This is a genomic window from Xenorhabdus khoisanae (assembly GCF_001037465.1).
In the GTDB taxonomy this organism is placed as follows: domain Bacteria; phylum Pseudomonadota; class Gammaproteobacteria; order Enterobacterales; family Enterobacteriaceae; genus Xenorhabdus; species Xenorhabdus khoisanae.
In genome coordinates, this window is record NZ_LFCV01000042.1 from 1 (window position 1) to 54,973 (window position 54,973).

A 54,973-nucleotide genomic window follows, 5' to 3' on the forward strand; every position below is an offset into this window, starting at 1 on the left:
GCCATATTATGGAAAAACAATTACATGGTATTTTAAAGGACCTTCTGAAGCTTGTTTATATAATGGGAATCTCGCTTACACTGCTTACTATGAAGGTAGAATAAATTAAAATTCTACTAAAAATCCTCTTATTATAAGCTGTTCAGGACACTGATAAACCTCGTTTAAGATAACGGGGTTTTTACTTTTTTATGAAGAGATGTTTTCTATCTCGGAGTGTCAGCTAAGTTTTCAATATAAAATAAAAACATAATAAGTTTTAAATTTTGTAATTGTAAAAACATCTGGTGATGATTTACATTTAGCGCGCATTAGAAAACATTATTTGATAAGTGATAAATTTAAATTAAAAGTTACAAAACTGTTAATGGAGATTTTTATGTTTAAGAAGTTATTAGTAGGTGGGACATTGGCAGCAAGCATCGCATTAACCGGAGGAATTGGGACTGCATCGGCAAACGTAACTATCCCTTGGCACAACTGTTATAATTCTCCTGAAGAATATAACAACAGTATATATACTAAATATCTTGTTAAAGAGGGTATTGTTTTTCTTGATGTACGTAATGAAAATGGAATTAAATGGTATTTAAAAGGCTTTAAAAAATTATACGGCTGTGGAATGAATGTTTATGTCGCTAAATATGAAGGTAGAAAATCATAGAGAAATTCTACGAAGAGCCTCTTATTAGAGGCTTCTTTGGCTGGAAATTACCTCACTCCCCAACGTTTTAAAATAAAATACTCTATGACTGCTCATCTTCGACCTGCCTCATACTATTGAATGCCTTACAGACAACGGAAACAATTCGCTTGTATCTTTGTCATATCAGCAAAAGACTTTTGTATTTATAGCCCTTTTTTTATTACGATGTATCTCATGATAATAAAATCTAACTTAATCAAATAATACATGAGGTTTACTATGTCAGTTCCTGCGTTTGGATTAGGTACTTTTCGCCTGAAAGATGATGTTGTTATCACATCAGTAAAAAATGCTCTGGATCTGGGGTATCGTGCGATTGATACGGCGCAGATTTATGAAAATGAAGCAGCGGTAGGACAAGCTATAGCAGAAAGTGGTGTGGCTCGTAAGGATATCTATATCACGACAAAAATCTGGACAGAAAATCTGGGCAGAGAAAAATTGATCCCAAGCCTTAAAGAAAGTATAGCGAAGCTGGGCACTGATTATGTTGACTTGACATTAGTTCATTGGCCATCACCGGGTAACGCCGTCAGAGTCGAAGAAACAATGAAGGCGTTGCTGGAGGCTAAAAATATGGGACTGACACGTGAGATCGGTGTTTCAAACTTTACTATTGATCTGATGCAGCAGGCTATTGATGCAGTAGGTGTTGAACAAATTGCCACTAATCAGATTGAGCTTTCTCCGTATCTGCAAAACCGTAATGTAACGGAATGGGCGAAAGCTCACGGAATTCATATCACTTCCTATATGACCCTCGCTTATGGTAAAGCGCTTCAGGATGAGGTTATCGGACGCATAGCAGAAAAACATCAGGCCACTCCGGCTCAAGTGATCCTGTCTTGGGCTATGGCACTGGGCTATGGCGTGATACCTTCTTCAACTAAGCGTGAAAATTTACAGAGCAACCTGAAAGCCACTGAGCTTAAACTTGATGCAGACGATATGGATGCTATTGCCGCACTTGAGCGTAACGAACGTATCGTCAATCCGGAGGGGCTGGCTCCACAATGGGATAATTGATTCACCTCACTGCTTAACAAATTATTTCAGCTCCTTCGGGAGCTGTTTACATATTCGCTCAGAAAATCGATAAATGCCCTGATTCTCGGGCTTACAGCCTGATCGCTGTAGTAAACAGCATTGAGTGGCATCGCGACAGGTAAACGTTTTTCAGCCAGTAGTTCAACAAGTACACCGCTGGCAATCTCCTTATCAATCATATAATCAGACAAACACGCGATACCATTACCCGTCACACATAGTTGTTTAAGGGTTTCACCGCTGTTGGAAGAAAGCTCCATTGTTATTTCATGTGGCTGTCCGTCCTGACTGGCTATCGGCCATGTATTAAGTGATGGCGGTTCGGTAAAACCGAGACAAATATGGTTTTCCAGCTCCTCAACGCATTGCGGTATACCATATTTTTTCAGATATTCAGGCGAGGCGACGATTTTCCGGTAGCTGGTAAAGAGCGGGCGGGCTCTCAGACTGGAGTCGGTTAAGGTTCCCACTCGAATGGCAATATCCACTTTGCGCTCAATCAAATTGATATAAGTTTCCGACGAAATCAGCGATAGCGTCATTTCTGGGTAGCGTTCGCGAAAAGGTTTAATCAGCGGTACCAGTAAATGTAATATTACAGGTGTTGCGGCATCAATACGTAATAAGCCACGCGGTGTATGTTTGGACTCCATGAGTTCGGTTTCAGCGGCTGCCATTTCTTGTAGTACATGCTGGACGCGGCGGAAATAGCGCTTACCTTCCTCAGTCAGGCTGAGTTGGCGTGTTGTACGATTAAGCAGACTTACACCCAGTTTATTTTCAAGTTTTTTTATCGAGCGGCTCACGGCGGAATTTGCCAATTGCAGATGTTCCGCTGCACGACTGAAGCTTCCACATTCCACTACCGTTACAAAGATCGTCAACTCTTCTGAACTTGCCTTCATTGTTGCTATTCCTGCAAAAGACTATTGAGATTTTGAATATTTTACTGCTTCATCGCTCAACTTATCATGATTACGTGATAAATAAATCTAGGGAAAATTATGAGCAACATTCTGATTATCAATGGTGCGAAAAAATTCGCTCATTCTAATGGTCAGTTGAATGACACCCTGACTGAGGTCGCGGATAATTTCCTGCGCGACACCGGACATGATGTCAAAATAGTACGCGCAGACAGCCAATATGACGGGAAAACAGAAGTACAGAAAATTCTGTGGGCCGACGTCGTTATCTGGCAGATGCCGGGTTGGTGGATGGGAGCTCCGTGGACGGTGAAAAAGTACATGGACGACATTTTCACTGAAGGCCACGGTTTCTTGTACGCCAATGACGGACGCACCCGCTCTGACGCCAGTAAAAAATATGGCTCTGGCGGTCTGCTTCAGGGCAAGAAATATATGCTATCACTAACGTGGAATGCGCCGCTGGTAGCATTCACTGATGAGAATCAATTCTTTCATGGCGTGGGTGTGGATGGTGTTTATTTACCATTCCATAAAGCGAATCAATTTCTGGGTATGGAAGCTCTGCCAACTTTTATCGCTGACGATGTGATTAAAATGCCTGATGTTCCACGTTACATCGAAGAATATCGCATACACCTAAATCACATCAACAGAAGTTAAATTGGTCTATAGCCCGTTTACTCTGGCTATCAATTCATCTAAATAATTGGTGCGGCTTTCATCACGGTTAACTGGCAAGCTATGGATGAATTCCGTGCCCTTTTCCATCAGCGGAAGATAGCGGAAAATAAGTAGATATTTAACTTTCTATTACATTCTGTTCTCTGAATAAATTCTTTATCTCTTTTTCCTCAACTTATAAGTGAGTGACATTTCAATGCATATACTCAATTCATTTGTTGGTAAATCGGTTTTTGGGTCCAAAACAATTGCCCGGTTTTTTGAATAAGTCAGTTCGGGAAAAAGTGTTCTGAACGTATCAATCAATGTAGTCTGGCAGTGAAAAAAGATAGCCACCTGCTCATCGCCGAAACGATCCAACCGGATTGTTGTTCCCGATCTTGTTTCAAGAGTAAGATAACTGGGCTGCCTCCATTTCAAAGTCTCTGTAATTAAGCCAACCCCTTCCGTTTTTGATGCGATGTCAAATATTAACTCTCTTATTGTCAATAGCTGTTTTTGGTATCGTTCAGGATAATTATTAAATACCGAATGAACTTCATGATTTTGAAATGTTTTCATAAGATTGCTGCCTTATCCGTTAGTTTGTACAGAAACATCATCTTCCATAAGAATTCATTTTTATTAAAAAAATCAGGAACCTTGATGATTATGTGAAGATGATCACCAAAGTACAGTCCTGAACACATTTTGTATTTTTTGTGATCTATATTGTAGTACAGTTATTTTTTCTGGCGTTACTATACAAACTTCACTCATTGCAATAATCAAACAAGGGGCACAGTCCAGTTCTGATACCCATTGCAGTACATCAGCATCCAGATAATTCCACTGATTTCAATCAACCGGTTAACCATCAATATACAGGCAAATTCCTGAACGATATTGCGAAAGTACCAAACTCCATATAGGCAACATGCTGTATTTGAATGGACTTGGATGGATGATGAGGTTAAGACTTAAGGCAATCACATGACACACCGCTACATCGCTATAGACTGGGGTTCCACCAATCTTCGCGCCTGGCTCTTCGAAAATGATGTTTGTCTGGATGAGCGCCAGTCCGAGATGGGAGTTACAAAACTGAAAGTAAAGTCCCCTAAGGCGGTGTTAGCAGAAATAACCAGTGGTTGGTTTGATACCAATACACCCATAATTATGGCAGGAATGATAGGCAGTAATGCAGGCTGGAAAGTTGCGCCTTACCTTCCCTGCCCTGTTGCATTCTCAGCAATTGGCCAGCAATTAATGCCCGTTGCTGAAAATGTCTGGATTATTCCCGGCTTATGTATTGAAAATATCAATAACGTCAATGTAATACGGGGGGAAGAGACTCAGCTTCTCGGAGCTTCCTGCCTGGCGCCTTCCTCTTTATATGTGATGCCGGGAACCCATTGTAAATGGGTGATGGCAGATCAAGACTGCATTCTGGATTTCAGAACAGCGATGACTGGCGAATTACATCACATTCTGTTAGCACATTCTCTGGTCGGCCTTGGCTTACCCGAACAACAAGCAGATACCGCTACGTTTGAAGCTGGTTTACAGCATGGTATCGAAAACCCGGCGCTGTTACCGCAACTCTTTGAGGTGCGTGCGGCCCATGTTTTAAAGACCCGGCCTGCCAAGTTTATTAGCGAATTTCTATCTGGATTGCTTATAGGCAATGAAGTTATCAATCTGACGAAACAGATTGTCCGTGATACAAAACTCCCTATTACTCTTGTCGCTACCCCTAAATTAGCCGCACGTTATCAGGCAGCATTTCATCATCTTCAGCTACCGACTCAGTGTGTTGAAGGTGATGCTGCATTTCTCGCAGGTATAAGGAGAATTACACATGCACTGGCAAACTAATCTCCCTCTTATTGCAATTTTGCGTGGCATCACACCGTCTGAAGTGGCTTCTCATATTAATGAATTGCTTGAATCCGGGTTCGATTCGATTGAAATTCCACTTAATTCACCTGACTGGGAAAGCAGTATTCCCACAGCAGTAAAAATTTATGGTGATCGTGCCCTGATTGGGGCGGGTACGGTACTGAAACCTGAACAGGTAGAACAGCTTGCTGATATGGGCAGCAAACTCATTGTTACCCCGAATACACAACCTGCTGTTATTCATCGGGCGTTGGATTTCGGCATGACGGTGTGTGCAGGTTGCACTACGGCGACAGAAGCTTTCAATGCACTTGAGGCGGGAGCACAATCATTAAAAATTTTCCCTTCCTCAGCATTAGGCCCTGACTATATCAAAGCGCTGAAAGCAGTGTTGCCCACCGATGTTCCTGTGTTTGCAGTAGGCGGCATCACACCAGAGAACTTGGGGAGTTGGTTAACAGCAGGTTGCGTGGGAGCCGGGCTGGGTAGTGATTTATACCGGGCTGGGCAACCTGTCAGCCGGACAAAAGAGAAAGCGGTGGCATTTGTTAAAGCATACCAAGAGGCATCGCAATGAAAATAACAAAATTGACAACCTATCGTTTACCACCGCGCTGGATGTTCCTGAAAATTGAAACCGATGAGGAAATTGTCGGTTGGGGTGAACCTGTGATTGAAGGACGTGCCCGTACTGTTGAGACCGCAGTTCATGAGTTAGGTGAATATCTTATTGGTCGGGAACCATCAAGAATCAATGACTTATGGCAGGTAATGTATCGTGGTGGTTTCTACCGGGGAGGCCCGGTACTGATGAGTGCCATCGCCGGAATCGACCAAGCTCTCTGGGATATCAAAGGAAAAGTATTAAATGCCCCAGTCTGGCAGTTATTGGGGGGATTAGTGCGGGACAGAATCAAGATTTATAGCTGGGTTGGCGGAGATCGCCCTGCTGACGTTATCGCGGGAATTGAAAGTCTGCGTAAAATCGATTTTGACACATTCAAATTAAATGGTTGTGAAGAACTGGGAATTATAGATGATTCACGCAAAGTAGACGCAGCAGTAAACACCGTTGCACAGATCCGTGAAGCTTTCGGTAATGAAATTGAATTTGGGCTGGATTTCCATGGCCGCGTCAGTGCACCAATGGCTAAGGTTATGATCCATGAACTGGAACCTTACCGTCCGCTCTTTATTGAAGAACCTGTGCTCACTGAACAGGCCGAATACTATCCGCGTTTAGCCGCGCAGACACATATTCCGATTGCCGCCGGCGAACGTATGTTCTCACGCTTTGAGTTTAAACGTATTCTGGAAGCCGGTGGTGTATCTATTCTGCAACCTGATCTCTCTCATGCCGGCGGTATCACAGAATGTTATAAAATTGCCTCCATGGCAGAAACTTATGATGTGGGTCTGGCACCGCATTGCCCGCTTGGCCCGATTGCTCTGGCCGCCTGTCTCCATATTGATTTTGTCTCCCGTAATACGGTTTTTCAGGAGCAGAGCATGGGTATTCACTACAACCAAGGTGCTGAACTCTTAGACTTTGTTAAAAACAAAGACGATTTCGATATGACCGGAGGTTATTTTCACCCGTTGATGAAACCGGGGCTGGGAGTTGAAATCGACGAAGAACAAGTTATCCGCCGTAGCCAAAGCGCCATTGACTGGCGTAATCCGTTGTGGCGTTATGCCGATGGTTCTGTTGCCGAGTGGTAATCCACTGCACTAGTTATGCCTGAATATATATACCTAAATTTGGAGATGACTGTATGGACATTTCTATTAAGACAGCAAAACCTACACGCCGTCGTTACCTGACTTTATTGATGATTTTTGTCACCGTGGTCATTTGTTATGTTGACAGAGCCAACCTTGCTGTAGCCTCCACACATATTCAGGAAGAATTTGGTATCAGCAAAACACAGATGGGGTATATTTTCTCCGCATTTGCCTGGTCGTATACCCTTTGTCAGATTCTGGGGGGATGGTTTTTAGACCGCATAGGTTCGCGAATTACCTACTTTATTGCTATTTTAGGTTGGTCGGTAGCGACTTTATTGCAAGGATTCGCGACAGGGCTACTATCCTTAATTGGTCTGCGGGTGTTGACCGGTATTTTCGAAGCACCGGCATTCCCGACCAATAACCGCATTGTCACGAGCTGGTTTCCGGAACATGAACGTGCTTTTGCCGTTGGTTTCTATACCTCCGGTCAGTTTATCGGGCTGGCTTTTCTGACACCGATACTGATTTGGATTCAGGAAATACTAAGTTGGCACTGGGTGTTTTTCATTACCGGGTGTATTGGGGCCATCTGGTCATTTGTCTGGATCAAAGTTTATCAGCCACCGCGTAAGAGCAAAGGCACTAACAAACTTGAACTCGACTATATCCGTAACGGCGGCGGATTGGTGGATGGTGATGCGCCTGCTGAGAAAAAAGACCGTGTACCTCTGACTAAAAAAGATTGGAAATTGATTTTTCATCGCAAGTTAGTGGGAGTTTATCTTGGCCAATTCGCTGTAGCATCAACCCTGTGGTTCTTTTTAACCTGGTTTCCTAACTATTTGATCCAAGAAAAGGGAATCACCGCACTGAAAGCCGGATTTATGACAACCGTTCCTTTCTTAGCTGCTTTCGCAGGCGTGCTTTTATCGGGTTGGGTTGCTGACAAACTTGTGGAAAAAGGCTACTCACTTGGCGTTGCGCGTAAGACGCCCATTATCTGTGGATTACTGATTTCTACCTGTATTATGGGTGCCAATTACACTAACGAACCTATGTTAATTATGACATTGATGGCACTGGCATTTTTCGGTAATGGCTTTGCTTCAATAACATGGTCACTGGTCTCATCATTGGCTCCCATGCATTTAATCGGATTAACCGGAGGGGTATTCAACTTTGTCGGCGGATTAGGTGGTATTACAGTACCGTTGGTAGTTGGCTATCTGGCTCAGAATTATGGCTTTGCTCCGGCACTGGTTTATATCTCGGTTGTTGCACTTATCAGTGCGTTTTCTTATATTTTTTTAGTCGGTGATGTGAAACGTGTAGGCTAATGATCCTTATGGCGCTGTCAGGCTATTCGTTCCGGCTACTCACTGAGGCATGAGAGTTACCTCTTATCTTCGATTTCAGATTTAGAGTCCTTAATCAAAGTCGGTAACTCTTTTCTTTTCAAATTGAAATGTCAGATTGGATTTTAGTTAATACATTTCAGGTGCCACTGAGCCTATTATGTTTTTTTAGTATCTCTTTAACCCTGTCTTTAGGGATAGCATACGAAGTATTGCCATTTCTCCCAACCATTGTTTTAGCTGCAAACATAGCATTAATTACAGCCTCTTCTGTTGCATTTATTGTTGCTTCATACAAAGGATCGAGTTTGTCATTTGGCAGTATTTTGATTGTTCTTACCTCCTCTCTGGAGAATGCATCATTATTTGCGGTTGAAAATGCAATAAATATTTCACCACTGGTATTTCTGGCAACACCGCCTACTCTTGCAAGCCCAAGAGAGACTCTTTTAGCGATTTTGTTTAATTGATGAGGAGCTAATGGTGCATCTGTTGCTACCACTGCTATTATCGAACCGACATCCTTTAGTTTTTTCTTGTCTCCATGATATATCAGATCGAAATCCTTTATTTCTTTACCAACCGGAATCCCAGAAATAATTAAGTCATTCCTATCGCCAAAGTTGCCCTGAACAAGAACACCAACCGTATATCCTCCATCTTTTTTATCCAGAATTCTTGATGAAGTACCTGTACCTCCCTTAAAATCGAAAAGATTCATTCCAGTTCCGCCACCGACATTACCTTCTTCGATCTTTCCTGATTTGGCACTATTCAACGCGTTATACACATGTTCTTTTTTTACATGCATGCCATTTATGTCATTTAATATTCCATCCCACGTTTCCGCAACCACAGGTAATAACCAGAACAGATCATCTTTTAGGGGGGATATTAAATTATTATCAAACATCCAACTAATTGTTGAGTCTCTGACAACACCAACACTATGGGTGTTAGTTATTAATATTGGCGTTTCCAAGAAACCACTTTCTTCGACCCACTGACTGCCTGTCATATCTCCATTTCCATTTAAAGAGAATATACTAGAAAAGACAGGGCTGAATTTCTTTCCTCTTGGCAATATCGCTGTTACACCAGTTCTTACTGGTCCTTTTCCAACCTCTAGTTTTCCATCGCCTTCTATTATGGTTGAGTAGCCGACTTTTACCCCGCTGACGTCGGTAATTGCATTATACTTCCCGGGTATTCCAGCAAAAGGAATGCCCAATTCTCTTGCCCTAACCTCATTGGCTAAAGAATGAGAAGCTATCATTGCCGAGATAGATAAGACTATAATATTTATTATTTTCATAAATACTCCTTGTTATGCCAAATTAACTTGAAGGCTAAAGATTCAAGTTATGAAAATCCAATATGAAAGAAAATCGGTTATTAGAAAATATTCCTTTTTGTGTAGCGGGTCTGCATTTTAATACTGAGTTTTTCAGGGAAATTTATAATTTGTTAGTTTTCAGCAGCCCAGTCTCTTGAGCGTGTCCCTGAAGAAAATCAATCAGAGCACGTACCTTAGCGGAGATGTGGCGGGTATTAGGATAAACCGCATACACGCCCTGCGAAGGGAAATGGTAATCGGGCAGCAAATGCTGCAGTTCCCCGCTTGCTAGAGCGGGCCGGACGAGCCACTCCGGTAGCAGCGCAACACCACAGCCTTCCAGTATAAAACTCATCAGCGCAGAAGCACTGTCAGTTGAGAACCTGACGGGTCCAGTGATGGAAAAATCGATCTTCTGCTGTTCCGGACCTGTTACTTGCCAGCGTAGAGGAGACTGGAGACGAGTATGAATAACCCATTCCGCCTTACCCAATGTATTAAGCGAATCTATCGGGTTATTTTTAATCCATTCTGGCGCGGCCACTGGGATTATTGAAAAGTTGTCTATTAGCGCTGCGTGATAACTGGAATCAGCCAATTTGCCAAGACGAATGGCAACGTCGAAGTGCTCTGAAATAAGATCGGCATGATAGGAAGACGAAACGTGGCGAATACTCAGCTCCGGGTGTGCCTGCCCGAATGCCACTAAAGCGGGGATGATCATTGTAGTGCCATATTCCGGTGTACTGGTTATTCGTAACTCACCACCAAATCCTCTATGACTGAATTGCACATCGTTCACAATATCTTCTGTTTCTTTCAGAAGATGAACACTACGCAGGTAAAAAGCCTCCCCCGCTTGCGTAAGTGCCAGACGTCGGGTAGTGCGTAGCAACAACGACACACCAAGCTCTGCCTCCAGTTGCCGGATATTAAAACTAACTACTGCCTTCGTTTGTCTGAGCGTGGTGGCTGCTGATGTGAAACTCCCCGCCTCTACCACGGCCACAAACATTGCTACACGCTGTAAATTGAGCATAAATCTCCCGCTTACTGTCAAATATTTTTTGACAGTGTATCACTGCGGCAGTTCTTTATCCTTCCCATTACCGGAATTATATTAGTCATTTTTAACAGGGAAGAGAGTATGAATTATCGTAGTAAAGTTGCGGTCGTTTACCTTCTTGGCTTTTTCCTCGACTTAGTAAATATGTTTATCTCCAATGTCGCTTATCCCACTATAGGTAAGGAAATGAATGCGTCAGTGGCAGAGTTAGCATGGATCAGTCATGGCTACATATGTGGGCTCACGCTTATTATTCCTCTCAGTGCGTGGTTGACACAGCGTGCAGGTGCCCGGCGGATGTTTTTACTTTCGTTAGCCTTATTTGCACTGGGAACAGCAGCATCTGGATTTGCACATTCACTTGAAGTACTGGTTTTCTGTCGAGTTGTGCAGGGCATTGGCGGTGGACTGTTGATACCAGTCGGTCAGGCGTTGACGTGGCAGCTTTATGCAAAACATGAGCGAGCTAAACTTTCATCTGCAATTATGCTGGTAGCACTACTAGCCCCTGCACTATCCCCTGCCTTGGGTGGCGTGCTGGTCCAAACGCTCAACTGGCGCTGGGTGTTCTTTGCCAGTCTGCCGCTAACCCTGCTGACACTGATACTGGCTTTCATATGGTTACAGGACGGGGTCACGTCTGAAAAAAACAAAGCTCTCGATTTCTCTGGTCTTGTCATCGGATGTGCCGGCCTATTTCTCATTTTACTCGGAATGACAAAAATGAGTGAGGCAGGAAGCATTGCAAAAGGTACGATACTTTTCTTATCAGGTGTTATTTTGCTGGCTTTTTTCATTATTCGCAGTAGTCGGCATTCTGCACCACTTTTCAGCTTTCACCTCCTTTCTGACCCATTGATGCGCTTCTCAATGTTGGTTTATCAGTTCGTGCCTGGCCTGTTTATGGGGGTAAGTCTGGTTGGCGTCATTTATCTACAGACATTTCTCGGTATGTCTGCCGCTGAGACAGGAGCATTAATGATCCCCTGGTCGTTGGCTTCATTTCTGGCGATCACTTTTACAGGCAAAACATTTAACCGCTTGGGACCACGGCCACTCATCATAACCGGTTGTCTGCTACAGGCGATCGGCATTTTGTTATTTTCGGTAGTGACCCACGACGGGCAGAACTACCTGCTGGTGACGGCTTTTGCACTGATGGGGATGGGAGGAAGTCTGTGTAGCAGCTCCGCCCAGAGTAGTGCTTTCCTTGAGGTATCAGCTACAGCCATGCCTGAGGCAAGTGCATTATGGAACATAAACCGTCAGCTCAGCTTCTGTTTTGGTGTAGCACTGTTGAGTCTGCTACTCAATCTGCTTATCAGCCATCTCGCACTGCGACAGGCTTATATGTGGACATTTTATACAGCAGCAGCCGGTGCTCTTATCCCACTCCTGCTCAGCTTGAGCATCAATAACCGAAACGTAAAACTTAAGCTTTTATCATCAGAAGAGAATAGCTAATGAACCATTATATTAATGAAGTGTTGGAGGCTCATATTGCCATTGAGAACTGGCTTGGCAAAGGTGAAGGAGACGTGCAGACACTCCTTGACCGTTTCAGTCAGGATTATGCAATGATCACGATAACAGGCATGATGCTTGATCATGAATCTCTGAGCCGTTTTTTTGTTGCTAAACGTGCAAGCCGCCCGGGATTACAAATTGTCGTGGATTCGCTGTCTGTCTTGGAAGAGTGGGAGAATGGGGCTGTGATTTTATATCGTGAAAAGCAGACCGAGCCCGACAAAGAGACCACAATTCGCTGGTCAACCGCTATCTTTAACCTTCATGCAGATACACCTGTCTGGCTTCATTTGCACGAAACATTACAGCCAAACAATCCAGATTAAATTGGATAATTATGGGAATCAGGTTACAGCCTTCTTTATTTAAAACGTAGTGAACCTGAAATTCATATATACCCAATGGATTTCAAGTTGCGTCGCGGCGGCAAGGGAACGAATCCCCGGGAGCATAGATAACTATGTGACTGGGGTGAGTGAGTGCAGCCAACAAAGAGGCAACTTGAAAGACGAAGGGTATAGTACATAATGCAGCCACCCATGTTTTTTCAGTAAAGTACGGACGGCTGCGACATCATTGCGAACAAGGAACAAGTCCTCACTCCTAGTGATAAACCACCTGTCAAAGCATAACACTCGCCATAGTTATTGATGGAAAGACACATAATGCCTCTGATTCGTTGACATCGTTCATCTTTATAACAACCCAATTTTAACTTCACTGACGTGAAGTGATTTGTTGCAATTGTAAAAAGGTAATTATATCAATGAATAAAGTACATACTATTCAATGCGGAGACTTTTCACTAAAAGTCATTGAGCAAGGCGTGGGAGAAACTCTTCTTATCATTGGCAGTGCTGATTACTATCAGCGGGTCATGCCTGAATCCTTTTATGGTCATTATCATTGTGTGTTTGTCGATCATCGCGGGTTTTCAGTCTGTCACCGAAGAGTTGATGAGTCTGATGTTTCTCTGGCACAAATTACCCAAGATATTGAGCGTGTTTGTTGTGAACTTAATATCAGGCAATGTTGGATATTAGGTCATTCCGGCCACGCTTATATGGCACTGGATTTTACGGCGAACAGCAGTGGTCGCATTAAAGGAACCATACTGGTTGGTGCTTCACCCTGTTTATCAAAAACCATGCAAGCGTTACAGTTCGCCAGGTGGGAAGCTGACGCGGATGAAAACAGGAAACAGATTTTCAACAACAATATCATTCATCTGGAATTTGATATTCAGAATGATCCTGAACGCAAATTTGTTCATGTTTGTTGTCGATTAAGTGCGATGCGGTGGTTTGATGCAAACTTCAATGAAAGGTTTCTATGGAATGATGTCCCCACTCACACAGCCATATTTGATAAATTGTGGGGAAATGTGTTTAGTGAAATCAATATCTTGGATTACACAACTAAAATTGCCTCTCCTGTGTTAATTATCTCAGGTTCACATGATTTTAGTATCGCTCCACCAGCCGCATGGCTTGATATTCATCCAATGTTTGAAAATGCGGAACATGTTTTGATCAATAATAGTGGTCATACTCCAATGTTGGAACAACCTGAAGCATTTGACAAAGCTCTACAACAATTTCTGAAAAAAAATCGATAAGTTATTTACACAGAAAAATGCCAATCTACAAAGCAGATTGGCATTTTTCTTCATTCCACCAGCAAATAGCGGCTTTACTGGCGCTATCCGGTTAAACTGCTATGACAATCAATTAAGAATTCGCTTTCGGCCAGTCAGTATATCCCTTTGCCCCATTACCGTAATGGGTATCATAAGTTGCCTCTGCTAATTCAAGACCGTAGCGTAAACGCTCTACCAAATCAGGATTGGCAATAAATGGGCGTCCGAATGCAACTGCGTCAATTTTACCTTCCGCACGACGGGAAATCGCCAGTTCAAGATCATAGTTATTATTGCCAATATAAGCGCCGTCGAATAAAGACCTTAGTGCTTCAAGATCAACATTTTTAGGAACGTCACGGTTTTTTTGGGTTGTTCCCTCAACAAAATGGAGATAAGCCAGTTTGAACTTATTTAGTTGCTGAATCAGATAGCCATAAGTTGCCATCACATCGCTATCAAGTGGAGTGTTACCTACTTCTGTTGTGACAGGAGACAATCTAATACCCACTCGACCACCACCCCAAACACCAGTTACAGCTTCAACAACTTCCAAAATCAGTCTGGCTCGATTTTCGATTGAGCCACCATATTGATCGGTGCGATGGTTAGTTGAATCCCGCAAGAATTGTTCCAGCAAATAATTGTTAGCAGAATGGATTTCTACACCATCGAACCCTGCACGTTTAGCGCATTCAGCAGCATGTCTATATTGTTCGATGATATCAGGAATTTCTTCGGTTCTCAGGGCACGCGGCATAGAGGCTTCCGCAATGCCATTATTCGTGTAAACATTACCGTCTGCTTTAATGGCGGATGGTGCTACTGGCGCATCTCTATTTGGTTGAAGATCAACGTGTGAGCAACGGCCAACATGCCACAATTGCATTACAATCTTACCGCCGACAGCGTGAATGGCATCTGTAATTTTTTTCCACCCTGCTACCTGATCTTCTGTCCAAATACCGGGGGTCATGGCATAACCGCGCCCTTGAGCTGAGATATTGGTTGCTTCTGAAATGATTAAACCAGCGCTTGTGCGCTGAACATAATATGTGACATTAAGATCGTTCGGAACACCCTCTTCATTTGTGCGGCCACGCGTTAAAGGCGCCATAACAATACGGTTGGCAAGTTCAATTTCTCCCAATTTGATTGGGGAAAAAAGATCTGTGCGAATACTATTGTCAGCCATAAGATTTCCTTTTTTAGTAATCAATATTCGTTTATAAAAAATGCGACTTTAAATAATTTCTACTACCGAAATTATTTAATCTTGAAATAGTTGTCATTTTATATTTAATAACCCAAACCTTGAGTTATGTTAAATTACGCATATTCTAATGTAATTAAGATCTTGCACTATAACTTGTTCTATTTATAACCGAGGCAACATATGTCAGAACAATTTATTACTCTAAAGCCACTTATTATGACTTTTTGCGAAGGTGATCCAAATGAAAATCCTTGGGTTGGAGGCATTAAACAGACACCAGAACCCATTGTTATCGTTCCCTACTCTACTGAATGGAAGAATATTTACAATGAAGAAAAAAATAAAATCCAGCGCCAATTGAAAGAGAAAGTCATCAATATTGCACATATTGGCTCTACAGCCGTGCCCGGCTTACCCGCAAAACCTGTCATCGATATCGATCTCATCGTCGCAGATCCTGCACAAGAAAAAGATTATATCCCTGAACTTGAAAAATTAGGTTATGTGTTAAGGATAAGAGAACCGTCTTGGTATCAGCATAGAATGCTGAGGCTTGATTCACCACGCGTTAATTTGCATCTATTTGGCGAAAATTGCCCGGAACATATTCGCCATCTTCTTTTTCGTAATTGGCTGAAAAGTCATGAAGATGACAAAAAACGATATGCAGCAGCTAAACAGGCGGCCATTAAAGGTACTGTTCATGTTATGGAATACAATCATAATAAAGAGAAGGTAATCAAAGGTATCTACGAAAAGATTTTTAATAACATGGATATTTGTTTGTCTGAATTATAGATGTGAAGCTCCTAACCCGACCGATCTTATAGCCCGATGACCGGTCGTCAATTTAATTGGCCTTCCCTATATGTGTCTACAGGCACAATGTGTCCACAGATACCCGATATAACGATGTCGTCGCCGTAATATACAATTGATCTCCATTAGGGCCACCAAACGTACAATTAGAGACCTGTTCAGGCACGACGATCTTATGTATTTGTTTGCCCGAGTTATCAAAAACCAAAACACCATCTAAGCAACTGCAATAGATATTACCTGATTTATCAACACAAAATCCGTCTGGAAATCCGGGATATATCGTCGCAAAATGTTTTCCTGCCCCTAAGATGTTATTCTGCACTGGGTAGATGCGAAGTTCACGCCTTCCATGAACAGGAAAATCAATAATAGACATGTCTGCAACATAGAGCCATTTTTCATCTGGAGAAAATGCAAGTCCATTCGGTCGTTGGACATCACTCGTTGCTATAGAGATAGTATTATAATTTGGATCGTAGCAATATACATAGCAACCAATAATCTGACTTTCTGATTTGTATCCTTCTTTGTCGTTGATAATTCCATAAGGGGGATCAGTAAACCAAATTGTACCGTCAGAACGCACAACCACATCATTGGGTGAATTGAATCTTTTCCCATCGATTTTTTCAACCAATATGACAACGCTACCATCTTTTTCTGTCCGGGAAATTCCTCGCCTACCATGTTCACAGGTAATTACCTTTCCTTCATTGTCCAACGCGTTACCATTGGCATAATTAGAATATTGCCGCCATACACTGACACCATCGTGTTCTGACCAGCGAAACATTCGATTTCCCTTCACATCACTAAAAATAATGGCATCTTCGTCTGGAAGCCAAACTGGCCCCTCTGCCCAAAGTGCCGGAGAACAAAGTTTTTCTAAATATGTTTTCATAGTCACTCTTGTGATTTTTGGGGAATGATATTATGTTGCCGCTCTAAATAATTCGTCAGTTTCGTAGAATTCACTCTTCTTTTTGTCAATCCATATGAAATTTCTTTCATCATATGGCGATCCACTTTCAATAATTTCACTGATAGTGCAGTCAAGAAATAACCTAACGCAGGAATGACAGTAAAGAGAATAACAATAGATAATTGAACATGATCATTTTGTAACGATTGATTTGCGTCATAGCCAACCAGTGCCAATACTCCACTGACTAAGGCACCAGAAAGAGCCAGTCCTAATTTAAGAGCGAGAAAGTTGCATGAAAAGTTAATACCCGTTAGACGCTTACCAAATTTATATTCACCATAATCATCAACATCAGCCATAATTGACCAATTGATTGGTTGTGCAATTTGGTGGATAACATTCAAAATAAAATACCCAAATAAAATTAAGTAATGCATATCAACCGGAATGAAATAGATAAGCAAGGAAAGGATGGTCATTAATAAACTCACCCAATAAAATATTTTGAGCTTACAAAAGCGATCACTCAGTGGCTTAGCTAAAGCACTGCCCAATGTCATGCCAATAACACCAACGCTCAAAAATATTGTAGTGAAGATTTCACTGGCATGAATCACCCAAGTCAGAAAATACATGACGGATGCCATTCTGGTAAAACCGGGTAATACGTTGATAAATGTGACAAGCAATAAGCAAGGCCATTGATCATTTTTTATGATATCGCAGTAATCTTTTACTATTGAATCCCTTGTCGGAACAACGGGACGCACTCTCTCACGCACCAAAGAAAAACAGAGTACAAACATTATCAGGCCAACAGAGGTCAACAGAATAATTGCATCATGGTAACCTTTAGCTTTATTGCCGTGACCAAACAAGTTAACCAGAGGCAATAAGGTTAATGTCAGAACGAGAGTTGCAACTCCTACCCCCATGAATCTGAAACTTTGGCAGGCAACCCGTTCACGGTTATTATCACTGATGACACTACCTAACGAACAATAGGGAATATTAATAAATGAATAAGTCACTGACATCATCAGATAAGTAAAAAATGCATAAATAGCTTTACCTGTATAATCCAGATTGGGCACGGTAAACATTAATACCGAAAATAAAGCATAGGGAAATGCAAAGAAGAGAATATAGGGCCTGAATTTACCCCAACGTGTTTGTGTTCTGTCAGCAATATAACCAATAAAAGGATCTGATATCGCTTCTATGACCCTAACTCCCAACCAAATGGCAGCAACTGTACCGGCATTAAGGCCATAAATATCTGTATAATAAAAATTCAAAAACAGGAAAACAGCGCCTCCAACAATATTACAGCCAGCATCGCCAAATCCATATCCTATTTTTTCCAGAATGGAAATTTTTTCTTTCATAAGCTGATTTCCTATTTTTCGGTTTTTTTTCAGTGTTATTAAGCCTTATTTCTGCTCATCTTGCCCATAATAGGCGTTGGCACCATGCTTACGTAAATAATGTTTATCCAGTAATTCCTGTTGCATAAATGTAATTTCTGAGTTTAATTGTTGGGAAAATAAACTCATATAGGCGCATTCTTCGAGTACGACGGCATTGTATACTGCATCAGCTGCATCTATTCCCCATGTGAAAGGCCCGTGGGAATGAACCAAAACAGCGGGGATTTTCATTGGATCGAGACGTTGCTCTATAAATGTTTGAACGATGACGTTCCCTGTTTGCAATTCGTAATCATCCTCAATTTCTTGTCTGGTCATTAAGCGCGTGCAAGGAACTGCACCGTGAAAATAGTCGGCGTGAGTTGTGCCATGAGCTGGCAAGAAACGTCCGGCTTGGGCCCAAATAGTGGCATGGCGAGAATGCGTATGAACAACTCCCCCGATATCCCGAAAATGACGATATAAAACAAGGTGCGTTGGGGTGTCTGAAGAGGGTTTTTTATCCCCTTCCACGATGATGCCAGTCTCAATATCAACGACAACCATATCATTAGCTTGCATATCACTATATTCCACACCAGATGGCTTAATCACCATCAAGCCTCTGGCTTTATCAACAGCACTGACATTTCCCCAAGTGAATGTCACTAGATTATGTTTTAGCAACGCCAGATTTGCAGACAGTACATCGGCCTTCAGTTGTTCTAACATTCAAAACCCCCTTCCTGCATACGAGCTTCGATCCAACGGCGAGCCTGTATAATTTCCAATACAGGTTCTTCCGCTTTTTCTGTCCACATTTCTATTAAGAACGTTCCACGGTAATTCAATGTATGAAGCGTTCTGAATACTCCGACAAAATCGACACAACCCTGACCGAATGGCACGTCACGGAATTGTCCCGAATGGGTTGGAGTGACTGGATAAGTATCTTTGAGATGAATTGCCGAAATACGGTTTATGCCAAGCTTGAGTTCTTCTGAGACATCATTGCCCCAAGCACTCAAATTACCAATATCGGGATAAACGCTGAACCACGGTGAGGCCAGCATTTCATCCCATATTTTCCATTTGGTGATCGAGTTTATGAAATCTGTATCCATAATCTCCATTGCCAGCATGACTTGTGCTCTGGCTGCTTGCTGAACTGCCCACGCTATTCCTTCAGAAAAGCGCTGTTTCGTTTCTTCGTTATGTTCTTCGTAATAAACGTCATAACCCGCCAGTTGGATTGTTCTGATGCCAAGATCCCGCGCTAAACTGATTGCTTTTGACATAATCTCATAAGCTTTCCGCCGTACAGTTTCATCACGACTACCAAATGGATAACGACGATGTGCAGATAAACACATGGAGGGAATGGAAATACCTGTTTCCAGCATATTCTTAATGAGTTTAAGGCGTGTTTTTACATCCCAATCCAATCGTGACAAGCGTTCATCTGTTTCATCCACAGACATTTCAATAAAATCGAAACCACAGCTTTTTGCCAGAGATAATCGCTCTGCCCATGTCAGATTTTTAGGCAATGCTTTTTCATAAATCCCAATAGGATGGATGCGCATTATGCTTTCCCCCAGAGCTGAGTAATTTGAGTATGAAATGCTTGAGCGACTTGTTTGGGTTGAGTTGATCCAGATAACGCCCGGCCTGCAATAAAAGCTTGTACAGAAATATCTTTGAATTGAAGGAGGTCTGTTGGAACAATGCCACCGGTAATAGAAACCGCTAATCCTATATCGGATAACTTTTTCATGCGGGATATATCTTCCTTATCCCACACTTGCCCATTAGCTTGAGCATCGCGGCCGCGATGATAGATCACTTGCCGGATACCAATGGCATGCCAATTTTTTGCATCAGAGAATGTCCAGTTACCAAATAATTCAATTTGGATTTCTGCCTTTCTCTGCTTTGCCACATGATGGGCTTTTTCTATGGTTGCCAGTGGTGCGGCACAAATCATCGTCATCCAGTTTGCACCAGCATCGAATGCCTGTGTTGCAAGAATTTCACCCGCATCAGCAACCTTCCAGTCCGCAACAATAATTTTGTCCGGATAATGGAGACGCAGTTGGCGGATAGCGTTAATTCCTTCGGAAAGGCAAAGAATTGTACCGGCTTCCACAATATCAACATCGTCCTGCAATAGTTCAGCATCCTGCAATGCTGAACTCAGGCAAGTATGATCCAATGCCAGTTGTAATAATGGTCGGCTCATATTCTTTCCTCCCTGAACGTATTCAATGACTCGCATTGAGAATGAAAGTCACGCAATGATTCGATAATTAGCTGATATTTATTAATTTTATTAAGATATGCTGAATGTGAATTTTGATCTGGTTCAATAGTATATATGGTGTAACCCAAATTTTTCTGAGCTTCAGTGAAATCCTTATAGATGCCCGTACCTACTAAAGCAGCCAATGCAGCCCCCAGGCATCCCGTCTCTTCGACCTGAGGTAATTCCACCGGTAGATTGCTGACATCCGCAAACATTTGCATCCAGACTTTGGAGTGTGCAGGTCCCCCCATTACTCGTATCGTCTGAGTTTGAGTAAAACGTTCTAACATTCGTTTCAAATGGGTCATATGGCTGAAAATAACGCCTTCATACACGGCTTGTAGTAAATGGCTGCGATCATGGCTGGACTGTAAACCATAAAACCCCGCCGTCATTTCCAGCCCAGCATTGCTGCCATAAAGAAAGGGAAGAAAAAGAACTTCACTGGAGGCTTTGGGAAGATGGTTAACTGCAGCATTGATTTCTTCAAAAGACATTTTTCCCCAAAGGGCGGTAAGCCACTCAAGGTTACCTGACGAAGTGGGACTGGCTTCATGAACAATATAATGGCCTGCATTAACGTATCGCCCATAAATATAAGGGTATGGTTCATGAGTACGCAGTTGATCCGCAATACCACTGGTTACTGACCAGGTTCCCATAACGGCATTCAGCGTGTATTCATCTTGAAGACCTGCACAAACAGCGGAGGAAGCCACATCAAACAGTCCGCCGACCACGGGAGTACCTGCAACCAGCCCGGTTAACTCAGCGGCTGGTGGGGTGACTTCTCCACCAATTTCAGCCGAGCCGACAATTCGGGAGAGAACACCATCAATTTCACTGATATTCAAAAGGCTTGAAAGTGCAGGATCATAATCTCCCGTATTCATGTTGTAGAGATTGGATTCCGAAATATTGCTTTCTTCACAGCTCTTTTCGCCAGTGAGACACCAGCGCAGATAATCATGTGCCATCATAACGGCACCGATGCGGTTGTAGCGTTCAGGCTGGTTCTCTTTAAGCCAACGCAATAAAGATACAGGATGGCCTGTCCAAAGGGTTTGGCGCGTATGGGGATATAACTTTTCCCGCATTCCTTGTTGTTGCCATTGACGTACAATTTCTGTGGCACGACGATCAGAAGAAAGTATCCCGTTACCTAACGGTTTGTCATCTTTATCTAAAAGAAATAGCCCTTTGCCTTGAGCTGAAATACCAATGCCCTTGATTTGCTGACCACAGATGCCCGTATTTCTCAATAAATGGTTAATTATGCTAATTAACGCATTCCATAATTCGCTGAGATCTCTTTCTGCATATCCCAATTGGGGAGTAAGCGTTTTCAATGCAATACGTTCTATACTGTATTCTTGTCCTCGTTCATTATATAAGCCCGCTTTAAGATAAGTACCGCCACAATCAATACCCAGATAAAAGTTATGCTTATGTCTGCTCATCCTATAATTGCCCTCAGAGCGTTTTAATTTTTTCCCATACGCTATCGTTAATGGTCATACCATTTCGTCTGTTTTCTGCTTGTTTGCGCACCAATTCGTGACCCGGTAACCGAATGGCCATATTGGGATCTGCACATTCCGCAGAGGTAATAAAATGCATGATGGATTTCAGTTTTGCTTCCCGTGAAGGGCCATCAATTAACCTGTCTACATCAATGGCGATAAATACCTGTGAAACCCCGTACTCATCACTATTATTCTGCGTAATTTCCGCGACCGATGAACCATTTGAAAGCAAGGTGGCGATGAGATCCAATACGATGGATAATCCTGAACCTTTCCAGTATCCCATGGGCAAAATCCGGCGATTTTTTTCAATCGTTGCGGGATCTCTGGTTAAGTTGCCTTCGTCATCAAAACCACCTTCAACCGGTAATTGCTGCCCAGCCAGCCGATTTACTTCTAACTTTCCGTAAGAAAACATGGACATTGACATATCGAGCAACGTTATGGGATCGCCGGGTATGGCTATGATTAATGGATTTGTGCCGATACGGCACTCTTTCGCCCCCCAGGGAGGCATGGCAGCAATAGAATTGGTCCAGCAGATGCCAATAAACCCTTTTGTCGCAGCTTGCCAGCCATAGCTTCCTCCTCGCATCCAATGGTTGGCATTGCGTAATGCCACCAAGCCAATACCATATTCCGTAGCCAATTCAGTAGCTCTGTTCATCATATCCCTGGCAGTCAGATTGCCTATCGCCCGTTGTGCATCCCATTGTTCAATCGCTCCCAACGATGCCACTCGCACAGGCTTGGCATCAGGGATGATATCCCCTGCATCAAGTTGCTGAATAAACCGGGGAAAACGATTAACACCATGTGAGTAAACGCCATATTCCGTGGTACTGGCGAACATTTCCGCGCAGGCATTTGCTGTCTCAAACTGAACACCCCGAGCCAGCAATATTCGGGTAAGTTGTTCTTTTAATTGTTCGAAAGTGACTTTCATGCCTTCTTCCTTATATAAGGTTTTAACCTATGGAAAATATCAGCAATAACACAGGGGAATAGTTGCAATTAAAGTAATATTGTATTTTTAAAAACCTAAACAGTTCCTCTCAGAGTGAGTAAATAAACAGAGATAAATGAACTTAAAAGATAGGTAGTATTAGGAATGGTTTAAGCATGTTCATTTATATTCCACTATTCCAATTTTCAACCACTATCTTTAACCACTACCTTATGCGGAATGAATATGCCTTCATTTTTATCTTTGTCAGTAACTAAGAGAAATACCAGACATTACGGAATTGCTTTATGGGCAGGTTTTCTTGGTGGGAATATTGCCAGTTTCGCTAAATGGGGAACAGAAATTCTCATGCCTCCCAGAACACCAGACAGAGCTATCCCTCCTGGCGAGATGCTTCAAAGTTGGGGAGGGAAAGTCAACTACATGGTCTATCATTACTCGGATCACCTTGTGAATTGGGGCATGGCGGGAGTTCACCATCTTTTTTCTATCATTTTGGCAATGTTTTACTCCGTCATTGCGGAAATCTTTCCTATCGTAAAATTATGGCATGGTGCTGTTTTTGCTGTCATTGTTGCCTTCATTTTCCACGGTATCATTTTACCCATTTATGGATGGTCTCCTGTTTTCTGGGAACTGCCTTTTGATGAGATATTCTCGGAAATAGTGGGAACTATAATCTGGATGTGGGCTATTGAAATTTTCAGGCATGACATTCGCACCAGAATGGTAAAAGACTAATCCCTTATGGTGTTAAAAAGTTAAAAACTGGTTCAAATCTTTCCATTGAACCAGTTTAAATTAATGACCACATACAATTTACCTTATCGCCATAAACGCTTACATTATAAATACCAAATTAGAAATGTATCCATGACAATAATTTGATTGTCATGATGTTGAGCCATACTCTGTCTGTCCGCAACGATTAAAACAAATGAGGAATAATAGCCATGCTGAAAACGGTTGAAAATAACACAGCAAGTGGATGGGTTAATGGTTTTCTTGGGGTACTGATTTTTAGTGGTTCACTACCTGCAACCAAAGTTGCTGTTATGAATTTCGATCCTATTTTTCTAACCGTTGCCCGTGCTTCCATTGCCGGCTTATTGGCGCTCATTATTTTATTCGTGTTTAAAGAAAAGCGTCCTGTATCCAATCAGCTGGTTTCATTGTTCATTATTGCCATGGGTGTTGTTATTGGATTTCCACTTTTAACTGCATTGGCTCTGCAACATATTACATCAGCACATTCGATCGTATTTCTTGGGTTATTACCTCTTTCTACTGCCATTTTTGGCGTATGGCGTGGTGGAGAACGCCCCCGAGCTGCTTTCTGGGTATTTTCTGGTGTGGGAAGTTTGTTAGTGATTGGATTTGCTTTCATGCAAGGGTTATCTGCTTCACTCACTGGAGACTCATTAATGCTTGCTGCCGTTATTGTTTGTGGACTTGGTTATGCAGAAGGTGCAAAACTTTCCCGCGTATTAGGCGGATGGCAAGTTATCTGTTGGGCTTTGCTCATTTCATTACCTGCTATGCTTATTATGACAATTCTGTTTATGCCAAATTCATTTTCGAATGTTGGTATTCCGGCATGGATTAGTCTTGCGTATGTATCCCTGTTTAGCATGTTAATCGGTTTTATTTTCTGGTATCGAGGTCTGGCATTAGGAGGAATTACTGCCGTTGGCCAACTCCAATTACTACAACCTTTTTTCGGTCTTGCTTTGAGCGCGAGTTTACTTTCTGAACCCGTGAGCTTACTGATGGTAGCAGTAACAATAGGGGTGATTCTTTGTATTATTGGCTCACGGAAATTTGCAAGGTAAACGGAGTTTAATATTGAGTACGAATCTGATTGGTGAAGGTGAAATTGACCTTAGTTATGGATAATATAGGCTGAATCTTTATTAATACATTAACTGATACAGATATTCTTAAACATGCGTAGAACAGATCATCTTGGCGGGATAACGGCGTTTGTCATAACAGCGCAATTAGGCAGTTTCACTGCTGCGGCAGAGCGTCTAGGCTTAACAAAGTCTGCGGTAGGTAAAAGCGTCGGGAGGCTTGAGGATCGTTTAGGACTTAAACTTTTTCAGCGTTCGACGCGCAGTTTGAGCTTAACGCCTGATGGAGAAGCTTTCCTGATAAGCTGCCAGAATGCTCTTGATATTCTCGAACAAGCTGAAGCGGCCCTTACTTCACATATTTCCTATCCTGCTGGCCGCCTCCGTATTGATCTGCCGGCTGCTTTTGGACGTCAGCGAATATTTCCGGCTCTTCTGAAAATTGCCAGTAATTATCCTGAGCTATCTCTGTCAGTTTCATTCAGTGAGCGTTTTGTTGATTTGATTGAGGAAGGTATCGACATTGCTATACGAATCGGGGAACTCGCTGACAGTAGTGGACTGGTCGCCCGTAAATTGACAACGCAAAAACTTGTTATTTGTGCCTCACCGAATTATTTACATTCTCATGGTGAACCCAAAACCCCCGAGAAATTGAGTCAACATCGGTGTGTGGTAGGATTTCGCAGGAATCAACCTATATCTTGGTTATTGAAAGAAGAAGATGGCGAGGTAAGACGTTACACTCCACCAGCAACTTATGAGTTTTCTGATGGAGATGCAATGTTATCTGCTGCGTTGGCCGGATGCGGATTTGCGCAGCTACCATTATGGATGGTGGGTAATTACCTTGAGAGCGGAGAACTCAAGGAGGTATTGCAAGAATATTCTGGAGTGGAAATTCCGATTAGTGCGTTATGGCCTAAAAACCGTCAACTGTTACCTAAAATACGTTATGTTGTAGATACTCTGGTGGAATTGGCAGAAGACGGTTTGTTAGATTAACGCTGAAGATTATTTTTAATGTAGATGCTTAAAAATGCCATAAATGAAAAGAGAATACTGATTAACATAACCGTATGCACATTAAATTGTGAAAGAAACCATCCTCCCGTAACGGAGCCAATTGTGATCCCTAAATTAGCAAAAGAAATGTAAAGGCTGTTGGCAAATTCAGGGGCATCATTAGCTTCCTGTATAAGCCAAGTTTGGCTGACCACAAGCCCCGCAGAATGCAATCCGCCCCAAAAAACGGTTAACACACACATTGCTATCGGCGAGAAACCTAAATACCAGACTTGGAGATAGAGAAAGATTAATAAAACAGGATAAGCATAAGTTGTGCTTACAACACTTTTCTGCAAAAAGTGACTAAAAACAAAATTGCCAATAAATCCACTAACACCAAATAGTATTAAAATCGCACTAATGAAATCATTATCAAATTGCGTGATTTTCGATAAATAATCCGTGATGTAGCTAAAACTTGAAAACATTGCGGAGAAAATCAATGTCACGGTAGAAATCGTCAGCCATAGTTTTCCTCTGCGCAACACGTTTAATTGTTCAATAGCAATACGGTTTTTTGTTGCAGGGATAGAAGGAACAAAAAACAAGATACCGAGAAAAGCGAGCATACAAGTCGCTGCACCAAAATAAAATGCAGCACTGAGTGATAAATGTTCCGCTATAAAGGAACTCAAAGGCATTCCTAATACCATCCCCACAGTCACTCCGGCAAAAACTTTTGCAATAGCACCTGCACTTTTTTCCTTAGAAACGGACTTCGCTGCAATAACAAGGGCAACCGCAAAGAAAACAGCATGCCCCAACCCGGGAAGAATTCTGAATATCAACATCAAATTAAAGAGGTTTGTTGTGGCATAGATAAGGTTAGAAACGATAAATACAAATAGAATGGCAAGAAGAACGTGTTTTTTGTTATATCCAGATAATAGCAGAGTCATAAATGGCCCCGTTATAGCCACAACAATGGCATAAATACCGACAAGAAAACCGACTTGAGTCGGTGTTACATGCAATTGTGCTTCCAATTGCGGCAGCAATCCAATAACAGCTATTTCAGTCGTAATAACACCAAAGACCGCAATGGATAACGTCAACAACAACAGCAGAGATTTTTTATTTTCCATAATGAGAATCTATTGAGAATTTACTTTTAACAGGTAGGCAAAATGATGGCAAATACTCTATAAAAACAGAAGGATATTTTCGTCTATTGTCTGTAGACATAACTTCTTCAATGATTTTTTCTCAAAAGAAAAGCCGCGATAATGCGGCTTTAATTTCTGCATTGTCGAAAATGTAGAGAGTTTGATTACAGTTTCTCAACAACCTTAAATTCGATAACAACAATTTCCATATCGGGTGAGAAAACACCTATACTCTCAAAAAAACGTTGATGCTCTAATTGCCAGTGAAGCAAACTTCTGTCTCCCTCTCCTTCTTTCCAGGCCAAATCTGCGGTCATTTCTGAAAATTGCATCAAGTGCATTGCAGTGACTCTGGCAACGCAAACCGGACTTTCTTTGCTGTCGAAGACAGTGTAGTGATTACCAACAGTAATCTTGCCATCATCTGATTCATAAGAATCATACAAACTGAACGGGCAAGTTGTTGCTGTTTTTATACCTTTGGCAACTAATTCAGCCAGTTCATCGTGCATAGCAGGAGAATCACCAAATACCCAACGCCCGGCTTTTGGATATTTGCTTTCAAGCAGTTTCGTGATCTTATCTGTTTTCATATTATCTTTTAGGTGTTTCGTTAAGTTTATACGTAGGCGTCTTTACTAACATAATGACACTATTTTCCACCATGGTTTTATGTCAACTATATGACATGGCTCCATATTATAAGATTGATGAATGTAAGAGCTGGAAATATGGGCGGTAAAACAGTCGCCCATTTGAATGGGTTAATAGAGATTAATGATTTTCACAGCGGATACATCCATAGAGGAACCATTGCGGGAAAATTAAAAGGCGTTATGCCGGCAACAATACCCATTGCCTGAAAATCAATCCCTCTTTTCAATTCTCCGGCTGAATCACTTCCTTTATTTAATTTGGTGCAAAACATCACCCACCGCGTTGAATAGGCGATGAATATCGTCCATTTTGGCATTGAACATTGGACCAAATTGTAATGTGTCACCACCAAAGCGCACATAAAAGCCAGCTTTCCATAATGCAATACCTGCATCAAAAGGCCGGATAACTGCATCACCATCCCGTGGAGCAATTTGAATTGCGCCCACCAGCCCACAGTTACGAATGTCTACGACATTTGGGCAGTGTTTAAGCTCATGTAATGCGTGTTCGAAATGTGGGATCAATTCGGCAGCTTGTTGCAATAAGTTCTCTTTTTCCAATAGTTCCAATGATGCCAAACCTGCTGCACAAGCAACGGGATGGGCCGAATAGGTATAACCGTGGCTGAACTCAATCATATGGCTGGGTAGAGACTGTGACATAAAGGTATCGTAGATCTTGCTGGATGCAACCACCCCCCCCAGAGGAATAGCACCATTGGTAACTTGTTTCGCGAAATTGATAATATCCGGCGTTACACCGAAATATTCGGAACCACTCCAACTTCCCAAGCGCCCGAAGCCGGTAATCACTTCATCAAAAATTAACAGGATATCGTGTTGGGTACAGATTTCCCGCAAACGTTGTAAGTAACCTTGTGGCGGGATAATGGCACCGGCAGATCCGGAAAGTGGTTCGACGATAACTGCGGCAATATTACTGGCATCATGCAATTCGATCAGTTTTAGCAATTCATCGGCCAATTCAGGGCCACCCGTTGATGGCATTCCTTTGGTAAAGGCCATATTGGGCTGTAATGTGTGCGGTAGATGGTCTACATCCATAAACTGACCAAACATCTTGCGGTTACCACCAATTCCACCAAGGCTGGTACCAGCGATATTTACACCATGATAACCTCGCGCCCTTCCAATCAGTTTAGTTTTGGAAGATTGCCCTTTGATGCGCCAGTAAGCACGCGCTATTTTTACTGCGGTATCGACAGCTTCTGAGCCTGAACTGGTAAAAAATACATGATTTAAATCACCGGGCATAAGACTGGCAATTTTATCTGCCAGCTTAAATGACAAAGGATGACCATATTGGAAACCGGGAGAATAATCCAACGTACCCAATTGTTCAGAAACAGCCTGACGGATTTCAGTGCGTGAATGACCCGCTCCACATGTCCACAAGCTTGATAAGCTGTCATAGATACGTCGGCCTTGATCATCGACCAGCCAGTTTCCTTCTGCTGAGACAATTAAACGTGGATCTTGTTGAAAATGACGATTAGCACTGAATGGCATCCAATGAGCTTTAAAATTCAGTGTTTGAAAATAATGGCTATCTGACATTTTTTAACTCCTCGCGCAAGGTTGTAACAAAGAGTTTGCAATGAAACTATATTCAAGTTAAATCTCATTTATCGAATCATTAGTTATGAGTTTACTTACGTAAATGAAATAAACAACTCTTAGATTACACGATCAGCATCTACGGGCCAGTGAAACGATGATGGCATCCATTGAAGAGTTCCTCCAGCATGTAAAAACAGTTACGCGGGGAATTTAACATTGGCATTATTAATAGTGCCGTTATCAGGATTGAATACGTGACCTATATTTTTTATACTCCGCAGGAGTCGCCGCAACCAATTTTTTGAAATTCCTATGAAAGTGGCTTTGGTCATAAAAACCTAACTCAGTTGCTACAGACGCTATATTCATTCCTTGCTTCAAAAGTACTTTTGCTTCATTAATGCGCATTGCGATTTGCATAGCATGTGGAGTAATACCATATGCCTTTCGAAATGCGTGGATAATATGATATTCACTCAATTGAGAGTGAACAGCGATATCCTTTACCGATATATTGCTTCGAAAATTTTCACAAATATATTCATACGCCCTAGATACACTACTTTTTGGTACAACTTTCTCTAAAGGTATGGAGTTGGACTGTGAAAAAAGATTGAAAAAAAAAGAGATGCTCTCTTCTTCCGTTTTCATTTTGTCTTTATCAAGAATGATTGTGTTGGCTAATTCTTGAAACTGTGCATAAAGTTCCGGAGCATCGGTATGATTAATTGAGAACGGGATAAAATTCGTTATTCTTTCACCTACAATCATTGATTGCACATAACCTAACCATTTTGGACATACATACAGCATTTTGTAGCTCCAATTTGTATCTGGTACTGGGTTGCATGAATGGACCTCTAGAGGGTTAATTATGACAAGGGAACCCTTTTGTATTCTACGTTCAATATTACTATTGAAGTAATCACTATGACCGCAATCTACAGCTCCAATGGAAAATTCTTCATGAGTGTGTTTCCCGTAACAGGCTTTCGAGTTTTTAGAAAAGCGCAGCTCAATGGGTACTGCGCTCGAACGATAAAATTTTTGCTTGGTCATCTGTGTTCATACCCTTTTAGGGTCTGTTGATGTTTTGTGAGGAATTATTAGACAGCAAGATGATTTGGTATAATTACTTTTGCCAAAAAACAACCAGTTTTCACCATAATGCCGCGAACCATGTTAACAGATCTCCATTGGAATAAGCTATTTGCGTTAATGCAACACACGGATTAGATTTATCACAAACTTGACCTTTGAAGGCATTTTTTACCGAATGAGAATAAGCATTCTCTGGCGCGATTAACCGCCAGAATATGGGGAGGGGCAACTATGCTGACAGAGGGGGGATATGTTGGCACTGGAATTTATCATTATCTGGTTACCGATGTGGGTTGAATGAATTATGACCTTAAAACATCAACAGACCCTAACCTGATATAAAAAAAGTATATACGACCGTAATTGCTAACAGTAGCCCCATAGTGAGATTGAAAAGCTTATAATGTTTAGGTGTGTCCAAAACTGTCTTAATCGTTATTCCCAAAACAGCCCATGCTGAAATTGATGCATAACAGACAATAAAAAAAATCCCACAAAAAAGTAGTAGTGCATTAATTTCTGCATCGTGACTACTAAAAACGGATATGCCTGCTAAAGACACAATCCATGCTTTCGGGTTAAGCCATTGGCACATTATTCCTTGTATAAGGGATGGAGCACTGGTTTCTGGTTCACTATCATCACCGATCATTGGGTTTTGCATAGCAACTTTATATGCCAAGTATAATAAGAAACTGCCTCCTATATAGGTAAGTATTTCGGTAAGATATGGCACCTCATTTATAATTTGGGCTAATCCAAAGCCCAGTAAAAATAAAATCGATACAAAACCAATTGTAGCACCGGTTATATGTGGGATAGTTCGAATATATCCGCAATTGGCTCCGGTAACTGTCGCTATTATGTTTACAGGTCCTGGCGATATAGAGGTTACAAAGGCAAAAACTGTCATTGCAAATAATTGAGTCATAAGCTTCTACCTCCTAAAAATCAGTTACTTCTCCAGAGCCATTAATAAAACGATTCTCTTGCAAATCAACAATACGGTACCGTTTTGCCTTGATTTTTCCCTCTTTGCAATAACCCGCTTTGCTTTCCCAAAATCCTTGTTCGAACTCATCAGTAAAGTACAATTCAGACAAGCACTTAACCCCTTTGTACCGATATAGCGAAAAGTCGACTAGACGGATAGGATAACCTTCTTCCAAAGATAGGGGTTTACCGTCCACCGCCCAAATAATCATAGCTCTATTTTCTAATGCATTACTAAGGGATATTGTAGAGTCATACCCTCCCTTACTTGTACCTAAACTTATCTGCTTCAAATTGTATGAAAGATATTTTGCTTGGTTTATCCCTAGATATTTCAATAGGTCTTCTAGTAAAACACCTGTCCAGTTTCTTCTGATACTCCAATTGCAAACACATACAACTCGGCGGCTTTCTGTTATTGGCGCAATGTTCTTAAGGTCTTCGAATGCGACAAGAATTGGTGTTGACTCATGAGGTAAAAATATCTTGAGCGCCCATTCTTTCATATCAATAGAATCATATGATTCAGGTGGCCCTTCTTGGTAGTACCGTAAAGAAGAAGGCTTCTTATCAATATATGGAGTAATCATATTTTCCTTTCTTATGTAATCTATTATAGAGATTTGACACAGCGTAAACCTACGATGTTGTCTCGTACTGTTGGAGGGTAGTTATCTCTGCATGTACAGCGCATATAATCTTCATCATGCAGCCCTGAACCACCTCGAACTACATGATCGTCAGTAGGAATACTAAGATAAACGGGATCAATATGAGTTTTGTCCCAACTGTAATCTTGGTAGTAATTATCTAGACACCACTCAGCTAGATTACCTGCCATATCAATACAACCAAATGGAGAGCGATTTTGTGGATGTGCATCCCAATCCGTGGATTTTCGGTTAAGCTCAGCTGGCTCACAGTCTGGGGCATAGTTTGCAATTGTAATAGATGGCTCGCTATTTCCCCATGGATAGAGTCGATTATCGTTCCCCTTCGCAGCAAATTCCCACTGCGCTTCAGTGGGTAATTCCTTACCTACAAATGTTGCGTATGCGACAGCTTCATACCAACTAATGCCGGTTACTGGCTGCTTTGGTTGGTTCCAATTAGAATCATGCCAATATAAAGGTTCCGAAATACCATTATCTTGGATAAACTGAAAACCTTCTTCTGACCAATATTTCTTACTTCTATAGCCCCCCTGCTCAATGAACACTGCAAACTCAGCGTTAGTCACAGGGTGAACATCAATGAAAAAATCACTAAGGGTAACTACGCACACAGGTTGCTCATCAGGGCTCAACTCTGAACCGCGTAGATAAGGAGATCCTGTCACTAAAACCATATCAATTAAATTGTTCATCGTATTAACTTCATATTTCCAGTTTGCTTAATGATGGCTTTTTTGTCGCCGTACACAGCTATGCCTAAATATTCGATGCTGTCCTCACTGGCTGCCTCTAACCTACTTGAGTAATCCTCATAACTCTTAGTGTTTTTTGCTACGTTCGAGAAGTCAACTATCGTAGCGTATGATTGTAATTGAGAACGAATTTCCTTTATCTCGCTTGCAGTTGCCGCAAGAATTGGGATTGGGATACGCGTGATCCCAAAATGATCCCCTCCATCACGGTTCTTGATATTGTCACCTACGAGCTCAGGGTGAGCCTTGCCAAGGCTAAGAGCTAGCACTGCTGCTGTGTTTGCAATGACTCCAAGAGGAAGATCTTTATCGATTACCAATACACACTTTTTGTCATTCATTATGCAACTTTCCTTTTATGAATTTGGCTGTTAGAAAATACCACCCATGTCATTTCAATATGTAGAGGGTGAGATATTGCTGTAAGCCCATAATGTTTAATTGCATCAGCATTCGCTAAGCAACAATCAACATCGCCGTTTACAACTAGTCTCGCTCCATTGCTTGTAGAGTTCGTAATCTCTATTTCTAAATGAGCATCGGATATTCCAAAAATCTTGTCTTCAGCCGATTCAATTAAGCTCTCTAAACGAGATAGAGGCGCGTGATGCGTAGCTATTTTTATGGTTTGTTGCTCAGCTATCTTGGTCCAAGAGTCGCGATTGAAGCAATTTCTGGGGGGTGCCTAATCCAAAAGCTATCAGTGTTAAATATCATCTCATAATTCGCTTAAGTTAAATTTACATTAACGATATTCCTGCCTGGATGTTAAATATTGTACAAAATTGTTGTTTATAGAATTGCGCAAAATGAGAGTGTAGAATCTATGAAAGCTTCCATTTTTACTAGCCAAGTCGCCGCTAATCTTCACCTGTTTTTATGGCATTGCGAGTTCTTCTCTATAGCACAAAAAGCCACACTAACAGGCCAAAAATTAGACATGTGGTGCAATGAAACTTGGATTAATGGAATATGGCTTGGGGAAGGTGCCGGTGGAACTTTGCCGTATGGTTTACCATGACGTTTATTCTATAAAACATTGATCCTATAACCCCAGAGCAATCAATTATTACTCTGGGGTTATAATTGACATGCTAATCCAAAAAATATTTTAACAACTCAATCAAAAATGCAGTAATATTGGCGTCCAATCGTGGAAATTGCTCTGGATCATTAGCTTGTTATCGCTTTTTCATCTATCACAACGCCGAACACCTGCCTTTATCGCCTTATTGGCGATTTTGATGTTGTTCATCGCGCCAGTGGTATCAAAAACGCTGGAGCACCATCGTGATGATATAAAAAGCGAAATGAATCACAGCATGTCTATGCCTGACATGCAAAACAGCAGTTATCATCAAACAGCGCCTTCATCACACTCCATGAATCATCATGGTGCTGATCATATCCATATGGGGTTGATGGATGATATCGCTTGTGGTTACTGTCAGCTTCTGATTAACCTGCCATTATTGGCAGGCTGTTTTATTCCTTTCATCCTGCTGACGCTAACCGTATCCCGTGCGCCACCAGCACCACGCTTCACTGGACCAATCATCCGGCTATTCTACGGAGAATCACAACCCCGCGCCCCTCCCCTTAATTAGTCTACTTAATTGAAATAAAGGATTTTATTTTTCTTGCCTTGTTTTGTTTGATTTGTGACTAATTAAGGAATATTTTTTTATGTCCACTACACAATTGTTTCGTATATCACCTCTGACAACCGCTTTGGCAATTGCCCTTGCCCTACCAACCAGCGGCATGGCTGCCAGTGAACATCACTCCAAAGAGATAAAAGAAACGCACAATGTTAATGATAGAGAGTCTGTCATCATCGTAACGGCTCCGGCTGTTTCCCCGCTTGAAGTGGCGACTTCACTCAAAACGCCGCGTCAGCCAGTCCCTGCCAGTGATGGTTCTGATTATCTGAAAACCATTCCCGGTTTTTCTCAGATCCGTAATGGTGGTACTAACGGCGATCCTGTATTCCGTGGCATGTTTGGTTCTCGTTTGCGAATGCTGATTGATGACGGCGAAATTCTTGGCTCCTGTGGCGGACGCATGGATGCACCAAGTTCTTATATTTCACCGGAAAGCTATGATGTTCTCAGTTTAGTGAAAGGCCCACAAACTGTACTTTGGGGACCGGGTAACTCTGCGGGCACTATTCGTTTTGAACGTACCCGCCCTCAATTTGAACAATTTGGTGCTCAAGGTAATGTCAGTACCGTTGTCGGTTCCAATGGGCGTTGGGATGGTAATGCCGACCTCAGTTTGGGGAATGAACTGGGTTATATTCGGATGATTGGTAATAAATCCCGCTCTAATGATTACAAAGACGGTGATGGTCATCGCGTACCTTCTCGTTGGGATAAATGGAATACCGATGTCGCATTAGGTTGGACGCCAGATGAAAATACCTTGCTGGAATTAAATGCTGGACAAGGCGATGGCGAAGCGCGCTATGCCACTCGTATGATGGATGGCTCCCAATTTAAGCGTAAAAGTTTTGGGATACGTTTTGAGAAATCCAATATTGGTGAGGTTTTTGACAAATTTGAAACTAATTTTTATTACAACTACACCGACCATGTGATGGATACTTATTCCCTGCGCCATTCAGAACATAAAATGGCTTCAGAGCCAGATCGCCTTACGATGGGCGGCCGCATGATCGGAACCTGGATTTGGGAAGATTTCAAATTACAAAGCGGCGTAGATACGCAAACGAACACCCATCGGACTAATACCGATCGCTTTATGAAAAAAGAAGAAAGAATAGGCTGGAAGAAGAATGCCCGTTTCAGTGATTATGGTATTTTCAGTGAATTAACGTGGGATGCGACTGAACAAAGCAAAGTAATCGGCGGTGCACGCTTGGATCGCGTGATGGTGTATAAATATAGTACCCAGCAAGAACGCAAAGATACTCTTCCCGCTGGCTTTATCCGTTTTGAACATAATCTGAAAGATGTCCCAGTGATGTTCTATGCTGGCGTTGGTTATACCGAACGTTTTCCTGATTACTGGGAGTTATTTTCTGGCAAAGCCGGAGAAGATGCTTTCACTAATATCAAGGCCGAAAAGACAACCCAGTTGGATATCGGTGCGCAATATAATGATCAATACCTGAAAGGCTGGGTATCGGCTTATGTGGGTAAAGTGAATGACTTTATCTTGTTCCGTTATGGCGAGAATGCTCGTAATAACCAAGCCCATAATATCGATGCCACTATCATGGGCGGAGAAATGGGAGTTGCTTATCAGTTGACCGACAATTGGAAAACGGATGCAAGTTTAGCGTATTCCTGGGCACAAAATACGACAAATCACCGTCCTCTGCCACAAACTCCACCTTTGGAAGCGCGATTCGGTCTGACTTGGGAACATGGTGATTGGACCAGCAGCAGTTTGCTGCGTTTGGTTAACAGCCAGCATCGGGTCGCCATCAATGAAGGTAACGTTGTAGGCAAAGATTTTAATAGCAGTAGAAGTTTTGCCATCTTGTCTGCCAATGCGGCCTATAAAGTGACTAAAAATGTTCAGGTCAGCGCTGGTGTTGACAACATTTTCAATAAAACCTATAGCGAGCACCTTAACTTGGCAGGAAATGGAGGCTTTGGTTATTCAGGCAATACGCAAATCAACGAGCCGGGACGGACTTATTGGGCAAGAGTTAATGTTAAGTTCTAATATGTTCTTTTAATTAACCTTAGTTCGCCCTGACCTCAGCCAGGGCGAACTCCTTTCAGAATCGCTTTAACGAAAGATATTTCTTTTTGTGAGAAAAACCATATCTTTCAATAAAGATACTTTTTCAGCCTGCCAGAAAGCATCAATTAGCAGATTCATTAGCCAGCAACCAATGACGTAATAACATCGCAAGCTGCTCTTGTTGAGTTTCTGTCAATGATTCAAGAATGTTTTTTTGATTCTCTAAATGACTTTCCACCGCTTTATCTATCAATGCCTTCCCTTCCGGTGTCAGGAAAATCTTGCAACTACGCCGATCTTCTTCATTGGCAATACGCTCAATCAATCCTCTCTGCACCATATGCTCAATGCGGGTACTCATTGCTCCAGAAGTGAGCATAACGGATTGATACATTTCTGTCGGTGTCATTGGCATGTTGTTACGACGGAGAGTCGCAAGGATATCAAACTCAATAGCACTAAGGCCGTGTTCTTTGAAAGCATGTTGCAAGCGTTGCTCAATGATTTTGTTTACGCGACATAGTCTTCCAATGACACCCATTGATGATGGATCAAGGTCTGGACGCTGCTGTTCCCACTGTATCAGTAATCGGTCAACGTGATCATATTTCATGCTTTTTTATCCTGTTTATTTTTTTCAACAAAAAGATACTTGATAAAAATCGTTTAGGCTATTATTTTAATTTAACTTTATTTAAAGATACTTTTATTGATGATAAATACGTATTGGCAAGCAGAGAAAGAGTGATACACAGGATGAAAATATGAATAAATCGGAAGGAAATTCCTATGTTAGACATTAGAGTTGTTCGGAATATTTTGCTGACTGCATTGGCACCAATTGTTTGGGGAAGCACCTACATCATCACAACGGAAGTATTGCCACCCAATATGCCTTTGCTGGCTTCTACTGTCAGGGCGTTACCAGCCGGTATCTTATTGCTGCTGATTTGCCGTACCTTCCCCAAGGGGATCTGGTGGTTACGTATCGCAGTACTGGGATTACTCAATATCGGTGCTTTTTTCTATTTTCTCTTTGTTGCGGCTGAATATCTTCCCGGTGGAACGGCAGCACTAATCATGGCTTGCCAACCCATTATTGTGATCCTATTAAGTGCTTATTTGTTAAAAACTTCCCTGACAATAAAACACATTATTTCTGCAATATTGGGCATTATTGGGATCAGCTTATTAGTATTGAACTCAACCATCAGCCTAAATTGGCAAGGAGTGACTGCGGGCTTTGCAGGATGTGGTTGCATGGCGTTAGGTGTTGTATTAACCAAATATTGGAATCGCCCCACCAACTTATCGTTACTCAGTTTCACTGGCTGGCAATTAACATTTGGAGGATTGATATTATTACCCATCGCTATTTTTATAGAAGGCTTGCCACAAAATCTCACTATAACAAACCTGCTCGGCTACAGTTATTTGTGCCTGATTGGTGCTGTTTTCTCTTATATCATTTGGTTTCGAGGGATTGAAAAATTACCGGTAGTAACCATCTCTTTCTTAGGGTTCCTCAGTGCATTGTCCGCCTGTTCTTTGGGCTATTTGTTTTTAAAACAAACATTTTCCTTGCCACAAATGCTTGGAGCATACACCATCATTATTTCTGTTTGGCTTTCGATTCCCCGGAGTCAGACAGAAAAAACCGATACCCTATTACTTAAGAAGTAAACAAAAAAATAACAGGAAAATAAATGAAACTGACTATAATTTCAGGCAGTCAACGCCCAGATTCCCGCAGCCAACGTGTGGCTCGTTATTTGCAGAAATTAAGTAGTGAACATGGCTTTACCGACATACAGAACCTTGATCTCTCCAATGTAGAATTACCATTACACGATGGTTTTACGACAGATATATCGGCTGAATCTCACCCCTGGCAAGCAATTGCACGGCATTTAAGAGATAGCGAGGCATTTATTTTTGTCACTCCGGAATGGCATGGAATGGCCACTCCGGCATTGAAAAACTTTTTATTACATTGTTCGCTGGCCGAATTGGGTCATAAGCCAGCATTATTGGCCAGTGTGTCAGGTGGAGTTAATGGCGTTTATCCCCTCTGCGAATTACGTATGACCGGTTTTAAAAATAACCATGTGTGTTTCCTGCCTGATCATTTGATTTTCCGTCAGGGTGAGAATTTGATTTCAAACGATCTGACTTGCAGCGATGCAGCCTTTGAAAATCGTGCTAACTATACTCTGAAATTACTTAAATCTTATGCCAAGGTGCTTAAGCAAGTGCGTGAAGATATAGACGAAGAAAGTAAAAATTATCAGTATGGTATGTAGATAAACGATATTCTTTCTTGATGAATAAACCTCGGCTCAAATTTTTGAGCCGAGAATAGAGGTATTAAGCAGCCATCTTCTGTCGATCCCAATCAAATCCACCAGCAATCTCCCCTTCTATTAAAGACGAATGGATTCTTAAAATAAAAGAAAGCATTATTCAATAATAAGCATCACTATATTTAATTAAAAAATCACTCAAAAAATAATAACAGAACCATATTGATGGTTTAAACATGAAACTAAATACAATAAATTTTTTAATCTCTTAGGGTCGAATTCTCCGCCGCAAGCGGCGGGGTTCTTCATTGGATTGCTAGTATGTAGCATGAGAGTTGGTTGGCGGTTGGCTATTTTGATTACTGGTAGCTCTATGCACTTTTAGCTATAATAGCTATTCGAGCCATTTTAGACGGTAGGTGATGTATGGAAATTATTCCCGCACAACTAGCTAAGAACCAGTTTGGTGATCTGCTTATGAAAGTTCAGCGTGAGCCTGTGGAAATTAGTAAGCATGGTAAGCGTGTGGCCGTGGTTATCTCTCCTGAAGAGTATGATCAGTTCACACAGCTCAAGTTACAGAATTTAAAAGCCGTTCTGGCTGAATCGATTGTACAAGCTGATCGTGGCGAATTGCATAGTATTGATGATGTATTTACACCGTTGACGGTTGATGAAATTGAGGGTAAAGCTTAGGGATGAGTGTCCGGTTTACTAAGAAGGCCAGAGAGCATATTCGTGCAATAAAACTCTATTCTATGCGCCGATGGGGGGCGAATATCGCGGAAGCTTATGCAACTTCGTTGCGTGTGACTATGACGGAAATTCTTGATCGTCACCCATCCCCCGGTCGTGATCGCAGTGAGGATCTTTATTTTGGTGTGCTGAGTTTCCCCGTAGAGAGCCACATTATTTACTATCGGGAAGTTCCGACTGGTATTGAAGTGTTGGCGGTGTTGCATCAGACGCAAGATCCGCATAACCATCTATAATGTAGAGCATAAAACGTGGGGTGCTTTATTTAATTCGCGATAAAATAAGCAATTAAACTTTTTTATCAGATGCTTGAGTAAGTTACCCGATCGCCGTTTTCCTCAGAAACCTGAGTTGTCGAACTATTTCATCCGGTTCTCACCAGACACATGCCCCACGATTTTTTTATGCTTTCCAATCTTCTCTTTTCTTGCGACAACCCATTCAGATTTGAAGAACTGACCCATTTAGCGGCAAGAGCATTGGGTCAGTTCGAAGATGTGTAGATACCTATGCCTAAAGGGTGGGTAGCACTACATATTTCCCCTACCCTTCCACTGTTTGTTATGCAGAACAACTATTTGGCTTCACGACTGAAAAGAGGCTTCTCTTCGATTTGATTACCTCCGTGAAATCTAAAGTGCCACGGGAAATCAAAAGTGAGTCTCTAGTCGTTCATATTAGTTGTAATTTACCGTACAGTCATAAGTCGAAATATATGGCGGCTGATACAACCCGCCCGTGATATTTCCAACTTTCATTTGCAAGGTGATCCTACAGTCTGCTGGAATATTAGAACCTGCAGCATTGACAGTGGTCGAGCTACTGGCTACATCCAGAAGTGCTTCCCATGCAGCAGAATTATTCGGAGTGGTAATAACAAGACGCAGCGTGATTTGATTTTGCCAGCCAGCCCAATTGAGTCGGTTATAGTTACACAAAATGGTGCTCACAATTCCCCCTGAAGGAGTCTGTCCGCTTAAAGGAGCCAAAGTCGCACCAGAAATATACACTCCGCCTTGAGTTGGTTTAGGCCCTGAATTAGCACGATACCAACTTGGTCCAGCTCGTTGCGCGAGATTGTCCTCTGCTTCAGTTTGCTGTTGTAGTAAATCCAGCAGAGATGAATCTTCTTTGGTTAGGTCTATTGGGGTCAACGAAACGGTTTGCCCCTCTTTCAACAGCATATCAGGGGGAAGAATCAGCTTATTCATTCACATTCTCCTAATTTATATCGAAAAGATGGTGTAGGGAATTAAAACATCTCTCGCAAATGCAACACAATCGATAATGCTGTACTGATGATCCTTATAAATTGGCAGAGTAGGACTTATTGGTATAAGAGAGGCGCTTGCTAGCCCTTCATACTTCTGAACACCCTGACCTGCGATAGTCGCTTGGATAGCGTGACTTTCCTCGTAATACCGAATACCAGTGGACACATCTGATGGGTTAAGTCCGGTGACTTGGGCCCAGACACTCCATGTTAGATCTACAGGCAGAGAGCGATGCCAGTCGAAATGAATCAAAGGCCATTGTGATACATCCTGATTTATCGTCGTTAGGAGCGTTGGACTGGCGACAGGCGCAAAATGATCCTCCAGAAGCAACGTAGCGATCTCACCCGCATACTGACTAAGACCATACCTAATTCACACTTTAGTCCTACTGCATATACCGTTTCATTTGATACAATTTCAGCCGCCCCTTCATCTTTTAAGGGTTTAAGGGGCGTCCATGTATGTATGACAAGATTTTAGTTAGTACAAAGTATCTTTAAGCCTCTGTGGTAATTTCTCATCATAATCAGCGCCATCAAAGTCACCTTTGCTGATTTCTTTGAGAATATTGCCAACACTGGGTAAAGCGCTACGTTCAAGTTGGTTAGAAACATCCCATAAACCAGAGCGTAAAATTGCTCTGGCACACTGGAAAAAGACGGCATCTACAGTGATACGTAATACAGAATAAGGCAGCATATTACGATGGGAAAAACGTTCTAATATCTCTGGATCAATAACAATTTCCGCTCTGCCATTGACACGTAATGTTTCACCGATTCCCGGAATAAGGAACAATAATGCGACATGATTATCGTGCAGAATATTACGTAAGCTATCAATACGGTTATTGCCTCTCCTATCTGGTAATAGCAACGTTTTTTCATCTTCAATGTGAATAAATCCGGCTTGATCGCCACGAGGAGATACATCCATTCCCTCTGGGCCAACAGTTGCTAATGTGACAAAAGGTGAGGCTTCAATAAAAGGGCGATACACAGGGTGGATATAGTTCACTTCTTTAAAAACGGAAGCAGCCGCAGGTTTTCCGTAAATTTGTTCTAGTGTGGCGATATCAGTAACAGTTTTGTTCATTAATGGTTATCCCCTATATGTTCGTTGTCTTTCAAATTACAAAATTAACTCGTAATTTGTTAACCGTATGTGTTTTTTTATTTACCTCTTTAAACACATAAAATATTCTTGGCACCCTGTATTTTCATCTATTTCTTCGCTGACAACATAAAACCCTTGCGACAAATAGAAGTTATAACTCGCTTGGTTCTGCTGATAGACCGATAACGTAAGTTCATTTCTTCGTTTTTTAGCATCATCAATTAACGTCTTGCCAATTCCCTGCCCTTGCTTATCTGGCGATACAAAAATAGCCGCCAATTCATTACCGTGCAGAGCATAAAAAGCAATGACGTTAGAATCCTGTACATAGACGTGTACTTCTGACGCTGGGATATAAATACTTTTCATGCTTTTTATTTGAGATTGCCAAAATTCAGCCGCTACAAAATCGTGAGCTTTCATTGAAGCTTCTAACCAAATGGACAAAACGGTATCCATATCTGCTTCTGTAAATGATCTGATCACGTTTCAATCTCCCCATAATGGACATCTATATTTCGATGTAATATTTTCAACAAATAAAATGTAATAAAAGCGGCGGCAATATTGTAAAACATACTATGAACAAAGGCATTTTGGTATGTGATAAAAGTGAGAATATCCACATTATTAAAATGCCATTGAATTAATATACTGACCACGGCAACACCAAAAGCTGCTCCAACCTGTTGTAAAGTAGCAATTATTCCTGATGCCATACCGGCAAAGCGTACGTTGACAAAAGCCAGAACAACATTGAGCAATGGTGTCATAACAAAACCTTGACCATAACCAAGCAGCATCAAAATCGGCTTATGAATGATTTGTCTCCTCATCTAACTTATGTATTGAATTTGCATTGGGATGTTTTAGCCTTTAATCAACCAGCAGATGAGTGTTTTTGTTTCAGTCAGGTCGGAAGTGAACAGAGGAATTTTTTGTGGTTATTGTTTACCAGTGAACATTATCGAGAATTGTTTTGTCATTGGGAACGAGATGCTTATCGTTTACTGGCCAGCTTTAGGCGCGATTATGCCCTTGCTGTTAAAGACAATTATATTCAGGAATTAGTCAACAAATTGCTTAAAACTTCACCTGACTTTTATGGGATGTGGCATAAACATGAAATCTATGAGCCTTGTAATGGAGTGCGGGAGCTGAATGTAAATGGACAGGTAACTACTTTCGGTTACACATCAATGATTACTGATGCCGAAAGACATTTGCGCTTGATTGTTTATGCTAAAGATTGATCGGCTCTGCCAGAATAAAACAAGTGTGGATATGAATATACAATCAATATTTGAATAAAGTATTCACTTATTTATTAGTACGCATGCCAAATGATATTAAATTTTGAAATAACCTCTTTGTAAAAATAATATTTTATACAGAAAGTATAACACTCTAGTATGTAGAGTAATTATTTTAAAAAGAGGATGACCCCTCCCCTTAATATCCATAAATCATCTACTGATTTCAAACGGGATTATTAAGTGGCTCAATAGAACAAAACACTGCGCTCACAGTCTCAAAAAAAGATACCAATAAATCACAAAAAGTTACTTTTTTGTAAAAAATTAAATACATTTCACTATATTTAAAAATAATTTATTGCTTTTCAACAGCATAAAAATACTCTTTATTAGATGACTTTTATTTTTTGTTTCAAATTAGTTATAAATAAGTTAATGTTTTTATTGCAATTTGGCTTTAATTATTATGCTATAGCAACTTGCAGGTAAAGAACATTATGGTTGACATATACCCTATAGACAGTCGAAAAAATATAGGGTCGGACCGCTACTGCCTGCTTATTGTAATTTAATCATCGGTTTTATTAATAAGGACTTTTCAAGGAGCGATGTGCCAAACAGCGAATTGAAAGTTGCCACTTTTGAAAAATGGATCATCTCTTATGAAAAAAAATAATCCGGCACGACCGATCTTTTTGTGGATGACGTTATTATTTGGAACATTACCTGTTAGTGCTTCAATGGCTGCGGCTGAATATCAGGAACAGGGTAAAAAGAACTCGCCAAGCAGTTGGTTATCTGAAGAGTTTAATCATCAATGGGGATTGGCTGCTATTGGTGCTCATTATGCTTATGCCCGTGGTTACACGGGTAAAGGCATTAATGTTGGTGTACTCGATGAAGCTGTTACCAATCATCCTGAGTTTGCAGGTAAGTTGAAGATTCTGAGCCCAGAAGACCCATGGAGCTATGACAAAGATATCTTTGGAAATATCGAATTCGGTGCCCATGGTAACCATGTTTCAGGGACCATTGCAGCAAACCGGGACGGTAAGGAAATGCACGGTGTGGCATTTGATGCGGGTTTAATTACAGGGAAATATTTGCAAAATGACTATAACCGTACAGAAGCCATGATTCAAAGCGATGTACGTGTAATTAATAACAGTTGGGGTGTTCGCCCTCGCTATTATACTGATGCGAACGGTAGGCCCAAACGGAGACCAGATGGTACGGTTGATTACTATAAAGTCACTTTGCAAGATGTCATTAATTATGTGACACCCATTAAAGATGACCTGGATCGGTTAAGTCGTTCTCCAATTCCAGAACTCGATGATTATACAACCAGAAGCGCGGGTTTGTTGCGTGCGGCACGTCATGAGAAATTGGTTATTTTTGCGGCAGGAAATGCAAATAACTATAACGTCACCTGGTTTCATGCAGGTATGCCGTATTTCTTCCCTGACGCGTTGAAAAACTACCTCAGCGTTGCCAACCTGACCAGAGAAAATGAGATTAATGTCTCATCAACGAGTTGCGGATATACTGCCAGCTATTGTTTGTCCGCACCAGGGACAAAAATTTACAGCAGCACAGGCGATTTTATTTCTAAAGTTGATGGGGAAATCGATGAAGATGCTCTCAAAAATGGTGAGTTGACGATCGATCCTACTTATGATTCTTATACCGGTACATCAATGGCATCACCCCATGTAGCAGGGGCCGCAGCCGTCTTAATGCAACGTTTCCCTTATATGACTGCCGGGCAAATTTCTGATGTCCTCAAAACCACGGCTACCGACCTGGGTGCCCCTGGTTTGGATGACATGTATGGCTGGGGAATGTTGAATCTGAAAGATGCCATTGATGGTCCTAAAATGTTCATTACTGAAAGTGATATTCCTAAAAAATACTATATTCCTGGCTCTTATACTGAAACCCAGTTTATTGCCAATATTCCGGGCATCGGTGAGTTGGTTGAAAAAGGTACGACTGTAGAAAGAACATGTAACAGTATTGAATGTGTCTATGACAATTGGAGCAATGATATCTCCGGTCACGGTGGATTGACGAAAATTGGTAAAGGGACACTTGAACTTGCGGGTAAAAAGAGTACTTACAAAGGGCCGACTTTGGTAGAACAAGGCCATTTGCAAGTCAGTGGCTCCATAACTTCTGATGTAACCGTGCATGATGGTGCAACTCTTGGAGGAACGGGGACTGTCGGTTCTCTTATGGCTAATACCGGAGCCAATATTGCTCCAGGCGGGTTAGGATCAAGTGGCACGCTGAACGTTGATCGCAATATTACCTTCCAAAATGGTTCACGTTACCTGGTAAAAGTGGCACCAAATAACCAGAGTAATGGCGATCGCATTATCAGCAATGGTTTAGCAACGCTGAAAGGTGGTGAAGTACAAGTTACACTGGAAAACAGCAGTAACTTATTATCAAAACAAGAAGTTCGCAGCCTTCTTAATCAGCAATACAATATCTTGCAAGCAAACAATGGTATCAACGGGAAATTTGCTTCCGTAGTACCAAACTATTTGTTTGTTGGTACTGAGCTGAGTTACCAAACTAGTCGGGTGATGTTGGATATAAAACGTAATTCCACAAGATTCGCCAGCTTGGGAATGACCGCTAATGAACGCGCCGTGGCTGATGCGGCCGATAAACTGAGTTTAGGACATCCAGTTTATGAAAGTATCTTAATGTCTGATACAGCAGTTCAGGCTCGTCAAGCATTCCAGCAACTCTCTTCCGGACAGATCCATGCTGATATCGCTGCGGCACAAATCAATGGTAGCCGTTATCTGCGCGATACGCTGAATACCCGTTTACGTCAGGCTGATGGTGGAACTATCGGACAGGATATCAAATCGGATAAAAACGGTGCTTGGGTGCAAGTCATGGGCAACTGGCAACGTGCGAATGGTAACAGTGAAGTCAATGGATATCGTGTATCCAACTATGGTGTGTTACTGGGTGCAGATAGAGAACTGGGTAATGATTGGCGTCTCGGTGTAGCTACTGGTTATACACGTTCTTCACTGAAAGGTGGCTACAGCACTTCAGCGCGCAGTGACAATTTCCATCTGGCTCTATACGGTAGCAAGCAGATTGAGGCTTTAGCATTGCGTGCTGGTGCTGCTTACAGTTGGCATCGCTTTGACACAGAACGCTCGATTGCCTTTGGTCAACAATCCGATAACCTGAAAGCCAAGTATAACGCCCATACTGGTCAATTGTTTACTGAAGCGGCTTATGGAATGAATACATCCTGGGTGAATCTGGAGCCATTCGTCAATCTGTCTTATGTTAACTTCCGTAACGGTAGCATTAATGAGCATGGCGGTGCTGCTGCATTGAATGGTAACAAACAATCGAAAAATGCGACCTTCTCTACATTAGGTTTACGTGTAGATCAAAAATGGCAGACTGAAAATGAACTGACTGTAGGCGTATATGGCGAATTGGGTTGGCAACATCAGTTTGGCAAAGTAGATCGCGACACTAAATTAAGTTTTAGCAATAGTAACTCAACGTTTACTGTCAATAGTGTGTCAGCAGCACGTGATTCCGCTGTAATCAAAGCAGGTACGGAATTAGGCATTAATGAAAACACTAAGTTGTCACTGGGATATAACGGCGTTCTGTCAGGAAATCATAAGGATAACGGCGTATTCCTGAATGCTAAATGGCGCTTCTGATCGGTAAAAATAGATGTCTTTTTAATAGCAAAAACTCACTGCTGACAAGGATTGGCAGTGAGTTTTACTTTTTAGGCCATTTGTATCTTCTTTAGCACAAATCACTTCGGTGGTATCGGTTAATGATTAAATCTGATAATGGGTTAAGTCATTAGAACACCTAAAGGAGGAAAAGTATGGCTTATCGTAAAACTCTATTAATCAGTTTGTTTTCCCTTTCAGCAATCTCAAATGCTTTGGCTTTGAATGGCTCCATACCTTTTGAAGCGCCAAATGATAGTGGTGCTCCATTAATGAAGTCAACTGACCCCGGCGCTGAAAAATACAGAACCGTGGGTAAATTCAATGGCTATTCACACTGTACTGCAACTTTGATTGCTGGTGAAAATGCACCTGATAAAAATACACCAGCATTGATACTGACCGCTGGGCACTGTGTAGACAGCAATGTAGGCACAAATGACGTGGCGGTTGATCAACCAGCTCCTGATTATTGGGAATATACTCCGGATTATTTCATTGATAAAAAGGACAACCTTTCTCCAGTTAAAGTCAACCGTATCTTGTATTCAACGATGAAGAACGAAGATATCGCGGTATTAGAGCTGAAAGCAACTTATGGTGAGTTAGCTCAAAAAGGTTATCATCCGATGAAGTTGAAGAAAAATCTTGAGATGAAACAGCAACCTATTGTGTTAACTCATATTCCTGTCAATAACGTTGATTACAATTACGCTTATCTCAGAAAATCTGAATGTGATATTACTGGAAAGTCACCAGAATTATATGAAGGTGGCTCTCCATGGTTTTGGTCTCCGGTTTTCTCAGTTAACTGCGCTGGTGTCGTCGGTGGAAGCTCCGGCTCTCCTGTTTTTGAGAAAGGTCAAACAAACGTAATTGGGGTGCTTAATACAACGACAGAACCTGGGATGACGGGTTGTGGGGGTAACAGACCTTGTATTATTGAGGACAATAAAGGTGTTCCACAGGAAGGTATTAGCTATTTCATTCCTGTAGATAACGTTGCGAATGCACTCACAAAAGATAGCAAGCTTGACCTGTCTAAGCTCCAAAATGGCAGTGGCAATGTTCTGGAAAAAACGAATTTCTGGTCGCCGTGGATATCTCAGAGTGTTGATCCTACTAGCGGAGAGAAAGCAAAATGGGATGTTATTATCAAGGAAAATGCCAACGTCAAGAATATTCGATATAAAACAGGCTTAATCAGTGAAGTAAATTGTGCAGATGAAGCCGGATATGGTGCTCCCGCTATTGCTAGCCAGAATCCGCTGCAAAACTTGTTGCTTCCAGAAAAAGATGGGATCTACAAGCTTTGTGTGATTAACCAGAATAACGATGGTCAATGGCAGAAAACTAAAGACGCATCAATCATGTTGCGGGAAATTGATAATACTCCACCATCAATTAAACCCACTTTACATGTAAATGATTATGGGCATGGAGCTTGGACTGTAACAGCTGAATCTCGTCCATATGAGCTCGGAAGTATATTTGTCAAATATGGCCCTAAAGCGACAACCCATTGTGACAATAAAGCAGATTACAGTTTCTTCTGGAGACCAGTAAATTTGGATAAATCTAAAGCTCCATGGCGTGTCTGTGCATATGGTGAAGATACAGCAAGAAATGCCGGCCCGATTAATGTACTTGATTTTGATTCTACTATTGCTGAGTAGATAGCTATCTGGCAAATTGGAGATGTGGGGCAATAAAACACCGTTGTCCCATTTTTTCTGATAGTATCATTTTGCCCTCTCCCGAATATCTTGTCGTTCTCTATACCACCACTACTTTATCAATCCTGAATATTTCTGCTGAAATCTCTTTCAGTCAAATTTTCATCAATCAACTACTTGAATCCTATTTCTATTAAAGGAGGCTTGAATATGCCATCGCGTACTATTCCACCTGCCATTTCTCGGGTTATTTTGCCTATATTTTCATTTGCTGTATTTTTCATCGGTGCAACAGAATTTATGTTATCCCCTATGCTCAAGCCCTTGGCAGAAGCATTTAAAACAACAACAGATAAATCGGCTTGGCTGGTATCTGGATATGTTTTTGCTTATGCACTTGCTGCACCGATTTTTGGTTGGTTATCTGATCGAATAAATCGGCGCAAATTATTATTAGCATCCCTGCTATTTCTTGCCCTTGATGGTTTGGCATTAACAATAGCTCCCAATCTGGAGACTGCAATTGGATTGCGTATCTTTGGTGGCATTGCTTCAGCCGCTGTGATTCCAACTATCTTTGCGTTAATCGCGGAAATTTTTCCACTCCACAAACAAGCGTCAGTTATGGGGATCGTCATGCTCGGTATGACTGGTGGTATAGCAGGCGGCCCTATTTTTGCCGGTATTTTAACGGAGTTATCTGGCTGGCGGATACCATTTCTGATAAGTGCAAGCGGATGTCTTTTACTCTGCATCTTAAGTAAAAAATATATTCCAGATCTGGTTAGTATTCGAAAAGCAGAGCTTCAGACAGTCGCATTTCAATGGGTACATCAAGGTAATTTAATACTCCCTCTCATTGCAAAAGGACTTTGGAATGGAACGGCAGTATCTACTTTTATTCTAGCTGGAGAGGTTCTAAGGCAGCATTATGGATTGGGAACAGGAGCAATTGGCCTATCCGTTTCTGCATTTGGCATTGGACTTGGCTTGGGTAATTTGTCCGTAGGTATTGTAAAAAAGCGGTATGTCAGAGATGAATGGATTCTTTTACTGGCAACAGTAATACTATTCCTCACTATTTCTGCATTTATGCTAATGCCTCTGTCCCTGTTTTTCAGTCTTGGTTGTTTGATGTTATGGGGATGCTCGCTTGGCCTTGCAGCTCCGATAAGCACTTCTATTTTGGCAAATCGGGCAGCACAGAATAGAGGCCAGATATTGGCAATTTCAGAAAGTATGAATAATCTGACAATTTTATTCTTACTCCCTATTGCCACCAACTTACTGATACAGCATGGTGTTACGATAACTATGATAGCGCTGGGGAGCTGCTTTATAGTGGGAATCGGGCTGTCACTACGGGATCTTATAGTGACACTGTCACTTACCCATCGCTATGAGAGTGGTAAAACTTAGAAAGTCGTGAATAAGTTGCACTAAATTCTTTTTTTAACCATTCAAGAAAGATAGCCTGCGGTGTATTGGCAGCAAAAGTATCGGGTGATATCAGGTAATAAGCAGAACCATCTGGAATGAAACCATAAGGAGCGTTTACCCGTTTATCACTCAACTCTTGTTCAATCATGTATATCGAGCTTATTCCAACGCCATGTCCGGCCATCACCGCTTCCAATAGAATATAAAAGTGTTCAAACCAGTGTTCGTGACGTTTTAGGATAACGTGCTGGGTGCCTGACATCCAATCATTCCACGCTTCAGGACGGGTATGTGTATGCAGTAAAGTCATTGGCTGATTTGCAATAACATCGTTTTCTGCATCAGGTAAACAAATCGGGGCTATCCATTCTTTTCCCAAAATTTCAGCAAAGTAACGCTTATCCCAAATAAAATCATTTCGACGAATAGCTAAGTTAACTGAGTTTCGTGAAAAATCGATATTACCTCCACCAGCGACTAAATGGATTTCAATATCAGGGTAATATTTCTTAAATTTCATTAGATTGGGAATAAGCCATTTCATCATAATAGTGGGTTCACAAGAAACAACTAATCTCGTTGTTTGCAATGTTTGTCGAAGCTCATTAATTGTTAGTGTTAAAAGCCCGAAAGCTTGTTGACAGGCTTGCTTGAGTTTTTCACCTGCTGGTGTTAGAAAAAGCCCTCTATTCCTACGCTCAAATAATACAACCCCCAAAGCCGTTTCTAATTGCCGGATCTGACGACTTACCGCACCCTGTGTCACAAACAACTCTTCAGCCGCTTTGACTAAATTTTGGTAACGAGCTGCGGCTTCGAACGCCCGTAATGAGTTCAGTGGAGGAAGGTTTTTCATTGCATTCCTTTATCGTTGATTTTTTCTCAATCATTCTAGCGCAAATTAATCGTTATTTTTTAGTCAAAAAAATCAAGAGAATAAGTTATCGAAATATGACAGCCAATAATCAGGAGACATAATGACAGAGTTAATTACTGTAGCCATTATTACCATTCTTGCTGTTATCAGCCCAGGAGCTGACTTTGCGATGATCACCCGTAACAGCTACTTGTATGGTCGGCAAGCAGGCATATTGGCGGCATTTGGGATTGCTGTAGGTATCTTGGTGCATGTTACTTATACCATACTTGGTATTGGTATTTTGATTGCTCATTCTCCTAATATATTACTTGTTATAAAGGTTGTAGGGGCTATTTACCTTATCTACATTGGTTATAAGACACTCACATCAAAAACGAAAGTTGATATTGATATTAACTCAACAAAGAAAGCCTCAATTGCCTCGTTTAGAACAGGTTTTTTGACAAATGTATTAAACCCTAAAACAACACTTTTTGTTGTCAGCACATTTACTCAAATTGTTTCCCCATCGACCGATATTAGCTTGCAAATGGGCTATGGTTTTTTTATTTCTCTAATGCACCTTTTCTGGTTTGTTGGTGTTGCTATCTTTTTTTCTCACCAAAAACTTAGGACTGCAATGCTAGAAAAACAAACAATGCTCAACCGAATTATTGGCGTTATTTTAATCGGATTGGGTATTTCTTTAGGTGCAATTCCTGTTGTTAACTGATAAAACTTAGAGATGAATTAATAGCAGCGTTAAGAGATCTCTATTATGCCAATCAACTTTAATGCAAAAGAAAACAGACATACTTATGTTGGCCGTGATGCTCAACAGGAATGGTACGATTTAATCCAAAAACTGGTGGAACCTCGCAATAAGGAAATTGCAGATATTGGCTGCGGTGGTGGTATTTATTCACTGGCGTGGATAAAAATGGGGGTGAAAAAAATCACTTGTATTGATTTTTCACAGCAAATGTTGGCTGATGTGGCAGAAAATACTCACGGCCTTTCGAATGTTATGATCAAACAAGGAGATGCTCTTTGCACTGGTTTGCCTGATAGCAGTCAGGATATTGTCTTTGAAAGAGCGCTTATCCACCATATAACCCAAGAAAACAGAACAACATGTTTCGCTGAAGCTCAACGTTTATTACGTTCTGGTGGAATGTACATCATTTTGAAGCCCAACGTAGGCCGGACAATGTTGAAGTCATTAATGGACTAAAAGTAGTCGGGTTTAAACAAGTTAAGGCGGTACCTCTTTTAGAAAAATACACCACTTATAAAAATTTTTCACAATTGGCAGCAGATTTCCAACTACGCAAAGGCCGCTCTATTTTGCACGAGTTGAGCGATGAAGAAATCATTCACCTTATCAACCACATGGAAAAATCGTTGGGTAACAAGACTGATATTGTTGAGAAAGACTTTTGGACAGTTTGGACAGGCATAAAATGATAAATATACCAGAACCTATTCCCGGCTATTTGATGTTGATTCTTACTGCAGTCCATATTTACATTGGAAGATATGGTCATACTGTAGAGTTACCTATCCATTTTCATATGAGAGAATTCTGTGAAAACCACACCTCACCCTCTTGCCAAGGGGTAAACAAAACAGAAATCATTAATTTCTTAAAAAAGAGTCTATAAAAACAGACTCTTTTACATTCAACCATTTTTAATATTCAAATCTTGATTGAACAACGTTTGGACGTTTATCTATTGGCCAAGTAATGGTGCATCCAAACTTGATTTTAATCGTGCTTTTTTCTCTTCTTCATCAACCAACTGATTTAGTTTCTTAACAAAGATAGTTTGAAGCTGATTCCAGAACTCTTCAAAGTGCTCTTCATCACGTAAGCAATAAGTCATTACCGCTGCACGCAATACAAAGATACGGCGAATCTTATCCCATTCACTGCGGCTAAAACCACACCGCTCTGCGTAGTGTCTTGGTGTATCACCATACTCTTTATAATCGAGTATGGTTGATGATGTGAGGAAGTCGTTGGTATAAGCTCGTCCTGTAGAATAGGAACACAGTTCATAAAGCCGCTTGTTGAGGGTATTGTGGCTTTCCAGATTTTCGTTACCCATTTCTTTAAATGTAAAATTGATCATATGAAAATCTGGGGATGGCATAATATGTACTTCAAACCGATGCTTACCTACTTCTATGGGTGACATATTTTCCAATTTATCTATTAATCTTTGTGCTGTAACGATACCAGCAGCAATCACTTTCCCATACCCGTTGATATTCAAAGGTAATAAGCGATGAGCGGCCCAAAGCGCTGCTGCGGTTGCTCCCGCTTTTGAGCCTTCCATAATAGACGAACCAAGAATACCTCTATTGTTGACAACAGGGGTTGTGTTGTCATTTTTTTCTTCAAAAACATAAGCTGCACGAGAAGAGATCAAATCAAGAATGCGTTTGTCTTTCATACAAATTGCCCCCGCAGCGTATTGAATGAAACCAACTTTATGGGGATCAACTGTAATTGAATCCACTTCTTTCAATGCTTTGAAGCTCTTATAAACTTCTGGCTTCGGCCAACTGATGTTTTCCGGCATAATGCCTATCGAACGATGACAATTAGCAAGCTCGTCATATTCAATAAATTCGCCCTGTTCATTCAGCAACATGGCGCAAGCGTATCCCGCGTAAGCCGCATCAACATGAATATAGAAAGATTCACCATAACGCTCTTCACACTCTTGCCTCAAGGCAATAACTTCATCAATCCGATCAATCGCCCCAACTTCTGTTGTACCAACCACAGCAATCAGCGCCAAAATTGACTCACCTTGTTCGATTAACTCCAAGGTGATTTTCCGCATTTGAGCAACGTCAGTTTGATAATTTTCATTAACAGGTAGTGGGATAATATTTTCTTGACCAATACCAAAAATATCTGCCGCTTTCATCCAAGAGTAATGTTTGGATTGTGGAACCAACAGCTTGCCTAATATTTCTGGTCTAGTTCCTGTACCACGACATGTCATATCACGTACTTCTTCAAAAATTCCGCGTTCTTGTAGCGTACTGATTAAATCCAGAATTTCAGCCGTTGGCATATTTTTCAATTGCTTTGTCGACTTATGGATGACCAGATCTTTTGCCTTGGGATGTTGAGATATTGCAAAAGGTAATGTTTTTAAATTCCTGGCTACCCACAATCCTTCATAATTCGCGACTGTACCGCCAGAAGTAATATGCCCCCAAGATTGATGCGGGTTATAACCAAACATGCGGCAAAGATCTAATCCTGATTCAAGTTCCAGTTCTGTTGTTGTCGGGGATGCTTCATAACTACAGTTATTCGGGTTGTACATCATGGCCATGACGTAAGCAAGATTAGAAACCATTAATGTGTCACTGTTAATGTGACCAAGATAACGGGGAGAAAAGAAAGGAATTGAAGTATTTTTTAGTTTTGCTGATAGTTGATTTAAAATTCCTTCTGTCCGATAAAGTGTCTCTCTATAATTATGTTCATAGCGATCAACAGATGTGACTAACGTAGAATCTCCAGGATGAAAACCTGAACGCCAGTACATGTGTTCGTTAATCGCATAGTCCATCATCTCTCTAAAAAAAACCGCATTCTCTGATTTTGGTCCTAAAAATAACGCATTTACATTTAAATTAGGATGAAGTGGTTTAGTCATAATTACGCAGCCTTTTAACTGATTCTTTGTGTTTTGTAGTAAAGTTAATTTATAAACTTATTAATAATTTTGTTTTTGTTTTCTATGGTTAATGACAAGCTCATGTGGCGGTTATAAAACACCTACAATAACTCATTGAAATAAATTTCTTGATTTTCAATCTATGCGCAAAAAACACTCTGCAACATATGCCAAATCAATCTATTTTATATAGATATAAAACATAGTTATTAGAATATGTTAATAATTATCTTTAAATTTGTGCGCTACCACAAAGAAATGAGAAGAATATCTC

At 41.3% G+C, this 54,973-nt stretch carries 55 protein-coding genes and 3 pseudogenes; 29 read left to right on the top strand and 29 right to left on the bottom strand.

Annotated features, from left to right (window positions below; translation table 11 throughout):
- Positions 1–379 precede the first annotated feature (379 nt).
- Together AB204_RS07465 and dkgB are read left to right on the top strand one after the other, a co-directional pair.
- Complete coding sequence (locus AB204_RS07465; protein ID WP_047962758.1) at positions 380–664, top strand: hypothetical protein; 285 nt, start codon at positions 380–382, stop codon at positions 662–664.
- A 261-nt stretch (positions 665–925) separates the two neighbouring features.
- Positions 926–1,732 (top strand): 2,5-didehydrogluconate reductase DkgB, encoded by an 807-nt coding sequence (gene dkgB / locus AB204_RS07470; protein WP_047962759.1) that lies wholly within the window; start codon positions 926–928, stop codon positions 1,730–1,732.
- 26 nt (positions 1,733–1,758) lie between these two features.
- Here the strand turns inward: dkgB and yafC are convergent, their stop codons facing one another.
- Positions 1,759–2,658: a DNA-binding transcriptional regulator YafC gene (yafC, locus tag AB204_RS07475; RefSeq protein ID WP_047962760.1), complete on the bottom strand. Its 900-nt coding sequence runs from the start codon at positions 2,656–2,658 to the stop codon at positions 1,759–1,761.
- Between the two features lie 99 nt (positions 2,659–2,757).
- On the opposite strand from yafC, the gene AB204_RS07480 reads away from it, so the two are divergent.
- Entirely contained in the window at positions 2,758–3,342 is a 585-nt protein-coding gene (locus AB204_RS07480; protein WP_047962761.1) for an NAD(P)H-dependent oxidoreductase, read from the top strand.
- Positions 3,343–3,519: 177 nt separating this feature from the next.
- On the opposite strand, the gene AB204_RS07485 is transcribed toward AB204_RS07480, so the two are convergent.
- The gene (locus AB204_RS07485; RefSeq protein WP_047962762.1) at positions 3,520–3,924 is read right to left on the bottom strand and encodes a DUF1801 domain-containing protein; all 405 of its coding nucleotides are present in this window, start codon (positions 3,922–3,924) and stop codon (positions 3,520–3,522) included.
- Between the two features lie 186 nt (positions 3,925–4,110).
- Positions 4,111–4,200: pseudogene (locus AB204_RS23915) on the bottom strand (transcriptional regulator); the annotation flags it as partial.
- A 135-nt stretch (positions 4,201–4,335) separates the two neighbouring features.
- Between AB204_RS23915 and AB204_RS07490 the strand changes: the two are divergent.
- The 4 genes from AB204_RS07490 to AB204_RS07505 are packed head-to-tail and all read left to right on the top strand — an operon-like array spanning position 4,336 to position 8,312.
- Positions 4,336–5,220, top strand: coding sequence for a 2-dehydro-3-deoxygalactonokinase (locus AB204_RS07490; protein WP_047962763.1), 885 nt, complete (start codon positions 4,336–4,338; stop codon positions 5,218–5,220).
- A complete protein-coding gene (locus tag AB204_RS07495; RefSeq protein WP_047962764.1) occupies positions 5,204–5,821 on the top strand; it encodes a 2-dehydro-3-deoxy-6-phosphogalactonate aldolase in 618 nt (205 codons plus the stop codon). Before AB204_RS07490 ends, AB204_RS07495 begins: the two co-directional genes overlap by 17 nt.
- A complete protein-coding gene (dgoD, locus tag AB204_RS07500) occupies positions 5,818–6,966 on the top strand; it encodes a galactonate dehydratase (protein WP_047962765.1) in 1,149 nt (382 codons plus the stop codon). The genes AB204_RS07495 and dgoD overlap by 4 nt, the downstream gene beginning before the upstream one ends.
- Before the next feature lie 53 nt (positions 6,967–7,019).
- A complete protein-coding gene (locus tag AB204_RS07505; RefSeq protein ID WP_047962766.1) occupies positions 7,020–8,312 on the top strand; it encodes an MFS transporter in 1,293 nt (430 codons plus the stop codon).
- A 157-nt stretch (positions 8,313–8,469) separates the two neighbouring features.
- Here the strand turns inward: AB204_RS07505 and AB204_RS07510 are convergent, their stop codons facing one another.
- Both AB204_RS07510 and AB204_RS07515 read right to left on the bottom strand, forming a co-directional pair.
- The gene (locus AB204_RS07510; RefSeq protein WP_047962767.1) at positions 8,470–9,645 is read right to left on the bottom strand and encodes a DmpA family aminopeptidase; all 1,176 of its coding nucleotides are present in this window, start codon (positions 9,643–9,645) and stop codon (positions 8,470–8,472) included.
- A 142-nt stretch (positions 9,646–9,787) separates the two neighbouring features.
- The gene (locus AB204_RS07515) at positions 9,788–10,705 is read right to left on the bottom strand and encodes a LysR family transcriptional regulator (protein WP_047962768.1); all 918 of its coding nucleotides are present in this window, start codon (positions 10,703–10,705) and stop codon (positions 9,788–9,790) included.
- 108 nt (positions 10,706–10,813) lie between these two features.
- On the opposite strand from AB204_RS07515, the gene AB204_RS07520 reads away from it, so the two are divergent.
- The 3 genes from AB204_RS07520 (at position 10,814) to AB204_RS07530 (ending at position 13,877) form a co-directional block, all read left to right on the top strand.
- Positions 10,814–12,196 (top strand): MFS transporter, encoded by a 1,383-nt coding sequence (locus AB204_RS07520; RefSeq protein WP_047962769.1) that lies wholly within the window; start codon positions 10,814–10,816, stop codon positions 12,194–12,196.
- Positions 12,196–12,585, top strand: coding sequence for a cytoplasmic protein (locus AB204_RS07525; RefSeq protein WP_047962770.1), 390 nt, complete (start codon positions 12,196–12,198; stop codon positions 12,583–12,585). Before AB204_RS07520 ends, AB204_RS07525 begins: the two co-directional genes overlap by 1 nt.
- A 440-nt stretch (positions 12,586–13,025) precedes the next feature.
- On the top strand, positions 13,026–13,877 hold the full coding sequence (locus AB204_RS07530; protein ID WP_047962771.1) for an alpha/beta fold hydrolase: 852 nt from the start codon (positions 13,026–13,028) through the stop codon (positions 13,875–13,877).
- Positions 13,878–13,989: 112 nt separating this feature from the next.
- Here the strand turns inward: AB204_RS07530 and AB204_RS07535 are convergent, their stop codons facing one another.
- Complete coding sequence (locus tag AB204_RS07535; protein ID WP_047962772.1) at positions 13,990–15,093, bottom strand: alkene reductase; 1,104 nt, start codon at positions 15,091–15,093, stop codon at positions 13,990–13,992.
- 201 nt (positions 15,094–15,294) lie between these two features.
- Between AB204_RS07535 and AB204_RS07540 the strand changes: the two genes are divergently transcribed.
- On the top strand, positions 15,295–15,912 hold the full coding sequence (locus tag AB204_RS07540; RefSeq protein WP_047962773.1) for a GrpB family protein: 618 nt from the start codon (positions 15,295–15,297) through the stop codon (positions 15,910–15,912).
- A 76-nt stretch (positions 15,913–15,988) separates the two neighbouring features.
- Here AB204_RS07540 and AB204_RS07545 read toward each other — a convergent pair whose 3' ends face one another.
- The 7 genes from AB204_RS07545 to yiaK are packed head-to-tail and all read right to left on the bottom strand — an operon-like array spanning position 15,989 to position 23,047.
- Complete coding sequence (locus AB204_RS07545; RefSeq protein ID WP_047962774.1) at positions 15,989–16,837, bottom strand: SMP-30/gluconolactonase/LRE family protein; 849 nt, start codon at positions 16,835–16,837, stop codon at positions 15,989–15,991.
- Positions 16,838–16,839: 2 nt separating this feature from the next.
- Positions 16,840–18,249, bottom strand: coding sequence for a glycoside-pentoside-hexuronide (GPH):cation symporter (locus AB204_RS07550; protein ID WP_047962775.1), 1,410 nt, complete (start codon positions 18,247–18,249; stop codon positions 16,840–16,842).
- A 45-nt stretch (positions 18,250–18,294) separates the two neighbouring features.
- Positions 18,295–19,002, bottom strand: coding sequence for an L-ribulose-5-phosphate 4-epimerase (araD, locus tag AB204_RS07555; protein WP_047962776.1), 708 nt, complete (start codon positions 19,000–19,002; stop codon positions 18,295–18,297).
- Positions 18,996–19,856, bottom strand: a complete 861-nt coding sequence (locus AB204_RS07560; protein WP_047962777.1) for an L-ribulose-5-phosphate 3-epimerase — start codon at positions 19,854–19,856, stop codon at positions 18,996–18,998. Before AB204_RS07560 ends, araD begins: the two co-directional genes overlap by 7 nt.
- A complete protein-coding gene (ulaD, locus tag AB204_RS07565) occupies positions 19,856–20,512 on the bottom strand; it encodes a 3-keto-L-gulonate-6-phosphate decarboxylase UlaD (protein ID WP_047962778.1) in 657 nt (218 codons plus the stop codon). The genes AB204_RS07560 and ulaD overlap by 1 nt, the downstream gene beginning before the upstream one ends.
- Complete coding sequence (locus AB204_RS07570) at positions 20,509–22,035, bottom strand: FGGY-family carbohydrate kinase (RefSeq protein ID WP_047962779.1); 1,527 nt, start codon at positions 22,033–22,035, stop codon at positions 20,509–20,511. Before AB204_RS07570 ends, ulaD begins: the two co-directional genes overlap by 4 nt.
- A gap of 13 nt (positions 22,036–22,048) precedes the next feature.
- Positions 22,049–23,047 (bottom strand): 3-dehydro-L-gulonate 2-dehydrogenase, encoded by a 999-nt coding sequence (yiaK, locus tag AB204_RS07575; RefSeq protein ID WP_047962780.1) that lies wholly within the window; start codon positions 23,045–23,047, stop codon positions 22,049–22,051.
- 246 nt (positions 23,048–23,293) lie between these two features.
- On the opposite strand from yiaK, the gene AB204_RS07580 reads away from it, so the two are divergent.
- The 3 genes from AB204_RS07580 to AB204_RS07590 all read left to right on the top strand — a co-directional run bounded on the left by AB204_RS07580 (position 23,294) and on the right by AB204_RS07590 (position 25,926).
- Complete coding sequence (locus AB204_RS07580; protein WP_152671512.1) at positions 23,294–23,809, top strand: YagU family protein; 516 nt, start codon at positions 23,294–23,296, stop codon at positions 23,807–23,809.
- A gap of 212 nt (positions 23,810–24,021) precedes the next feature.
- On the top strand, positions 24,022–24,900 hold the full coding sequence (locus AB204_RS07585; protein ID WP_047962781.1) for a DMT family transporter: 879 nt from the start codon (positions 24,022–24,024) through the stop codon (positions 24,898–24,900).
- 114 nt (positions 24,901–25,014) lie between these two features.
- Positions 25,015–25,926, top strand: a complete 912-nt coding sequence (locus AB204_RS07590) for a LysR family transcriptional regulator (RefSeq protein WP_047962782.1) — start codon at positions 25,015–25,017, stop codon at positions 25,924–25,926.
- On the opposite strand, the gene AB204_RS07595 is transcribed toward AB204_RS07590, so the two are convergent.
- The 5 genes and pseudogenes from AB204_RS07595 to AB204_RS07610 all read right to left on the bottom strand — a co-directional run bounded on the left by AB204_RS07595 (position 25,923) and on the right by AB204_RS07610 (position 30,394).
- Positions 25,923–27,074: an MFS transporter gene (locus AB204_RS07595; RefSeq protein ID WP_047962783.1), complete on the bottom strand. Its 1,152-nt coding sequence runs from the start codon at positions 27,072–27,074 to the stop codon at positions 25,923–25,925. The two genes, AB204_RS07590 and AB204_RS07595, sit on opposite strands and share 4 nt — an antisense overlap.
- A 185-nt stretch (positions 27,075–27,259) precedes the next feature.
- On the bottom strand, positions 27,260–27,688 hold the full coding sequence (locus AB204_RS07600; RefSeq protein WP_047962784.1) for an ASCH domain-containing protein: 429 nt from the start codon (positions 27,686–27,688) through the stop codon (positions 27,260–27,262).
- 194 nt (positions 27,689–27,882) lie between these two features.
- A pseudogene (locus tag AB204_RS23435) lies at positions 27,883–28,008 on the bottom strand (hypothetical protein); the annotation flags it as partial.
- Positions 28,001–29,332 (bottom strand): omega-aminotransferase AptA, encoded by a 1,332-nt coding sequence (gene aptA, locus AB204_RS07605; RefSeq protein ID WP_047962785.1) that lies wholly within the window; start codon positions 29,330–29,332, stop codon positions 28,001–28,003. The pseudogene AB204_RS23435 and the gene aptA, both read right to left, overlap by 8 nt.
- Positions 29,333–29,575: 243 nt before the next feature.
- On the bottom strand, positions 29,576–30,394 hold the full coding sequence (locus tag AB204_RS07610) for an AraC family transcriptional regulator (RefSeq protein ID WP_047962786.1): 819 nt from the start codon (positions 30,392–30,394) through the stop codon (positions 29,576–29,578).
- Positions 30,395–30,502: 108 nt separating this feature from the next.
- On the opposite strand from AB204_RS07610, the pseudogene AB204_RS23160 reads away from it, so the two are divergent.
- Positions 30,503–30,638, top strand: a pseudogene (locus tag AB204_RS23160) (IS5/IS1182 family transposase); the annotation flags it as partial.
- 126 nt (positions 30,639–30,764) lie between these two features.
- Here the strand turns inward: AB204_RS23160 and AB204_RS07615 are convergent.
- Genes AB204_RS07615 through AB204_RS07630 form a run of 4 tightly spaced genes read right to left on the bottom strand, consistent with a single transcriptional unit; the run spans position 30,765 to position 33,196 of the window.
- Entirely contained in the window at positions 30,765–31,367 is a 603-nt protein-coding gene (locus AB204_RS07615) for a LysE family translocator (RefSeq protein WP_047962787.1), read from the bottom strand.
- 13 nt (positions 31,368–31,380) lie between these two features.
- Positions 31,381–32,019: a molybdopterin-dependent oxidoreductase gene (locus AB204_RS07620; RefSeq protein WP_047962788.1), complete on the bottom strand. Its 639-nt coding sequence runs from the start codon at positions 32,017–32,019 to the stop codon at positions 31,381–31,383.
- Positions 32,020–32,042: 23 nt separating this feature from the next.
- Entirely contained in the window at positions 32,043–32,795 is a 753-nt protein-coding gene (locus AB204_RS07625; protein WP_047962789.1) for a formylglycine-generating enzyme family protein, read from the bottom strand.
- Positions 32,792–33,196, bottom strand: coding sequence for a DUF2000 domain-containing protein (locus AB204_RS07630; protein WP_047962790.1), 405 nt, complete (start codon positions 33,194–33,196; stop codon positions 32,792–32,794). The genes AB204_RS07625 and AB204_RS07630 overlap by 4 nt, the downstream gene beginning before the upstream one ends.
- Positions 33,197–33,630: 434 nt before the next feature.
- On the opposite strand from AB204_RS07630, the gene AB204_RS07635 reads away from it, so the two are divergent.
- From AB204_RS07635 to AB204_RS07645, 3 genes are all read left to right on the top strand, one after another.
- Entirely contained in the window at positions 33,631–33,876 is a 246-nt protein-coding gene (locus tag AB204_RS07635) for a hypothetical protein (protein ID WP_047962791.1), read from the top strand.
- A 157-nt stretch (positions 33,877–34,033) separates the two neighbouring features.
- Positions 34,034–34,462 (top strand): DUF2946 domain-containing protein, encoded by a 429-nt coding sequence (locus AB204_RS21295; RefSeq protein WP_235428051.1) that lies wholly within the window; start codon positions 34,034–34,036, stop codon positions 34,460–34,462.
- Between the two features lie 79 nt (positions 34,463–34,541).
- Positions 34,542–36,551, top strand: a complete 2,010-nt coding sequence (locus tag AB204_RS07645; RefSeq protein WP_047962793.1) for a TonB-dependent copper receptor — start codon at positions 34,542–34,544, stop codon at positions 36,549–36,551.
- 142 nt (positions 36,552–36,693) lie between these two features.
- Here AB204_RS07645 and AB204_RS07650 read toward each other — a convergent pair whose 3' ends face one another.
- Positions 36,694–37,185 carry a MarR family winged helix-turn-helix transcriptional regulator gene (locus tag AB204_RS07650; protein ID WP_047962794.1) on the bottom strand — a complete coding sequence of 164 codons (492 nt, stop codon included), beginning with the start codon at positions 37,183–37,185 and terminating at the stop codon, positions 36,694–36,696.
- A gap of 176 nt (positions 37,186–37,361) precedes the next feature.
- Here AB204_RS07650 and AB204_RS07655 point away from each other — a divergent pair, with 176 nt between their 5' ends.
- The 4 genes from AB204_RS07655 (at position 37,362) to AB204_RS07670 (ending at position 39,867) form a co-directional block, all read left to right on the top strand.
- Positions 37,362–38,255, top strand: a complete 894-nt coding sequence (locus AB204_RS07655; protein ID WP_047962795.1) for an EamA family transporter — start codon at positions 37,362–37,364, stop codon at positions 38,253–38,255.
- 23 nt (positions 38,256–38,278) lie between these two features.
- Complete coding sequence (locus AB204_RS07660) at positions 38,279–38,875, top strand: NADPH-dependent FMN reductase (RefSeq protein WP_047962796.1); 597 nt, start codon at positions 38,279–38,281, stop codon at positions 38,873–38,875.
- 426 nt (positions 38,876–39,301) lie between these two features.
- On the top strand, positions 39,302–39,571 hold the full coding sequence (locus tag AB204_RS07665; protein WP_047962797.1) for a type II toxin-antitoxin system Phd/YefM family antitoxin: 270 nt from the start codon (positions 39,302–39,304) through the stop codon (positions 39,569–39,571).
- A gap of 2 nt (positions 39,572–39,573) precedes the next feature.
- Entirely contained in the window at positions 39,574–39,867 is a 294-nt protein-coding gene (locus tag AB204_RS07670) for a type II toxin-antitoxin system RelE/ParE family toxin (RefSeq protein ID WP_047962798.1), read from the top strand.
- A gap of 441 nt (positions 39,868–40,308) precedes the next feature.
- Here the strand turns inward: AB204_RS07670 and AB204_RS07675 are convergent, their stop codons facing one another.
- Positions 40,309–40,842 (bottom strand): hypothetical protein, encoded by a 534-nt coding sequence (locus tag AB204_RS07675; RefSeq protein ID WP_047962799.1) that lies wholly within the window; start codon positions 40,840–40,842, stop codon positions 40,309–40,311.
- A gap of 269 nt (positions 40,843–41,111) precedes the next feature.
- On the opposite strand from AB204_RS07675, the gene AB204_RS23775 reads away from it, so the two are divergent.
- Complete coding sequence (locus AB204_RS23775; protein ID WP_268802287.1) at positions 41,112–41,243, top strand: hypothetical protein; 132 nt, start codon at positions 41,112–41,114, stop codon at positions 41,241–41,243.
- A gap of 145 nt (positions 41,244–41,388) precedes the next feature.
- On the opposite strand, the gene AB204_RS07685 is transcribed toward AB204_RS23775, so the two are convergent.
- From AB204_RS07685 to AB204_RS07695, 3 genes are all read right to left on the bottom strand, one after another.
- On the bottom strand, positions 41,389–42,003 hold the full coding sequence (locus AB204_RS07685; protein WP_047962800.1) for a pyridoxamine 5'-phosphate oxidase family protein: 615 nt from the start codon (positions 42,001–42,003) through the stop codon (positions 41,389–41,391).
- 81 nt (positions 42,004–42,084) lie between these two features.
- A complete protein-coding gene (locus tag AB204_RS07690) occupies positions 42,085–42,510 on the bottom strand; it encodes a GNAT family N-acetyltransferase (protein ID WP_200898211.1) in 426 nt (141 codons plus the stop codon).
- On the bottom strand, positions 42,507–42,827 hold the full coding sequence (locus AB204_RS07695) for a hypothetical protein (protein ID WP_047962801.1): 321 nt from the start codon (positions 42,825–42,827) through the stop codon (positions 42,507–42,509). The genes AB204_RS07690 and AB204_RS07695 overlap by 4 nt, the downstream gene beginning before the upstream one ends.
- 12 nt (positions 42,828–42,839) lie before the next feature.
- On the opposite strand from AB204_RS07695, the gene AB204_RS07700 reads away from it, so the two are divergent.
- The 4 genes from AB204_RS07700 (at position 42,840) to AB204_RS07715 (ending at position 50,112) form a co-directional block, all read left to right on the top strand.
- Positions 42,840–43,277 (top strand): MmyB family transcriptional regulator, encoded by a 438-nt coding sequence (locus AB204_RS07700; protein ID WP_053067857.1) that lies wholly within the window; start codon positions 42,840–42,842, stop codon positions 43,275–43,277.
- A 665-nt stretch (positions 43,278–43,942) separates the two neighbouring features.
- The gene (locus AB204_RS07705; protein ID WP_053067858.1) at positions 43,943–46,996 is read left to right on the top strand and encodes an autotransporter domain-containing protein; all 3,054 of its coding nucleotides are present in this window, start codon (positions 43,943–43,945) and stop codon (positions 46,994–46,996) included.
- A 176-nt stretch (positions 46,997–47,172) separates the two neighbouring features.
- Complete coding sequence (locus AB204_RS07710) at positions 47,173–48,693, top strand: trypsin-like serine peptidase (RefSeq protein WP_047962802.1); 1,521 nt, start codon at positions 47,173–47,175, stop codon at positions 48,691–48,693.
- 210 nt (positions 48,694–48,903) lie between these two features.
- Positions 48,904–50,112, top strand: a complete 1,209-nt coding sequence (locus AB204_RS07715; protein ID WP_047962803.1) for an MFS transporter — start codon at positions 48,904–48,906, stop codon at positions 50,110–50,112.
- Here AB204_RS07715 and AB204_RS07720 read toward each other — a convergent pair.
- Positions 50,081–50,989, bottom strand: a complete 909-nt coding sequence (locus AB204_RS07720; RefSeq protein ID WP_047962804.1) for a LysR family transcriptional regulator — start codon at positions 50,987–50,989, stop codon at positions 50,081–50,083. The two genes, AB204_RS07715 and AB204_RS07720, sit on opposite strands and share 32 nt — an antisense overlap.
- Before the next feature lie 121 nt (positions 50,990–51,110).
- On the opposite strand from AB204_RS07720, the gene AB204_RS07725 reads away from it, so the two are divergent.
- Entirely contained in the window at positions 51,111–51,725 is a 615-nt protein-coding gene (locus AB204_RS07725) for a LysE family translocator (RefSeq protein WP_047962805.1), read from the top strand.
- Positions 51,726–51,770: 45 nt separating this feature from the next.
- Positions 51,771–52,226 (top strand): class I SAM-dependent methyltransferase, encoded by a 456-nt coding sequence (locus tag AB204_RS07730; protein WP_047962806.1) that lies wholly within the window; start codon positions 51,771–51,773, stop codon positions 52,224–52,226.
- Positions 52,227–52,725: 499 nt separating this feature from the next.
- Here the strand turns inward: AB204_RS07730 and AB204_RS07735 are convergent, their stop codons facing one another.
- A complete protein-coding gene (locus tag AB204_RS07735) occupies positions 52,726–54,678 on the bottom strand; it encodes a pyridoxal phosphate-dependent decarboxylase family protein (RefSeq protein ID WP_047962807.1) in 1,953 nt (650 codons plus the stop codon).
- Between the last annotated feature and the right edge of the window lie 295 nt (positions 54,679–54,973).

Coding starts and splice junctions, on each gene's coding strand:
- AB204_RS07465 (WP_047962758.1), top strand. CDS start 380: ATGTTTAAGAAGTTATTAGTAGGTGGGACATTGGCAGCAAGCATCGCA.
- dkgB (WP_047962759.1), top strand. CDS start 926: ATGTCAGTTCCTGCGTTTGGATTAGGTACTTTTCGCCTGAAAGATGAT.
- yafC (WP_047962760.1), bottom strand. CDS start 2,658: ATGAAGGCAAGTTCAGAAGAGTTGACGATCTTTGTAACGGTAGTGGAA.
- AB204_RS07480 (WP_047962761.1), top strand. CDS start 2,758: ATGAGCAACATTCTGATTATCAATGGTGCGAAAAAATTCGCTCATTCT.
- AB204_RS07485 (WP_047962762.1), bottom strand. CDS start 3,924: ATGAAAACATTTCAAAATCATGAAGTTCATTCGGTATTTAATAATTAT.
- AB204_RS07490 (WP_047962763.1), top strand. CDS start 4,336: ATGACACACCGCTACATCGCTATAGACTGGGGTTCCACCAATCTTCGC.
- AB204_RS07495 (WP_047962764.1), top strand. CDS start 5,204: ATGCACTGGCAAACTAATCTCCCTCTTATTGCAATTTTGCGTGGCATC.
- dgoD (WP_047962765.1), top strand. CDS start 5,818: ATGAAAATAACAAAATTGACAACCTATCGTTTACCACCGCGCTGGATG.
- AB204_RS07505 (WP_047962766.1), top strand. CDS start 7,020: ATGGACATTTCTATTAAGACAGCAAAACCTACACGCCGTCGTTACCTG.
- AB204_RS07510 (WP_047962767.1), bottom strand. CDS start 9,645: ATGAAAATAATAAATATTATAGTCTTATCTATCTCGGCAATGATAGCT.
- AB204_RS07515 (WP_047962768.1), bottom strand. CDS start 10,705: ATGCTCAATTTACAGCGTGTAGCAATGTTTGTGGCCGTGGTAGAGGCG.
- AB204_RS07520 (WP_047962769.1), top strand. CDS start 10,814: ATGAATTATCGTAGTAAAGTTGCGGTCGTTTACCTTCTTGGCTTTTTC.
- AB204_RS07525 (WP_047962770.1), top strand. CDS start 12,196: ATGAACCATTATATTAATGAAGTGTTGGAGGCTCATATTGCCATTGAG.
- AB204_RS07530 (WP_047962771.1), top strand. CDS start 13,026: ATGAATAAAGTACATACTATTCAATGCGGAGACTTTTCACTAAAAGTC.
- AB204_RS07535 (WP_047962772.1), bottom strand. CDS start 15,093: ATGGCTGACAATAGTATTCGCACAGATCTTTTTTCCCCAATCAAATTG.
- AB204_RS07540 (WP_047962773.1), top strand. CDS start 15,295: ATGTCAGAACAATTTATTACTCTAAAGCCACTTATTATGACTTTTTGC.
- AB204_RS07545 (WP_047962774.1), bottom strand. CDS start 16,837: ATGAAAACATATTTAGAAAAACTTTGTTCTCCGGCACTTTGGGCAGAG.
- AB204_RS07550 (WP_047962775.1), bottom strand. CDS start 18,249: ATGAAAGAAAAAATTTCCATTCTGGAAAAAATAGGATATGGATTTGGC.
- araD (WP_047962776.1), bottom strand. CDS start 19,002: ATGTTAGAACAACTGAAGGCCGATGTACTGTCTGCAAATCTGGCGTTG.
- AB204_RS07560 (WP_047962777.1), bottom strand. CDS start 19,856: ATGCGCATCCATCCTATTGGGATTTATGAAAAAGCATTGCCTAAAAAT.
- ulaD (WP_047962778.1), bottom strand. CDS start 20,512: ATGAGCCGACCATTATTACAACTGGCATTGGATCATACTTGCCTGAGT.
- AB204_RS07570 (WP_047962779.1), bottom strand. CDS start 22,035: ATGAGCAGACATAAGCATAACTTTTATCTGGGTATTGATTGTGGCGGT.
- yiaK (WP_047962780.1), bottom strand. CDS start 23,047: ATGAAAGTCACTTTCGAACAATTAAAAGAACAACTTACCCGAATATTG.
- AB204_RS07580 (WP_152671512.1), top strand. CDS start 23,294: ATGCCTTCATTTTTATCTTTGTCAGTAACTAAGAGAAATACCAGACAT.
- AB204_RS07585 (WP_047962781.1), top strand. CDS start 24,022: ATGCTGAAAACGGTTGAAAATAACACAGCAAGTGGATGGGTTAATGGT.
- AB204_RS07590 (WP_047962782.1), top strand. CDS start 25,015: ATGCGTAGAACAGATCATCTTGGCGGGATAACGGCGTTTGTCATAACA.
- AB204_RS07595 (WP_047962783.1), bottom strand. CDS start 27,074: ATGGAAAATAAAAAATCTCTGCTGTTGTTGTTGACGTTATCCATTGCG.
- AB204_RS07600 (WP_047962784.1), bottom strand. CDS start 27,688: ATGAAAACAGATAAGATCACGAAACTGCTTGAAAGCAAATATCCAAAA.
- aptA (WP_047962785.1), bottom strand. CDS start 29,332: ATGTCAGATAGCCATTATTTTCAAACACTGAATTTTAAAGCTCATTGG.
- AB204_RS07610 (WP_047962786.1), bottom strand. CDS start 30,394: ATGACCAAGCAAAAATTTTATCGTTCGAGCGCAGTACCCATTGAGCTG.
- AB204_RS07615 (WP_047962787.1), bottom strand. CDS start 31,367: ATGACTCAATTATTTGCAATGACAGTTTTTGCCTTTGTAACCTCTATA.
- AB204_RS07620 (WP_047962788.1), bottom strand. CDS start 32,019: ATGATTACTCCATATATTGATAAGAAGCCTTCTTCTTTACGGTACTAC.
- AB204_RS07625 (WP_047962789.1), bottom strand. CDS start 32,795: ATGAACAATTTAATTGATATGGTTTTAGTGACAGGATCTCCTTATCTA.
- AB204_RS07630 (WP_047962790.1), bottom strand. CDS start 33,196: ATGAATGACAAAAAGTGTGTATTGGTAATCGATAAAGATCTTCCTCTT.
- AB204_RS07645 (WP_047962793.1), top strand. CDS start 34,542: ATGTCCACTACACAATTGTTTCGTATATCACCTCTGACAACCGCTTTG.
- AB204_RS07650 (WP_047962794.1), bottom strand. CDS start 37,185: ATGAAATATGATCACGTTGACCGATTACTGATACAGTGGGAACAGCAG.
- AB204_RS07655 (WP_047962795.1), top strand. CDS start 37,362: ATGTTAGACATTAGAGTTGTTCGGAATATTTTGCTGACTGCATTGGCA.
- AB204_RS07660 (WP_047962796.1), top strand. CDS start 38,279: ATGAAACTGACTATAATTTCAGGCAGTCAACGCCCAGATTCCCGCAGC.
- AB204_RS07665 (WP_047962797.1), top strand. CDS start 39,302: ATGGAAATTATTCCCGCACAACTAGCTAAGAACCAGTTTGGTGATCTG.
- AB204_RS07670 (WP_047962798.1), top strand. CDS start 39,574: ATGAGTGTCCGGTTTACTAAGAAGGCCAGAGAGCATATTCGTGCAATA.
- AB204_RS07675 (WP_047962799.1), bottom strand. CDS start 40,842: ATGAATAAGCTGATTCTTCCCCCTGATATGCTGTTGAAAGAGGGGCAA.
- AB204_RS23775 (WP_268802287.1), top strand. CDS start 41,112: ATGTTAGATCTACAGGCAGAGAGCGATGCCAGTCGAAATGAATCAAAG.
- AB204_RS07685 (WP_047962800.1), bottom strand. CDS start 42,003: ATGAACAAAACTGTTACTGATATCGCCACACTAGAACAAATTTACGGA.
- AB204_RS07695 (WP_047962801.1), bottom strand. CDS start 42,827: ATGCTGCTTGGTTATGGTCAAGGTTTTGTTATGACACCATTGCTCAAT.
- AB204_RS07700 (WP_053067857.1), top strand. CDS start 42,840: ATGAATGATTTGTCTCCTCATCTAACTTATGTATTGAATTTGCATTGG.
- AB204_RS07705 (WP_053067858.1), top strand. CDS start 43,943: ATGAAAAAAAATAATCCGGCACGACCGATCTTTTTGTGGATGACGTTA.
- AB204_RS07710 (WP_047962802.1), top strand. CDS start 47,173: ATGGCTTATCGTAAAACTCTATTAATCAGTTTGTTTTCCCTTTCAGCA.
- AB204_RS07715 (WP_047962803.1), top strand. CDS start 48,904: ATGCCATCGCGTACTATTCCACCTGCCATTTCTCGGGTTATTTTGCCT.
- AB204_RS07720 (WP_047962804.1), bottom strand. CDS start 50,989: ATGAAAAACCTTCCTCCACTGAACTCATTACGGGCGTTCGAAGCCGCA.
- AB204_RS07725 (WP_047962805.1), top strand. CDS start 51,111: ATGACAGAGTTAATTACTGTAGCCATTATTACCATTCTTGCTGTTATC.
- AB204_RS07730 (WP_047962806.1), top strand. CDS start 51,771: ATGCCAATCAACTTTAATGCAAAAGAAAACAGACATACTTATGTTGGC.
- AB204_RS07735 (WP_047962807.1), bottom strand. CDS start 54,678: ATGACTAAACCACTTCATCCTAATTTAAATGTAAATGCGTTATTTTTA.